General features: G+C 46.1%; 50 protein-coding genes (1 of these 50 cut by a window edge). 28 read left to right on the forward strand and 22 right to left on the reverse strand.

Features of this window, described 5'->3' with window-relative positions; all coding sequences use genetic code 11:
- The 3 genes from QUB08_RS06295 to QUB08_RS06305 all read right to left on the reverse strand — a co-directional run.
- On the reverse strand, positions 1 to 1,580 hold a 1,580-nt coding region (locus tag QUB08_RS06295; protein ID WP_333223959.1), incomplete at its 3' end, for a DUF4114 domain-containing protein.
- Positions 1,581 to 1,857: 277 nt separating this feature from the next.
- Positions 1,858 to 2,139, reverse strand: a complete 282-nt coding sequence (locus QUB08_RS06300) for a hypothetical protein (RefSeq protein WP_333223960.1) — start codon at positions 2,137 to 2,139, stop codon at positions 1,858 to 1,860.
- Between the two features lie 107 nt (positions 2,140 to 2,246).
- A complete protein-coding gene (locus tag QUB08_RS06305; RefSeq protein ID WP_333223961.1) occupies positions 2,247 to 2,975 on the reverse strand; it encodes a hypothetical protein in 729 nt (242 codons plus the stop codon).
- Between the two features lie 296 nt (positions 2,976 to 3,271).
- On the opposite strand from QUB08_RS06305, the gene QUB08_RS06310 reads away from it, so the two are divergent.
- Positions 3,272 to 4,189 (forward strand): hypothetical protein, encoded by a 918-nt coding sequence (locus tag QUB08_RS06310; protein ID WP_333223962.1) that lies wholly within the window; start codon positions 3,272 to 3,274, stop codon positions 4,187 to 4,189.
- A gap of 146 nt (positions 4,190 to 4,335) precedes the next feature.
- Here the strand turns inward: QUB08_RS06310 and QUB08_RS06315 are convergent, their stop codons facing one another.
- A complete protein-coding gene (locus tag QUB08_RS06315; protein WP_333223963.1) occupies positions 4,336 to 4,518 on the reverse strand; it encodes a hypothetical protein in 183 nt (60 codons plus the stop codon).
- Positions 4,519 to 4,729: 211 nt separating this feature from the next.
- On the opposite strand from QUB08_RS06315, the gene QUB08_RS06320 reads away from it, so the two are divergent.
- From QUB08_RS06320 to QUB08_RS06330, 3 genes are read left to right on the forward strand one after another with little or no spacing between them, the layout of a single operon-like run.
- Positions 4,730 to 5,260 (forward strand): hypothetical protein, encoded by a 531-nt coding sequence (locus QUB08_RS06320; RefSeq protein ID WP_333223964.1) that lies wholly within the window; start codon positions 4,730 to 4,732, stop codon positions 5,258 to 5,260.
- Positions 5,253 to 5,879, forward strand: coding sequence for a DUF1822 family protein (locus tag QUB08_RS06325; protein ID WP_333223965.1), 627 nt, complete (start codon positions 5,253 to 5,255; stop codon positions 5,877 to 5,879). The genes QUB08_RS06320 and QUB08_RS06325 overlap by 8 nt, the downstream gene beginning before the upstream one ends.
- Before the next feature lie 9 nt (positions 5,880 to 5,888).
- On the forward strand, positions 5,889 to 7,979 hold the full coding sequence (locus QUB08_RS06330; RefSeq protein ID WP_333223966.1) for a WD40 domain-containing protein: 2,091 nt from the start codon (positions 5,889 to 5,891) through the stop codon (positions 7,977 to 7,979).
- 51 nt (positions 7,980 to 8,030) lie between these two features.
- Here the strand turns inward: QUB08_RS06330 and QUB08_RS06335 are convergent, their stop codons facing one another.
- Positions 8,031 to 8,915: a 4-hydroxybenzoate solanesyltransferase gene (locus QUB08_RS06335; RefSeq protein WP_333223967.1), complete on the reverse strand. Its 885-nt coding sequence runs from the start codon at positions 8,913 to 8,915 to the stop codon at positions 8,031 to 8,033.
- Between the two features lie 210 nt (positions 8,916 to 9,125).
- On the opposite strand from QUB08_RS06335, the gene QUB08_RS06340 reads away from it, so the two are divergent.
- A complete protein-coding gene (locus QUB08_RS06340) occupies positions 9,126 to 10,742 on the forward strand; it encodes a Ppx/GppA phosphatase family protein (RefSeq protein WP_333223968.1) in 1,617 nt (538 codons plus the stop codon).
- A gap of 172 nt (positions 10,743 to 10,914) precedes the next feature.
- Here the strand turns inward: QUB08_RS06340 and QUB08_RS06345 are convergent, their stop codons facing one another.
- From QUB08_RS06345 to QUB08_RS06360, 4 genes are all read right to left on the reverse strand, one after another.
- Complete coding sequence (locus QUB08_RS06345; protein ID WP_333223969.1) at positions 10,915 to 15,696, reverse strand: choice-of-anchor Y domain-containing protein; 4,782 nt, start codon at positions 15,694 to 15,696, stop codon at positions 10,915 to 10,917.
- A gap of 166 nt (positions 15,697 to 15,862) precedes the next feature.
- On the reverse strand, positions 15,863 to 16,312 hold the full coding sequence (locus tag QUB08_RS06350) for a DUF4347 domain-containing protein (RefSeq protein WP_333223970.1): 450 nt from the start codon (positions 16,310 to 16,312) through the stop codon (positions 15,863 to 15,865).
- Between the two features lie 204 nt (positions 16,313 to 16,516).
- Positions 16,517 to 17,209 (reverse strand): response regulator transcription factor, encoded by a 693-nt coding sequence (locus QUB08_RS06355; protein ID WP_333223971.1) that lies wholly within the window; start codon positions 17,207 to 17,209, stop codon positions 16,517 to 16,519.
- Positions 17,206 to 18,306, reverse strand: a complete 1,101-nt coding sequence (locus tag QUB08_RS06360; protein WP_333223972.1) for a HAMP domain-containing sensor histidine kinase — start codon at positions 18,304 to 18,306, stop codon at positions 17,206 to 17,208. The genes QUB08_RS06355 and QUB08_RS06360 overlap by 4 nt, the downstream gene beginning before the upstream one ends.
- Positions 18,307 to 18,606: 300 nt before the next feature.
- Here QUB08_RS06360 and kdpA point away from each other — a divergent pair, with 300 nt between their 5' ends.
- The 6 genes from kdpA to QUB08_RS06390 all read left to right on the forward strand — a co-directional run bounded on the left by kdpA (position 18,607) and on the right by QUB08_RS06390 (position 26,391).
- Entirely contained in the window at positions 18,607 to 20,367 is a 1,761-nt protein-coding gene (gene kdpA / locus QUB08_RS06365; RefSeq protein ID WP_333223973.1) for a potassium-transporting ATPase subunit KdpA, read from the forward strand.
- 78 nt (positions 20,368 to 20,445) lie between these two features.
- The gene (gene kdpB, locus QUB08_RS06370) at positions 20,446 to 22,539 is read left to right on the forward strand and encodes a potassium-transporting ATPase subunit KdpB (RefSeq protein ID WP_333223974.1); all 2,094 of its coding nucleotides are present in this window, start codon (positions 20,446 to 20,448) and stop codon (positions 22,537 to 22,539) included.
- A 131-nt stretch (positions 22,540 to 22,670) separates the two neighbouring features.
- Entirely contained in the window at positions 22,671 to 22,940 is a 270-nt protein-coding gene (gene kdpF / locus QUB08_RS06375; RefSeq protein WP_333223975.1) for a K(+)-transporting ATPase subunit F, read from the forward strand.
- Positions 22,941 to 22,981: 41 nt separating this feature from the next.
- Positions 22,982 to 23,611 carry a K(+)-transporting ATPase subunit C gene (kdpC, locus tag QUB08_RS06380; protein WP_333223976.1) on the forward strand — a complete coding sequence of 210 codons (630 nt, stop codon included), beginning with the start codon at positions 22,982 to 22,984 and terminating at the stop codon, positions 23,609 to 23,611.
- Positions 23,612 to 23,685: 74 nt separating this feature from the next.
- The gene (locus tag QUB08_RS06385; protein WP_333223977.1) at positions 23,686 to 24,828 is read left to right on the forward strand and encodes a universal stress protein; all 1,143 of its coding nucleotides are present in this window, start codon (positions 23,686 to 23,688) and stop codon (positions 24,826 to 24,828) included.
- A gap of 294 nt (positions 24,829 to 25,122) precedes the next feature.
- Complete coding sequence (locus QUB08_RS06390; RefSeq protein ID WP_333223978.1) at positions 25,123 to 26,391, forward strand: sodium:proton antiporter; 1,269 nt, start codon at positions 25,123 to 25,125, stop codon at positions 26,389 to 26,391.
- A 937-nt stretch (positions 26,392 to 27,328) separates the two neighbouring features.
- Here the strand turns inward: QUB08_RS06390 and QUB08_RS06395 are convergent.
- Genes QUB08_RS06395 through QUB08_RS06405 form a run of 3 tightly spaced genes read right to left on the reverse strand, consistent with a single transcriptional unit; the run spans position 27,329 to position 28,959 of the window.
- Positions 27,329 to 27,964 (reverse strand): class I SAM-dependent methyltransferase, encoded by a 636-nt coding sequence (locus QUB08_RS06395; protein ID WP_333223979.1) that lies wholly within the window; start codon positions 27,962 to 27,964, stop codon positions 27,329 to 27,331.
- A 6-nt stretch (positions 27,965 to 27,970) separates the two neighbouring features.
- On the reverse strand, positions 27,971 to 28,432 hold the full coding sequence (locus QUB08_RS06400; protein ID WP_333223980.1) for a cupin domain-containing protein: 462 nt from the start codon (positions 28,430 to 28,432) through the stop codon (positions 27,971 to 27,973).
- A gap of 47 nt (positions 28,433 to 28,479) precedes the next feature.
- Positions 28,480 to 28,959: a hypothetical protein gene (locus QUB08_RS06405; protein ID WP_333223981.1), complete on the reverse strand. Its 480-nt coding sequence runs from the start codon at positions 28,957 to 28,959 to the stop codon at positions 28,480 to 28,482.
- Positions 28,960 to 29,107: 148 nt separating this feature from the next.
- On the opposite strand from QUB08_RS06405, the gene QUB08_RS06410 reads away from it, so the two are divergent.
- The 3 genes from QUB08_RS06410 (at position 29,108) to QUB08_RS06420 (ending at position 33,465) form a co-directional block, all read left to right on the forward strand.
- Positions 29,108 to 30,562, forward strand: coding sequence for a folate/biopterin family MFS transporter (locus QUB08_RS06410; protein ID WP_333223982.1), 1,455 nt, complete (start codon positions 29,108 to 29,110; stop codon positions 30,560 to 30,562).
- A gap of 130 nt (positions 30,563 to 30,692) precedes the next feature.
- Complete coding sequence (locus QUB08_RS06415; protein ID WP_333223983.1) at positions 30,693 to 32,207, forward strand: carotenoid oxygenase family protein; 1,515 nt, start codon at positions 30,693 to 30,695, stop codon at positions 32,205 to 32,207.
- 358 nt (positions 32,208 to 32,565) lie between these two features.
- Positions 32,566 to 33,465 (forward strand): DUF4436 family protein, encoded by a 900-nt coding sequence (locus tag QUB08_RS06420; RefSeq protein ID WP_333223984.1) that lies wholly within the window; start codon positions 32,566 to 32,568, stop codon positions 33,463 to 33,465.
- A 116-nt stretch (positions 33,466 to 33,581) separates the two neighbouring features.
- Here QUB08_RS06420 and QUB08_RS06425 read toward each other — a convergent pair whose 3' ends face one another.
- The gene (locus tag QUB08_RS06425; protein WP_333223985.1) at positions 33,582 to 34,436 is read right to left on the reverse strand and encodes an SGNH/GDSL hydrolase family protein; all 855 of its coding nucleotides are present in this window, start codon (positions 34,434 to 34,436) and stop codon (positions 33,582 to 33,584) included.
- A gap of 361 nt (positions 34,437 to 34,797) precedes the next feature.
- Between QUB08_RS06425 and QUB08_RS06430 the strand changes: the two genes are divergently transcribed.
- The 8 genes from QUB08_RS06430 to QUB08_RS06465 all read left to right on the forward strand — a co-directional run bounded on the left by QUB08_RS06430 (position 34,798) and on the right by QUB08_RS06465 (position 43,572).
- Positions 34,798 to 35,040 (forward strand): DUF7219 family protein, encoded by a 243-nt coding sequence (locus tag QUB08_RS06430; protein ID WP_333163377.1) that lies wholly within the window; start codon positions 34,798 to 34,800, stop codon positions 35,038 to 35,040.
- A gap of 105 nt (positions 35,041 to 35,145) precedes the next feature.
- Complete coding sequence (locus QUB08_RS06435; RefSeq protein WP_333223986.1) at positions 35,146 to 35,679, forward strand: RDD family protein; 534 nt, start codon at positions 35,146 to 35,148, stop codon at positions 35,677 to 35,679.
- 38 nt (positions 35,680 to 35,717) lie between these two features.
- Positions 35,718 to 35,906, forward strand: a complete 189-nt coding sequence (rpmG, locus tag QUB08_RS06440) for a 50S ribosomal protein L33 (RefSeq protein WP_190658616.1) — start codon at positions 35,718 to 35,720, stop codon at positions 35,904 to 35,906.
- A gap of 309 nt (positions 35,907 to 36,215) precedes the next feature.
- Positions 36,216 to 36,431, forward strand: coding sequence for a 30S ribosomal protein S18 (gene rpsR / locus QUB08_RS06445; protein WP_006631377.1), 216 nt, complete (start codon positions 36,216 to 36,218; stop codon positions 36,429 to 36,431).
- Between the two features lie 314 nt (positions 36,432 to 36,745).
- Complete coding sequence (locus QUB08_RS06450; RefSeq protein WP_333223987.1) at positions 36,746 to 38,752, forward strand: ribonuclease R family protein; 2,007 nt, start codon at positions 36,746 to 36,748, stop codon at positions 38,750 to 38,752.
- Positions 38,753 to 39,378: 626 nt separating this feature from the next.
- On the forward strand, positions 39,379 to 40,821 hold the full coding sequence (locus QUB08_RS06455; protein WP_333223988.1) for a 1-acyl-sn-glycerol-3-phosphate acyltransferase: 1,443 nt from the start codon (positions 39,379 to 39,381) through the stop codon (positions 40,819 to 40,821).
- A gap of 157 nt (positions 40,822 to 40,978) precedes the next feature.
- Positions 40,979 to 41,866: a histidine kinase dimerization/phospho-acceptor domain-containing protein gene (locus tag QUB08_RS06460; protein WP_333223989.1), complete on the forward strand. Its 888-nt coding sequence runs from the start codon at positions 40,979 to 40,981 to the stop codon at positions 41,864 to 41,866.
- A gap of 242 nt (positions 41,867 to 42,108) precedes the next feature.
- A complete protein-coding gene (locus QUB08_RS06465) occupies positions 42,109 to 43,572 on the forward strand; it encodes an IctB family putative bicarbonate transporter (RefSeq protein WP_333224037.1) in 1,464 nt (487 codons plus the stop codon).
- Positions 43,573 to 44,092: 520 nt separating this feature from the next.
- Here QUB08_RS06465 and QUB08_RS06470 read toward each other — a convergent pair.
- The 3 genes from QUB08_RS06470 to smpB all read right to left on the reverse strand — a co-directional run bounded on the left by QUB08_RS06470 (position 44,093) and on the right by smpB (position 46,231).
- A complete protein-coding gene (locus QUB08_RS06470) occupies positions 44,093 to 44,317 on the reverse strand; it encodes an Osc7112_2153 family protein (protein ID WP_333223990.1) in 225 nt (74 codons plus the stop codon).
- Entirely contained in the window at positions 44,314 to 45,030 is a 717-nt protein-coding gene (locus tag QUB08_RS06475) for a tetratricopeptide repeat protein (RefSeq protein ID WP_333223991.1), read from the reverse strand. The genes QUB08_RS06470 and QUB08_RS06475 overlap by 4 nt, the downstream gene beginning before the upstream one ends.
- 733 nt (positions 45,031 to 45,763) lie before the next feature.
- Positions 45,764 to 46,231, reverse strand: coding sequence for an SsrA-binding protein SmpB (gene smpB / locus QUB08_RS06480; RefSeq protein ID WP_006631384.1), 468 nt, complete (start codon positions 46,229 to 46,231; stop codon positions 45,764 to 45,766).
- Between the two features lie 127 nt (positions 46,232 to 46,358).
- Here smpB and xrtO point away from each other — a divergent pair, with 127 nt between their 5' ends.
- Together xrtO and QUB08_RS06490 are read left to right on the forward strand one after the other, a co-directional pair.
- Entirely contained in the window at positions 46,359 to 47,966 is a 1,608-nt protein-coding gene (xrtO, locus tag QUB08_RS06485) for an exosortase O (protein WP_333223992.1), read from the forward strand.
- Positions 47,944 to 50,844 (forward strand): TIGR02921 family PEP-CTERM protein, encoded by a 2,901-nt coding sequence (locus QUB08_RS06490; protein WP_333223993.1) that lies wholly within the window; start codon positions 47,944 to 47,946, stop codon positions 50,842 to 50,844. Before xrtO ends, QUB08_RS06490 begins: the two co-directional genes overlap by 23 nt.
- Before the next feature lie 202 nt (positions 50,845 to 51,046).
- On the opposite strand, the gene QUB08_RS06495 is transcribed toward QUB08_RS06490, so the two are convergent.
- Together QUB08_RS06495 and QUB08_RS06500 are read right to left on the reverse strand one after the other, a co-directional pair.
- Positions 51,047 to 51,349, reverse strand: a complete 303-nt coding sequence (locus tag QUB08_RS06495; protein ID WP_333223994.1) for a Rieske (2Fe-2S) protein — start codon at positions 51,347 to 51,349, stop codon at positions 51,047 to 51,049.
- Between the two features lie 99 nt (positions 51,350 to 51,448).
- Positions 51,449 to 51,685 (reverse strand): helix-turn-helix domain-containing protein, encoded by a 237-nt coding sequence (locus QUB08_RS06500; RefSeq protein ID WP_015175931.1) that lies wholly within the window; start codon positions 51,683 to 51,685, stop codon positions 51,449 to 51,451.
- 115 nt (positions 51,686 to 51,800) lie between these two features.
- Between QUB08_RS06500 and QUB08_RS06505 the strand changes: the two genes are divergently transcribed.
- On the forward strand, positions 51,801 to 52,064 hold the full coding sequence (locus QUB08_RS06505; RefSeq protein ID WP_333223995.1) for a peptide ABC transporter substrate-binding protein: 264 nt from the start codon (positions 51,801 to 51,803) through the stop codon (positions 52,062 to 52,064).
- Positions 52,065 to 52,256: 192 nt separating this feature from the next.
- Here QUB08_RS06505 and QUB08_RS06510 read toward each other — a convergent pair whose 3' ends face one another.
- The 3 genes from QUB08_RS06510 to QUB08_RS06520 form a co-directional block, all read right to left on the reverse strand.
- Positions 52,257 to 52,925: an HAS-barrel domain-containing protein gene (locus tag QUB08_RS06510; RefSeq protein WP_333144649.1), complete on the reverse strand. Its 669-nt coding sequence runs from the start codon at positions 52,923 to 52,925 to the stop codon at positions 52,257 to 52,259.
- 159 nt (positions 52,926 to 53,084) lie between these two features.
- Positions 53,085 to 53,276, reverse strand: a complete 192-nt coding sequence (locus QUB08_RS06515; RefSeq protein ID WP_015175937.1) for an NAD(P)H dehydrogenase subunit NdhS — start codon at positions 53,274 to 53,276, stop codon at positions 53,085 to 53,087.
- Positions 53,277 to 53,598: 322 nt separating this feature from the next.
- Positions 53,599 to 54,669 (reverse strand): Mrp/NBP35 family ATP-binding protein, encoded by a 1,071-nt coding sequence (locus QUB08_RS06520; RefSeq protein WP_333223996.1) that lies wholly within the window; start codon positions 54,667 to 54,669, stop codon positions 53,599 to 53,601.
- Between the two features lie 281 nt (positions 54,670 to 54,950).
- Here QUB08_RS06520 and hemF point away from each other — a divergent pair, with 281 nt between their 5' ends.
- Together hemF and QUB08_RS06530 are read left to right on the forward strand one after the other, a co-directional pair.
- Positions 54,951 to 55,994 carry an oxygen-dependent coproporphyrinogen oxidase gene (hemF, locus tag QUB08_RS06525; protein WP_333223997.1) on the forward strand — a complete coding sequence of 348 codons (1,044 nt, stop codon included), beginning with the start codon at positions 54,951 to 54,953 and terminating at the stop codon, positions 55,992 to 55,994.
- Between the two features lie 57 nt (positions 55,995 to 56,051).
- Entirely contained in the window at positions 56,052 to 56,414 is a 363-nt protein-coding gene (locus QUB08_RS06530) for an STAS domain-containing protein (protein WP_006631392.1), read from the forward strand.
- A 244-nt stretch (positions 56,415 to 56,658) separates the two neighbouring features.
- Here the strand turns inward: QUB08_RS06530 and QUB08_RS06535 are convergent, their stop codons facing one another.
- The gene (locus tag QUB08_RS06535) at positions 56,659 to 57,279 is read right to left on the reverse strand and encodes a chromophore lyase CpcT/CpeT (protein ID WP_333224038.1); all 621 of its coding nucleotides are present in this window, start codon (positions 57,277 to 57,279) and stop codon (positions 56,659 to 56,661) included.
- A 340-nt stretch (positions 57,280 to 57,619) separates the two neighbouring features.
- Here QUB08_RS06535 and psb29 point away from each other — a divergent pair, with 340 nt between their 5' ends.
- Positions 57,620 to 57,671 carry the start of a photosystem II biogenesis protein Psp29 gene (gene psb29 / locus QUB08_RS06540; protein ID WP_333223998.1) on the forward strand. Its footprint extends 662 nt past the window's final position, so 52 of the gene's 714 nt are visible here — the first part of the coding sequence; it begins with the start codon at positions 57,620 to 57,622; the stop codon falls past the right edge of the window.

A 57,671-nucleotide genomic window follows, 5' to 3' on the forward strand; every position in this document is an offset into this window, starting at 1 on the left:
TCCACAGGAGGCGCTACAGCAACAGGTGGTTTTGTTTCCACAGGAGGCGTTTCCACAGGAGGCGCTACAGCAACCGGCGGTTTTGTCTCCACAGGCGGCGTTTCCACAGGAGGCGCTACAGCAACAGGTGGTTTTGTTTCCACAGGAGGCGTTTCCACAGGAGGCGCTACAGCAACCGGTGGTTTTGTTTCCACAGGAGGCGTTTCCACAGGAGGGGCGACAGCAACCGGCGGTTTTGTCTCCACAGGCGGGGTTGTTACGGGTGGCGTTGTTGCAACAGGCGGTTTTAGATCAATCGGTGGCGTTTCCACAGGAGGGGCGACAGCCACAGGCGGTTTTGGATCAATCGGCGGCGTTTCCACAGGAGGGGCGACAGCAACAGGCGGTTTTGTCTCCACAGGTGGCGTTTCCACAGGAGGCGCTACAGCAACCGGCGGTTTTGTCTCCACAGGTGGCGTTTCCACAGGAGACGCGACAGCCACAGGCGGTTTTGGATCAATCGGCGGCGTTGTTACGGGTGGCGTTGTTGCAACAGGCGGTTTTGGATCAATCGGTGGCGTTTCCACAGGAGGCGCTACAGCAACCGGCTGCTTTGATTTGACATAATCGATCAATTTCTTGCCGCCATCAAGTTTAGTCCAATCCTTATTTGGATCGATCGCTTTCTCTATTGCCGGTGCTTTGCCCGTCGCACCTGTTAAATTGAAAACCAAATCGTTGTAATCTTTATCTGAACCCTGATCGACGCGCTGATCTTCCATTGCAAAAGCCTTGCCCTTGCCAGTGACATCTGCTACTTGACCATACAACCAAGCATCATCTGGATTAGTGCTAGATAATGACAACAGCGGGCGTTTGTCACCGCCAGCACCGGGATTTTTAAACACATCTTGCACAGTACCATTTGGCACCAGCATCACCGCAAAAGCCTCTCCCGGTTGCATCCCAAATTTTTTCTGCCCGCTGTACTGCCCCTGGTTATAATTTGCCTCTCCTAAACTGCCATTAAATAATGGATTTGCACCTTCTGTGGAGTCAGAAATTACTACGTGACCAAAGGTAGAATTAGTCAGGGATCGTCTTGCTGCTTCTTTGATAAATTCCTGAGAACCAGGGGTAAATTTCTCCATTCCCAGCACGCTGAAAATGGCAACTTCACCTTGATAATTGCCGCCGTCGTGCAGCCAGTCAAAGCCAACTTGTCCCGTGGAATCTGTAGCAAAAAAGCCGGAGTCCACCCCTAAACCTGTCAGCGGGTCAACTTTGCCGTCTGGGGTTAAACTAACTTGATAATTTGTATCGCGGGAGGGTGCAGAAATTTTGAGTGCATAATTGGTTGCGCCCAAATTATCTATGCTAAAAGTTCCCGAATTTGTGCCGTTGGTTTCGATGTCTTTGACGACTTTTCCCTGACTGTCGAGGAGTTGCATCCCGACAATGGAACTAAATCCTTCAGCGGTAACTCGAAAGCTGCCTGTATTGGGCCGATTAAAACGATAGGTATCTGTGGGGTCAGTTTTACCTGCGAAGTCGATGGAGAAATAGTTCTCGTTGAGATTGCCGATCGATATATTAGACATGATGCACCTTGATTAATTCGATAACTGTGGGCTGATATTGATCGATCTGAAGTGCGTCGGAGTTTTTATGCGTTTTGTAATATAACTTCACAAAGAGTGTGGGGTTAATTCGCTGAACTTCCATCGCTACTTATTTATCTGGAGTAAGTTTTAGTTTTTATGCAAAGTTTCAGTGTTTGTAGCATAACTTTACAAAAACTACCGGGAATCGAGGTTTTACATCCACCTCACGCTCAGGGAGATGGATATAATAGCGATTAGCTGAGGCCTGTTCTCCCTATTGTGGTAAAATCTGATGGTGAGAAGACCTTTGCGGAATTTGGTATTTTCTCATGCCTCCGGGATCGCCTGCTGCTTGATTAAGAACTAACAAAAAAAACACCGCGAATAAAATTGTCTCCCAACCAAAAGGTGCCGGCTTCGGTTCTTCTTTGGGTAGATCTGTAACCGACTCGACGTTGACTTTGATGTCGAGTTTTCCCTCAATCACTTTGCCTTTGAAAAGTCCATCGCTGGCAACACCCTTAAATCGCATTGGATTAGTTTGTTCTGCTGACATTGTGGTTATCCTTGTGTGGGTAGATTATGAAAAAACAAAATTCAATGAAGGGCGTGATCCTTTCTAAATCTGGCGTATAAATGGCGCCAGATTCAGAAAATCAGCAATCAGCCCGACATAAAATCAGAATTTTTTTGAGCAATGTGTCGGCCAATTCCTTGGATTTTGGACAATCCCGTCCTTTTCCAAAAAGAGTAAATAGTCTGTGTCTTGATATTTAACTGTCGGGCAATGACTGCCATTTTTTCGGGCGACTGCTGCAAAAACAATCTTTGAACAAGAATTTGACAGTTGCAGTCGGGACGGTTTCGAGGATAACAATTCCGAAGTTCGTATTCTGGATCTCGATCGATGTATTTTACGATCGCCCTTGCTACAGCTTGTTTTTCTTGTCTCTCAATCCGTTCGATTTCCACCTCCAAACCATCTAAATAGTCATTGTAAAATCGACTGCGTTCTAAAGCATCTAAATCTAAGGAAAGCACTTTTGGATTGTGGGTAATATGTAAATCGTGAATTCGATACCTGAGATGAGTGTTAACCCAAGTCGTCAGACTGGCTTGAATCGGAGAACGTCGGGGATTAAACTCGTGAAGGTGCTTCTCTAACCATTCCCAAGTTTTATTAACTGCTTCATAATAATAGGGATGAGAACTTTTTGACAATTTTGGTAAGAGTTGCAGTTGCCGCAATAATCTATCGACCAATTTTCGACGCTGCGGATTATCCCGTGATTCCGAGCAAATTGCTATAATCAGCTTACATAACCGTTCGTCTTTGGGAGTGCGATCGGAATATTGTTGCAGTGCCAACCTCAATTCATCTATGGGAGCCATAATCACCCTTTTAGTAAATGTAATGGATGTAAGACTGTGAAAACTTTGGGCTAACTTGGTGGCAGATATGAAAACGATTGAACTAACTGGATCGCTTGTAGGTAAAATAAGGACGGTTAACCTACACATAGTTTTTTACAGTTGCTTACTTCCACACATTTTCCAGTAGTTCTTTAATCAAAACAAGGCTAAAATTCACAAGAAATTTCACAAAAACTTATAAAAAACTCACAAAACTCACAAAACTCACAAAAATTATTTTATACTTCAAAAAAATAGATGGATTGGGGAAAGCAATGGAAGTTGAAGAAATGTTGAGCTTGTTGGATAAGTGGGTTGTGGAAAAGAAAGGCAAGTCGCTGGGTTTTGCGGAGAAAGAGATTATTCGTCTAAGCTGGCTGGATGTGGATTATGCGGACATGAACATTTCTGGCTATAGCCCTAGCTATGTCGAGAGAAGGCTGGCAAAAGGTTTGTGGGCTCTAGTATCAGAGGTGATTGGAGAAGGGAAAAAAGTTACTAAAAAAACATCCAAGCTGGCGATGCAAGAAGCAATCAAGAAGCGATCGCAGCCGGAAGCACCAGAAATAGAAATGACTTTTTTTGATGCGGCGAGGGATGCTAACAATCGAGGGTTAAATTTAAAACAAGCTGGGGAATTAATTGAAGCGAGAAAACACTTCGATTTAGCTATTAAAATCAACCCAGATAATGCAGTGACTTACTACAATCAAGCATTGATGCATGAAGAAGCAGGAAAGGTCGATCTGGCGATGGAACTATATCAGGATGCAGCATTCCGTGGCTTGGCGGCTGCTTACTGCAAGTTGGGTCGTTTGCACATCGTGGAGTATAAAAATTTTCGCAAATCAGTTGAAAAAATCGGGCACGGTTTAAAGCTGCTGGAAACGGAGAAAGTTAAGTATGACAAAATAGTCAAAGCAGCTTTGTTAACCTACCTTGCTTGGGCTTGGAAGGAACAAGGATGCTATGAAGAAGCTTTGGACAATTTGCAACAGGCTATTAAACTACGGATCGATCGGGGTTTAACTTATGGCATTATGGCGGAAGTGTATGAAAATCTGGGGAACGATCCAGAAGTTGCGATCGCTTGGAAAAAATGCCTGGAATATGCTAAGTGCGATCGACCCGATGAAGATTTTTACATTGGTAAGGCTCGTCAGCGTCTGAAGCAGATAGGTGATGCTAATTAAAGGTAAAGTGCGTGAAGCGTAGCTATCCCGTAGGGAATCGCGCGGTGAGATACCCGAATTCTTAAAGAAGTCGGGTATCGGGTAATTCTGTTTTTTAGGTGGATTTACTTAAGTGCGATCGCACTTATTTGAGATTTTAGTAACAATCAAGGACAAGGATATTCATTCCCATCTGGATCGGTACAAATTTCGGATATCATATTATTCATGGATGACCCAATGGCTATCCGAGCGATTGAAGCGCCTGAAACTGCGGCTAATACCAAAGTTATGTTGCCGAGTGCGATCGAGCCAATGAGGAGGGGTGAAATCAAGACTTTGCAATTCATACTCTTGTCTCCAAGTCAATTTTTTGAACAAAGGACAACTGAGTTAGGCCTAACTGCTGTCTACATACCCACTCTATAAATGTCTGATTCCAACATGGAACCCAACAATCCAAAACAAGTTGGGGAATTAAGTTGGAAAGGTTAAAAAGACCTCTCCTAATAGACTGCTGTACGTGAAGTCTGTTACTCAACCTTAAAGAGCGTTGCTAAAATGACCAAAATATCAAATCCCCCTTGCCTGGAATGTCAGGAAGCAGAACAGAGAGAGAATCTCGATATTAACTGTATTTTAAATAAACTCAAATCAGTAAAACAAAGCCAACTTTCTTCTCGGGAAATTTCCTATTTATGTTTGTGTTTATGTTTGTTGTCAAGGTATGAAAAAGCTTTTAGAATGGTTAAATATAAAACGCCGACAATAGAAGAACTCAAGAGCAAAGATCCAGAAATTAGTCAAAAGGGTGAAAATATGAGTGCAGATATGTCAAAGACAGTACACCTGTATATTAAACAAATGATGGGCATAGATGAAGAAAAACGCTTGCCACCTTGGTCTAAAGTTTGCTCATTTATGCGCGATACTGGATGTAAAAAAAATCAGCAATCACCTCAAGTAGAAATACAAAGGTGTATGTTCATTGCCAGAGTCAAAGGTAATAAAATATCTGACATTGAAATGCAAAATAACTTGAAAAAACTTGGGATTGAAGTAGAAACTATAGAGATACTAAGAAATGAATAAGGAAAATGATAAAAATCCGCAACAAGAAGAAATGAGCAGCAGCACTTTGTTTGTTTTCAGAGGCTCTCAGGAAGATTTTTACCGGATTATGAGTCTGTTTGAAGAGGATAAACTGAGTGAGTTACTGGGGATAGAAGTGCTGGATGTAGGAGGTATTGTTGAATCTCAACTGGTAGCACAACCTAAAGTAATAAATTTAAGCCAATGGTTCCAGAATAATTTTGTTGAAGCTATTCAGGAAGCATGGCTGACAGTAGAAGAAGTTTTGGGTAAGAACATACGGAATCCAGCATTTAGATCGCAAGCCGTAAAACGAGCTAAATTAATTCAATTAGCCGAAATTACAGTAGCTTTAATTCTCGATATAGCACCAGCCGAAAACCAAGAAATTAGCACAATATTAGGAGTCTATCCTATTGGCAGTCAAACTTATCTGCCAGAAAACCTTAAGCTGGATGTGTATGAATCAGAAGAAACTTTAGTAGAAATTCAAGCACCATTACAGAGTGAAGGAATGATACAAGAATTATTTTTATTGCCAGGAGAAGCATTTCGGATAGAAGTCTCTTTGGGTGATTTCAAGCAAATAGAAAAATTTATTTTATTTCCAACAAGGTAGGCGATAAAAATGTCAGGTGTAAAGTTGGTTTTCTTAAAAATTAATAAGGGCAATTTTGACCAAGGGTTTAAAGTTAACTTGCGAATTTACCAAGCAGGAAATTCTGCTTTTTTAGAAGCTGATGGCAGATTTCCCGCAGCACCAAATATTCCTGAAATATATCAAAGTTGGCAGAAAAAATATTTACTCATGGACTGGTGTTTTCGAGCCAGGAAGGGAGAAACTATCAACGATGTTGGCAAGGTTCCCGAAGATTGTCGCCAATTATCTCAAAAATTAAGAGAAAGCATTAAAGAGTGGTTGAGAAAGTCTGATGATAGCGAGTTTCAAAAAATCCGGGAAACACTTATAGGAGAATTAGATAGAAGAGACGAAATTAGGGTATTCATTCAAACCAAAGATGAGTTACTGAAAAAACTTCCTTGGCAGGAATGGGATTTATTTGCGTATACATACACTAATTCTGAAATTGTCCTCAGTCCCCCCGAAAATACAGAAATCCCCAGAATTGTTACAGCGTCAAAAGGAAAGTGTAACATAAAAATATTATCGATTTTGGGTTGTAGCCAAGGAATTGATGTTCAGGTCGATCAGAAGTTTCTCAAAAGTTTACCTAAGACAGAACCACTTTTTCTTCCCGAACCTCGACGGAAACAATTAAGCGATAGCCTTTGGGAGCAAAACTGGGATATATTATTTTTTGCTGGTCACAGTTGGAGTGATAGTAACAGTGGCAATCTTGCTATCAATTCCGATGAAACACTTACCCTGCTAGATTTGAAGCACGGTTTGCGCTGCGCTATAGAAAACGGCTTGCAGTTGGCTATTTTTAATTCCTGTGATGGTTTGAAGTTAGCAGAAAATTTAGCTTATTTGCACATTCCGCTAGTTATTGTGATGCGGGAACCTGTACCAGATAGGATTGCTCAAGAGTTTTTGAAATATTTTCTGACGGCTTACTCAAGTGGAGAAACTTTATATTTAGCAGCACGGAAAGCACGGGAACGTTTGGATACAGAAGGTCTAGACAAGGAATTTCCGGGGGCGACTTGGTTGCCCATAATTTGCCAAAATCCCGCTGTAGAACCTCCGACTTGGCAAGGTTTTTTCAGTAAAACAGAAGCAAAATTCCAAGATGGATTTCAGGAAGTGAAAAAAACTTGGAAAACCGAACATACTCTCACAGATCATTCAGACATTATTAAATCAGTCGCTATTCACCCAGACGGTCAAATTTTCGCTAGTTGCAGTCTCGATCAAACGATTAGAGTATGGAACCTGAAAACTGGAGAACTCCTGGAAAATCTCACGGAACATTCTGGCGGCGTGACTTGCGTTACTTTCAGCAGCGACGGAAAAACTCTTGCTAGCAGCAGTGCCAATCCCGACGGTACTATTAAATTGTGGGATACTCAAACCTGGCAACTAAAACGCACTCTCAAAGGCGATGACTGGGTGGTTCTTTCTGTATGGTCGATCGCCCTAACTCCTAATGGCAAAACTTTAGTCAGCGGACACCACGCTGACTGTACCGTAAAAGTTTGGAACCTGGAAACCGGGGAATTGCGACACACTCTCAGAGGTCATGTTTGGGCAGTTCACGACGTTGCGATCGCTCCCGACGGCAATATAATGGCTAGTGGAAGTTTCGATAGCAATATAAAGCTTTGGAATCTTCACACAGGCAGAGAAATCCGCAATTTAAACGGCCCTGGTGACGGCCCTATTGGTTGGTCTCGTTCTTTCTTTAGCGACAACATTGTTTATAGTGTCACCTTCAGTCCCGATGGACAAACTCTAGCCAGTGGCGGTGTCAAGCAACCGATTAAACTGTGGCGTTTAAGCAGTGGAGAACTCAAAAGTAACTTGACAGGACATACGGATGATGTTCACGCTGTTGCCTTTAGTCCTGATGGGAAATATCTCGCCAGCGGTAGTGCAGATCGTACTATTAGAATTTGGGATTTATTTACCGGAGAAGCGATTCACACTCTAGGACATTCAGACACTGTTTATTGCCTTGCCTTTAGTCCTGATGGACAAACTCTCATCAGTGGTAGCCGAGACAGAACTATTAAGATTTGGCGTTTTTCCACCTGACAATAATTACTAATATTGCTCTTTCAAGGCGGGCTATACCCGCTCTCGTAGTTAAAAAATCTCCCCAACAATCATCCCCGCCAATATCACAAACCCCACCCAAACATTTTGGCGAAAGATTTGACCGTAAACAAGCTTAGGAATATCCGCATTCCGCAGTTGACTATATTGCAAAAACCACAAAATCGCCGCCGCAATAATTGCCATCCAAAAACCAATGTGCAAGTGCAGATTAATTCCCATTGCTGCTAACAAACCGACAGTACCAACAAAGAAAAAACCCACAGCATTAGCGGCATTATCCCCGAAAAATATCGCGCTGGAATTCACCCCCAAACGCAAATCATCTTCTCTGTCGCTCATCGCATAAACTGTATCAAATCCCATCGTCCACAGCACAACAGCACCCCACAGCAGCCAAGTCGCTAATTCTAATTGGTTAACTGCAGCGCTCCAACTAATTAAAACTGCAAAACCCCAGGCAATTGATAACACTAATTGCGGCACTGGAAAGAATCTTTTTGCCAGCGGATAGCAGATAATTACTGGTACGGCGGCCACACACAGCCAGAAGCTTAACGGATTGAGATAAAAAGCGAGAATCGCCGCGCAAGCAAAGGAAATTAATGCAACTCCTATTCCAGTTTGCACGGTGAGGGCGCGGGATGCTAGGGGGCGCGATCGCGTTCTTTCTACTTCGGGATCGATATCGCGATCCCACAAGTCGTTGATCACGCATCCAGCCGCACTCGTGGCTAAGGTACCCAACACAATCACGCCCACCAATGCTGCGGGCGGCCTCCCGTCTGCTGCTAAAAAGACGGCCCAGAGGGCTGGAATCATTAAAATCAGCCTTCCTGCTGGTTTGTCCCATCTCAAAAGCCTCACGACGGTTAGCAATGTGGATTCGGGTTGGCGATCGGGCTGTGTAAGCATTTCAATTCTAGATTTGATATTTTTAACTCTAGATTTTATCAAATTTTAAGCACAATCACTTACTATCTCTGCTGCCGATCGCACTTCTGCCGAAATTTAAAACAGGTAAAAGTCTTGACCAGTCAGCAATTCCTGATTTTTGCTAATTTAATAGAATGCCTAACTGGATTCGTGAAATAATCATAAATATCTGTCAACCCCGATACTCCAATGGTTAATTCACTTCCGTCTGCGGAGTCAAATCGCATTATTGCTGCTATTGATATGGGTACTAACTCATTTCACATGGTGGTGGCGCGGATCGATCCGAAATTGCCCGCGTTTACGATTATTGCTAGAGAAAAAGATACGGTTCGGTTGGGCGATTGTGAGGTTAAGACAGGGTGCTTGAAGTCCGAGGTTATGGAAAGGGCGATCGCCACTCTGCGCCGTTTTCAAGATATTGCTAAAACTTTCAATGCCGAACAAATTATCGCTGTGGCTACCAGTGCGGTTCGGGAAGCCCCTAACGGGCGGGATTTTCTCAAACAAGTTGCTGAAGAATTAGACCTGAATGTGAGTTTAATTTCTGGTCAAGAAGAAGCGCGGAGAATTTATCTCGGTGTTCTTTCGGGTATGGAGTTTAACAATCAGTCCCAGGTGATTATTGATATCGGGGGCGGTTCTACGGAGTTGATTTTAGGAGACAGTTCAGAGCCTCGCTGTCTCACCAGTACAAAAATTGGTGCTGTTCGCTTAACAGGACAATTTGTTAAAACTGACCCGATTACTAGGGAGGAGTTTGCTTATTTGCAAGCTTATATTCGTATTTCGCTGGAAAGACCGATCGACGAATTGCGAGCTCAATTCCATGCTGGCGAACCTTTGCGCTTGATTGGCACTGCTGGAACCATCGAAACTCTGGCCACAATTAACGCTCGCGAAAAGTTCGGAACAGTGCCGAGTCCGCTGGCTGGATATCAGTTAAGTTTAAAAGATTTACGCGATTTAGTCAATCGTTTTCGCAAACTTTCTTATGCCGAAAGGTTGGCAATTCCAGGAATGTCGGACAAGCGGGCAGAAATTATTCTGGCAGGCGCTTTGATTTTGCAGGAAGCTATGACACTATTAGGAATTGAATCGCTGACTGTGTGCGATCGCTCTCTGAGAGAAGGCGTAATTGTTGACTGGATGCTAGCCCACGGTTTAATTGAAAACCGCTTGCGCTATCAAGGTTCAATCCGCCAGCGCAGCATTCTGCACATGGCTGACAAATATCAAGTCAATTTAGAACAAAGCGAAAGAACCGCAGCATTTGCGCTCAATTTCTTCGACCAAACTCAAGGAATTCTACACAACTGGGGAACCGAAGAACGCGAGTTGCTGTGGGCTGCCGCGATTCTGCACAACTGCGGTTTGTACGTCAGTCATTCAGCGCACCACAAGCATTCTTACTATTTAATTCGCAATGGTGAGTTATTGGGCTACACTGAAACAGAGATTGAAGTAATTGCCAATTTGGCTCGCTATCACCGGAAGAATCCTCCTAAAAAGAAGCACGACAATTTTATTGTTCTCCCGAAAACTTACCGAGAATTCGTTAGTAAATTGCATCCTTTTCTGCGGTTAGCTGTGGCTTTAGATAGGCGTCAGATTGGCGCAATTTCTAATTTTAAGTGCGAACACCGCCCAGAAGTGCGAGAGTTTCACTTACGGTTGCAGCCGCTCAATCCCGAAGATAATTGCGCTCTGGAACTCTGGAGTTTGGATTATAAAAAGCCGTGTTTTGAATATGAGTACAATCTCAAATTAGTGGCAACTTTGGAACCGACTCTGGTTCCGGTTTAAATACAAAGCCGAGCCTGAAAACGAGAAACTGTAGGGTGCGCGCGTCCCCTACAGTTTCAACTTATACCAATTTTAAAAAAGAATGCAACAGTATTCTTGTTCCCCCCGCAATGCAGCGGGGGGGCTAGGGGGGGTCTAAGAGTGTTGCACGATTTTAGATAAATGGTATTATCTACAAACCAGGTAGCCCGATTACTGTAAAATCCTGTTGAGTGATGAGATTAGCTGGCACACCCTTGAGGCTAGCTAAAATTTGATCTGTGTTGGCAATTTTGATAAAAGTTGTACTGTTTTCTTCAACTATGCTGAGTCGATCGACCGTTAACCCTCCCGTCAAAATTAATAAATCTTCACCTTGCCTAAAATCAGCGATTACATCGTGGCCTTCTCCCGCAGTCAAGAAAAAGTAATCGCGCCCGCTTCCCCCTTGCAGCGTATCGTTTCCGAAGTCTCCCCTCAACCAGTCGTCGCCCATTCCCCCAATCAAAGTATCATCACCCTTACCGCCGTAGAGAGTATCGCTACCGTCACCGCCGCACAATTGATCGGCATCTTCATTGCCATAAATTAAATCATTGCCACTACCGCCGCACAAATAATCTTTTTGACTGCTAGCATCCATCGCGATATTGTCAATATCTCCAAAAATCGTATCCTCGCCATCGCCGCCGCAGATGGTGTCATTTCCCAACTCTCCAAACAGCAAATCATTGCCCGAATCGCCGCAAATTATATCGTTATCTTTGCCCCCATGTAAGGTATCATTGTCGTTGCCACCGCTGAGAGTATCTTCGCTTTCTTGTCCGTACAAAACGTCGTTGCCGTTATTGCCAAAAAGCAAATCTTTTCCTGTCAAGTCACCGTCAGACGCATCAGAAATGCCACCAAATAAACTGTCATTACCTTCATCGCCAAGTAGGGTATCGTTGCCTTTGTCGCCCCAAACTACGTCATTATCTTTGCCTGCGATCGCCACATCAGGATCTTTACCCGCATAAATAATGTCATTCCCAGCGTGGCCGACGAGATAGTCGTTATTTTCGTTGCCAAATATGGTGTCGCTGTCTGCATCCGCGCCAACAGTAACTGGGCTAGCAAGACCACCGTAAATATTGTCGTTACCGAATAAGCCATTTAGCAAGTCGCTGCCGTTGAAACCGTTGATGATGTCATTAATATCGCTGCCGGTTAGAGTATCTTTACCGTCAGTACCGTTGAGGGTATTTTCAGGGATATTCGGGCCGGGAATGGAAGTGCGATCGGGTAAAGTGATTCGATCGCACATACAGTCTTCCGAAGCAGCAGGAATTAGCGCCGGTGTGGGGGTTTCGGTTGTTGGAGATGTGGTTTGGGCGATCGAATTGTCAGTTGCGATCGGCGTTTCCCCAGGTTTAGCCGTCGGAATTGGACTTTCCGCAGATATCAGAATTGGAGTCGGAGTCGGAGTTGGAGTTTCCCCAGGCGTCGGAGTTTCCGCAGAAATTGGCGTCGGTGTCGGAATTGGTGTCGCAGTCGGAATTGGCGTCGGAATTGGCGTCGGAATTGGAGTTTCCGCAGGCGTCGGAGTCGGAATGGGAGTTTCCGCAGGAATTGGCGTCGGAATTGGCGTCGGAGTTGGAATTTCCGCAGGCGTCGGAATTGGTGTCGGAATTGGCGTCGCAGTCGGAATTGGCGTCGGAATGGGTGTCGGAGTTTCCGCAGGCGTCGGAGTTTCCGCAGGCGTCGGAGTCGGAATTGGAGTCGGTGTCGGAATTGGAATTTCCGCAGGCGTCGGAGTCGGGATTGGCGTCGGAGTTTCCGCAGGCGTTGGAGTTTCCGCAGGCGTCGGAATTGGAATTTCCGCAGGCGTCGGAGTTGGAGTTTCCCCAGGCGTCGGAGTCGGAGTCGGAGTTGGAGTTTCCCCAGGCGTCGGAGTCGGAGTCGGAGTTGGAGTTTCCCCAGGAGTTGGAGTCGGCGTCGGAGTTGGAGTTGGAGTTTCCCCAGGCGTCGGAGTTGGAGTCGGAGTCGGAGTCGGAGTTGGAGTTTCCCCAGGCGTCGGAGTTGGAGTCGGAGTTGGAGTTTCCCCAGGCGTCGGAGTTGGAGTTGGAGTTGGAGTTTCCCCAGGAGTTGGAGTCGGAGTTGGAGTCGGAGTTGGAGTTTCCGCAGGAGTTGGAGTCGGCGTCGGAGTTGGAGTTTCCGCAGGAGTTGGAGTCGGAGTTGGAGTTGGAGTTTCCGCAGGAGTTGGAGTCGGAGTTGGAGTTGGAGTTTCCCCAGGAGTTGGAGTCGGAGTCGGAGTTGGAGTTTCCGCAGGAGTCGGAGTCGGAGTCGGAGTTGGAGTTTCCCCAGGAGTCGGAGTCGGCGTCGGAGTTGGAGTTTCCCCAGGAGTCGGAGTCGGCGTCGGAGTTGGAGTTTCCGCAGGAGTTGGAGTCGGAGTTGGAGTTGGAGTTTCCGCAGGAGTCGGAGTCGGCGTCGGAGTTGGAGTTTCCGCAGGCGTCGGAGTCGGAGTTGGAGTTGGAGTTTCCCCAGGCGTCGGAGTCGGTGTCGGAGTTGTATCTACAATAGTCAAAACAGCACTATCAATCGCTCCTAAATCGGCTCCGTTAGTGGGATTGTTCAGAGTTAAATTAACAGTTTCATCCTCTTCTATCTCTGAATCATCAACAATGGGAATCGTGAAAGTTTGAGCAGTTTCGCCAATGCCAAAATTTAACGTTCCCGATGTCTGGTTATAGTCATTGCCAGCATTAGCTGTTCCATTACTTGTACTGTAACTGACAGCAGCAGCCACATTGGTAGCATCGGTGCGAGTCACAGTAATTGTGGCAAACTGACCGTTTTCATTAACGCTGTAATTTGCGTTGCTGAAGTTAAATGTGCCTGGATTGGTGAGGTTGATAATGAACGCTTGGGGGTTAGAAGTATCGAGCCCTTCGTACTCTCTACCGCCATTATCTCTCAGGTTTAGAGTGATATTAGCACTGCCGATCGCCCCCGGCACCGGTGTAAAGGTTAGCGTCCCCACCGAGTTGATCGCAGGTTGTACACTAAACAAAGCAGCATTATCATTCCCTACCACTTGAAAAGCCACAGTTTGTCCCGATTCGTTGGCAGGGCCTGGAGAAATCGCAGTCGCCCATCCGGGGATGGTTTGTGGCCCCGAATTGCTGCTGAGAGTGCGATCGACTCCTTTGACAAACGAGGGTGCATCGTTGACTGGATTAACTGCGATCAAACTTGTTAAACTATTAGTGCTAAACGGCGTTGTTCCACCAGTAACTGAAGCATTGACGCCCGCAGTACCGTTACCCACTCCGTTACTTCCATCCCACGCCCGAAAAGTAATTGTTGGTTCGCTTCCAGGTGTACTGTAATAGTCTGGGTTGGGTACAAACCGAACTTTCGCAGGCGTTTGCAGGGAAACCCGCGTCAGGTTGATGTTAGCTTGCGCCGAGGTTGTGTCGTCACCGAGGAATAGAAAATTAGGAGTTTCGTAAGGATCTATCAGGCCAAAAAATGCTGAATAATCGCGTAGCGGGCCGGCTAGTATGATAGCGCGGCCATCGGAAAGAAAGTAATTGTCACCTTCAACTCTGAGAGTATAGTTAGTAGCAATATTGGTGTTATAAGCAACATTCTCTGCTGCCAAAAATAAGCCGTTGGTTTGTCCGCTTTGGTTGGGAGTAATGCCGTCGCCTTGTGCAAAGATATTGCCCGAAGTTGCAGATAGGCGCTGGAAACCAATTTCAATGGCTTTGCGATCGCTAGTAACGGCAACAATGCTAAAGCCCGCCCGCTCTGGACGAGTGCGGGATTCCGAGATAATTTGGAGATTAAAAGACAAGCTAAAGCCTGTAGTGCGATCGAGCGGGGGAAATGACGGATTTAAAGGATTTTTTGTATAGCCAGCATAAATTCTATTGTCCGCAGTGCTGTTTAAATTAACTCCATTACCGCTAAATATTTCTGAAGCTGTAGCGGTAGGAGAAGTAAGATTTAAGTTAGTCAAAGACAGCCAATTTTGAGAATTGGGAGTGTTACCAAGTAAGCCATTATAAAGAGGAGTCGGACCGAGCACTGTTGCTGAAGTTTCCGACAATGCACCGAAATTTTTCCAAGTATTGCCGTTAGTTGAAAATTGCCAATTGCCGTTAGTATTGTCTGCAGCGGTGACTGCAACACCCAAAGGATCGCCATTAGCGTCACTTCCTAACTCGCTAGTGATGTTAAAAATACTAAAGCCTGTGTTATCGACGCTGGCTATGTGTTCATTAATTGGGAGCAGAGTATTAAAATTAGAATTGGCCAAAATTGGAGCGATGTTAACCTGCGGGTTGCGGAGGCTGTTAATATAAATAGTGTTAATTCCGCCGTTGGGCAAACCCAAGGAACCTACTAGACTATTTACAGCATAATTAGCAGTTTTGTTAACGCCACCAATAGCGCTGGAAAACTCGACAATACCCCCGTTGGGTGGTGCTGGAATTTTCACCTTAGCAGCACTCCCAAATACGCCTAACCCAGTCGTCGGCCAGGCGAGGGAATCAATAGAAGTAATTCCCGCACTGCTAGTATCTACCCAAACAATATCTGAGGCTGCAAACTCCCCGCCCAAACCGTTAGTTCCGACTAAGACATTATTGAGATAAGTACCGCCAGTACCGTTATTTATCAGCAATTGAATGTTCCAATCAGCATCATTTCCGCCGGCAACGGGGTTGTAGGTAATATCATTAGTAGGAATGACATCTGAACCGCCGATCGCAATTATTGTTCCAGCCTTGAATACAGGAGCAATACTCGCCATGTTCATGAACTGATAAGCAGAAAATTTCTGTGCTGTTGCACCGCTTGAATCGCCTACAAAAAAACTTTGAAGCTGAGTTGCACTTACATCTTCCGTCAACAGCAGTTCCACATACTCATTACCCTGGAATTGCCCGTCCCGCCGGAATTCGTTAATAATTATCTGTCCCATCTAGATACACCTAAATTTGAAATGATTATGTATTAGCTGCCAACTACTGTCCGTGTTTTTTCACTGTTAAATTTAATTTGCGTAATTACACTGATATTACTGTCCGTACAGTTGCTTGTTGAGGTCATTTTTGTTACTCAAATAATATCTGGAGTGCTGAGCAGTGTCAAGCAAAAGCTTGGATTATTGCGGAACTGCCGATCGGCGATCGAGAAGCAGCAATTTTTGCCTTAGTTAGCTGACTCAGTTGCTGCACAAAGTTAGCGCCCTTCTCCCCCGCCGCTACATCACACCCATAAAGCAAAATCTCTCGACTCTCTGCCAGGGATCTCAACCAACGCTGCAATTGTTTACCATAACTTTTTAAATTTGTCAAGTTTAGATAGATCGCGCCTAGCAGCAAACTCGCGGGGTGGCCGTGGGAGATGATAGGAATGCTTTTGATATTGCTGCGACTCGCTAGCGCGACCGTGATTTGTTCTACTCCATCCCGCGCCGCATCGAGGGTAATAACTTCTATCCCCGCTGCGATGCCGTTGCGGAGAGTTTGGCGATCGGGAAGGGCAGGGTCTAGAAAGGCGAGCGAACTAAAAACTGAGCCGATCAAATTTGGCACAATACACCTTTGGTTAGATGACGGTAGGAAAATTAAGACATATTTAGCTTAGCAAGTTCAAAAGTTAAATGTCATCAGTAAAATTAAAAATCAAGACGAAGGATACTAATTTTCCGTGAACCTGCCACAGAGGCATCTTGTAGAGGCGACTTTAGCCAGTAATTCCTTTAAAAAACCGATAATTCCGGTACAAAACCCGCCCTATCAAGGTTCGATCGCCAAAAGTTCTTCAGCAACCAATCCTTTCTGAATTGCGAGCACTGCAGCTTGAGTGCGATCGCGCACTTCTAACTTTTGCAAAATCGCGTGCACGTGAACCCGCACAGTCCCCGGAGCAATGTACAATATTTGTGCAATTTCCTGATTACTTTTCCCCCCCGCAACTAAAGCCAAGATTTCCTGTTCTCGCTTCGTCAGCGGATTTTCCAAAACTTCCCATTTTGACCCAATTTTCACAGGTTCAGGATTAGCAAAAACTGCCCGAATTTCCGCAGTCGCGGCCTGATCCCACCACGAAGCACCCGCTGCTATCGATCGAATTGCCAAAACCAAAGTTTCCGCCGCAATTCCCTTAAGGCAATAGCCCTGAGCTCCCGCTGCAATTAATCTTTCAATTAAGGATTTTTGAGAATGAGATGTTAAAATTAAAACTGGAATTGCTGGATGTCGATCTTTAATTTGGCGGCACGCTTCAATACCGCCAATTCCCGGCAAACCGACATCTAGAACTACCACATCTGGTAAGTGTTCCTGAGTCAATTCTACTGCTGTTTCACCATCTTCGGCCTCGGCAATTACTTGCAAGCAACTTTCTTGCTGCAACCTGGTTTGCAGCCCCAACCGAAACAGTTCGTCGTCTTCAACTAGGAGAATTCGCAAGGGATAAGCTGGTTTCATTTCTGTGGGATAGCAGGGAGTCGGAATCCAAATAAAGCACCGTGTGGCAATTTATTTTCTGCCCAAATTATACCGCCGTGGGCGTCAATAATTTGGCGAGATAAGTATAATCCTAATCCCGAACCTTTGGCTTGCCGATCGCTGTGTCCTTGATAAAAACGCTCGAACAAGTGGGGCAGTTCATCGGCGGTAATTCCCAACCCGCTATCGATAACTTTCACCACCTGATAACTCGAATAAGATTCCATGATTATTTCAACTTTTCCACCGCGAGGAGAATGGTTAATTCCGTTTGTTAGCAAATTAACAAAAACGCGCTGGAGTTGAACCGCATCGCCATTTACCCACAAAGAGCGACGGAAATCTGACTCTCCGTAACTCATACTAATGTAAACTCGGCGCGCCGCCGACAAATGGATGAGTGTTGCGATTACTTCTTCTGCCAAAGCTACTAAATTTACGGGCGCAAGTTGCAGTTTTAAACCTTCGGCATCGTTGCGGTAAACATCCAGCAGCGTTTCTACTAATTGTAGTGACATTTTGTGCGATCGCGCCATTGTTTCGAGAACTTTTTGCTGACTGGCGGTGACATTCCCAAATTTTGCTGACCCAAAAGCTTTAATTGTTTCTATCGCCCCCAGCATCGGCGTTTTTAAGTCGTGACTCAAAGTAGAGACAAAATCTTCTCGGATGCTTGCTAGCTGCTGCTGCGACTGCAACTCAGCTTTAGCGATCGCGATCGTCTCTTGGTACTGCTGGTTGCGATCGCTTAAATATCCCGTCACCCCTAAAGCCATGACTGCGATCGATCTATTTGCTACAGTTGCTAGGGCGATCGCTTCTCCAGGAGGAACAAACAAATTTAACAGCGTCAAAGCTGCCGCTACCAGCGTAATTTGTAACTTACCCAACCGACTCAAGCGCGAATTTGCCAATAAAATCGGCCCTGTGTACAAATACCCAAACAGATACTCCGACGGCGTAGTAAATTCCAGCACTACAACGATCGCAAATAAAATTGCGATCGACCACCTCCCCCGCAAATACTTCTCTTGAATTGCCTGGTTGTCTGTGATTTTCAATAAGCTGTTTAACATCCTTTATCCATCCATTTTATATTTTATATTGACACTCTACTCTCTGCCTTATCCCTGCGGTTTTTCTTCGCCAAAATTTGTCTTCTGTGACGCAAAAACAAGCGTTTAGATCACATCTATATCTGCAAGCATAGATACTGCTAAATATTTAAACATTTGTCTATCAGTGAAAATATATAGCAGCTAAGCATAACGGGTAAACGGCAACTTATACCGGCGGGCTGATTATCAAAAATCCTAACAGCAAGTATATTGATTGTTAAAAGCAGATTGCACTTTTAAGGAAGTATTGGCTCAGTTATGCTTGAAGGATTAATTCAAATCGCATTAACGCTAATCATTGTAGTAGCGATCGCCCCTATTTTTGGTAATTACATGGCGCGGGTGTACATGGGAGAACCAACTATTCTCGACCCCGCTATTAAACCCCTAGAACAACTCATCTATAAAGCCAGCAATATCCGGTCTATAGATTCGATGACAGGTTGGCAATATGCGCGATCGCTACTGTACAGCAATGCAGCAATGGGCATATTTGTTTTCCTAATTTTCATGCTTCAAGGAGTGCTGCCTTTAAATGCCACCGGCTTAAGTGCCCCAACCTGGGATACTGCGCTGCACACAACTATTTCATTCCTCACCAATACCGACCAACAGCATTATTCAGGCGAGACAACATTCACTTATTTATCCCAGTTAACCCTGGGTTTTTTAATGTTTACCTCAGCAGCTACAGGTTTAGCAGTAGGCATTGCTTTTATCAGGGGATTAACCGGCCGCCCCTTGGGCAACTTTTACATCGATTTAATTCAATCAATTACCAGGATTCTGCTACCCCTTTCTTTAATAATTGCCTTACTTTTGCTAATTTCTGGAGTACCAGAAACCCTAGCAGGGCCTGCAGTAGCCCGTACATTAGAAGGAGGCACGCAAATAATGGCTCGCGGCCCAGTAGCTCACTTTGAAAGCATCAAACAACTGGGAGAAAATGGCGGCGGATTTTTTGCCATTAACTCGGCTCATCCCTTTGAAAATCCCAACCCTTTTACCAACCTGCTGGAAACACTAGCAATGGTTTCTATACCAGCAGCACTCATTCACACCTACGGCAGATTTGCCAACAACAAAAAGCAGGGATGGCTGATTTTTTGGATGGTGTTTACCATCTACGTTATCTTGATTGGCATTGCAGCGTTTGGCGAGTACGGCGGCAACCCTCAAATCAATAATTTACTGGGTTCGCAGCAGCCAAATTTAGAAGGAAAAGAAGTTAGATTTGGCTGGGCAGAAACTGCACTGTGGGCGGTGACTACCACTGGTACAATGTGCGGCGCCGTCAACGGAATGCACGATTCTTTAATGCCTCCCGGTGGTTTTGCTACTCTGTTTAATTTGTTTCTACAAATCGTTTGGGGCGGACAAGGAACGGGAACGGCTTACTTATTTATTTACTCAATTTTGAGCGTATTTCTCACCGGATTGATGGTGGGGAGAACGCCGGAATTTTTGGGACGCAAAATTGAAAAACGGGAAATTGTTTTAGCCAGCGTTGTTTTGTTAATTCACCCGATCGCAGTTTTAATCCCCGGTGCAATTACCCTCGCCTTTACCGACAGTTTGAGTGGCATCAGCAACCCCGGATTTCATGGCATTTCCCAAGTGATGTACGAATACGCTTCGGCGGCGGCTAACAACGGTTCGGGCTTGGAAGGATTGGCAGACTCTCAACCCGCCCCGACAGGAGTTTGGTGGAATTTAAGCACCTGTTTTAGTATGCTGTTGGGGCGCTACGTTCCAATTATTGCCCTGCTACTTTTAGCCGACAGCATGACGAACAAACAACTGGTTCCCGAAACAACGGGTACTCTCAGAACCGATTCAGTTTTGTTCACCAGCGTCACCGCAGGAGTAATATTAATACTAGGCGCGCTGACATTTTTCCCAGTTCTAGCTTTAGGGCCAATTGCCGAAGGATATGAAATTAGCAACAGCAAATTTGAACCAGCATCGATAACTGTACCCACAACACCTTTAGCAACACCAACTCCTCCATCTCAATAGCGAAAATTCTCAACCTCACTATTCTCTCTCTCTGCGTTCTCTGTGTTCTCTGTGGTTCATTAAAAATCCCAAATCGACATGACCTCATCCCATACTCCAGATTCCCCAAAAAAACCTCCGAGAGGCTCTCGCGAGTCTCGCAAGCATACGCCAAAAGCAAATACTAAAGGCCTGTATCAAAGAGCTTTTAAAGAAGCTTTTGTCAAGCTAAACCCGCAGGTGATGCTAAAAAATCCGGTGATGTTTGTGGTGTGGGTTGGCACAATTGTGACTGCATTATTAACGATCGACCCGACGCTGTTCGGCCCGGTTCCCGGCAACAATCAGAGAGTTTTCAACGCTTTAGTAACGTTTATTTTGTTCTTCACCTTGGTATTTGCTAATTTTGCCGAAGCGGTGGCCGAAGGGCGCGGCAAAGCGCAAGCAGATGCACTGCGATCGACCAAAGCCGACACAACAGCCCGCAAACTCCTACCAGACGGTTCAATTCAAGAAGTTAGTTCGACATCCCTAAGACGTGGCGACCAAATTAAAGTGATCGCAGGCGATGTCATTCCCGCCGACGGCGAAGTGATCGCAGGTGTCGCCTCGGTGGATGAATCTGCGATCACTGGCGAATCCGCACCGGTGCTCAAGGAACCGGGTTCGGACATCGCCAGTTCCGTTACCGGCGGGACGCGCATCCTTTCTGACGAACTGACGCTGCGGGTGATGGCCGACCCCGGTAAGGGCTTTTTGGACAGGATGATCGCGCTGGTGGAGGGCGCTGAACGCTCGAAAACGCCGAACGAGATCGCGCTGACGGTGCTGCTAGCGGTGCTGACGCTGGTGTTTTTGATTGTGGTTGCGACGATTCCGCCCGTGGGAAATTACGTGAAAACCCCTGTGGGCGTGGTGACGCTGATTTCGCTGCTGGTGGCGCTGATTCCAACAACCATTGGAGGTTTGCTGAGCGCGATCGGCATTGCGGGCATGGATCGCGTCGCTCAGTTTAACGTGATAGCGACCTCTGGGCGCGCCGTGGAGGCTTGCGGCGACGTAAATACGCTGATTTTGGACAAAACCGGGACGATCACGCTGGGGAACCGTTTAGCTGAGGAATTCATTCCGGTCAACGGTCACTCGCTGCAAGAAGTGGCGCAGGTAGCCCTGGATGCGAGTGTGTTTGACGATACTCCAGAGGGAAAGTCGATCGTCCGTTTGGCTCAGAATTTGGGCGCACAGGTGGATTTCGATCGCACCAACGCCACGGGGCTTGATTTTTCCGCAAAAACGCGGATGTCTGGCACGGATTTGCCCGATGGGACGGAGGTTCGCAAGGGTGCGGTGGATGCGGTGAAGGGTTTTGTGCGATCGCGCGGCGGCAATTTCGGGCCGGATCTCGACGCAGCTTACGAGCGAGTTTCCCGCTTGGGAGGCACACCCTTAGCTGTTTGTCAAGGTAACGACACCTACGGCATTATCTATTTGAAAGATGTGATTAAACCGGGAATTCGCGATAGGTTTGACCAACTGCGAAAAATGGGAATTCGCACCATTATGCTCACCGGAGATAACCGAATTACAGCATCAGTAATTGCCGCTGAAGCAGGCGTTGACGACTTCATTGCCGAAGCAACTCCCGAGGACAAAATCGATGTAATTCGCAAGCAACAAGCCGAGGGCAAATTAGTCGCAATGACGGGAGACGGAACCAACGACGCACCCGCACTAGCACAAGCAAACGTAGGACTGGCGATGAATTCTGGAACCCAAGCAGCGAAGGAAGCTGCGAACATGGTGGACTTAGATTCTGACCCCACAAAACTAATTGATTTAGTTACAATTGGCAAACAATTGCTGATTACTCGCGGCGCGCTGACTACATTTTCCCTAGCCAACGATATCGCAAAATATTTTGCAATTATTCCCGCCATGTTTGCCCCCGTAGGCGCATTAAACGTCATGGGTTTAGCCAGCGGTCAATCGGCGGTTTTGTCTGCATTAGTTTACAATGCTTTGATTATTCCCGCTTTGATTCCCCTAGCATTAACCGGGGTAAAATTTCGACCTTTGAGCGCCAACCAACTGTTGCAGCGGAACATTTTAATCTACGGATTGGGCGGGGCAGTCGCGCCGTTTATTGCCATCAAAATTATTGATGTTTTGATTACCGCCGTTGGGCTAGCATAGATCGGGAAAGACGGATTAATCTCGTTCCCCGGCTCTGCCGAGGAACGCAGATCCAGAGGCTATGCCTCGATTTTCCCACAAAAATTATCCAATATAAAGACCGATATTTATTCCCAAAATAAGGAGAATTCATGAAACGGAATGATTTGCTGAATGATATTTTTCCTAGAGATTTCCAAGAAATTATTGAGTTAGCTCAAAGGCTTTGGCAGCGCCACCAAATCCCGGTGCAGCTATTTCTAGTAATGTGTTTCAATGCTATAGTTGCCCCCGCTGTCTACGCTGCTGCGGGCGAAGATTTGACCCGAAAAGCTGTCTGGGGTTTAAGTCTCCTAGGTTTGGTGATTATCGCCCTTTCTATTTACTTGTTCGTAGTCATCTTTCAGCCGGAAAGATTTTAGTCAATAATTAACCCTTAGCAAATAACCTACCGAGGTAATTTATGAGAGAAATAATTAGAGCCATTCGCCTTACCCTGGTATTGTGGGGAATTACAGCCATTATTTACCCTTTAATCTTGCTAGTAATCGGCCAAATTGCTTTTAATTCCCAGGCAAACGGCAGCTTAATTACCAACCAAGGAGTTGTAGTTGGCTCTGCTTTAATCGGTCAGCCTTTCTCCTCAGAAAGATATTTTTGGGGTCGTCCCAGCACCACCAATTACAGCAGCTTTGCGACAGAAAATTACGATCCGACAAAGGGAGAAAATGTTAGTCAAAGAACAGGCGTTTCTGGTGCTAGCAACCTTGCCCCCAGTAACTCTGATTTGCTGAAACGAGGTAATGAGAAAGATGGTTTTCAGGGGGTGCAAATTGAATTATACCGCCTCAACAAAGCTGGTATCAAACCGACTACAGATTTAGTCTACACCTCGGGTTCTAGCCTCGATCCGCACATTAGCGTAGAGGCAGCTCGATCGCAAATTCAGCGGATAGCAACGGTGCGATCGCTCAATATCAATCAAGTAGAAATGTTGGTATCCAAAAATACAGATGGCAGATTTCTCGGCATTTTCGGCGAACCGGGAGTTAACGTCCTCAAACTGAATTTGGCTCTAGACCGTTTACAATAGTTTACAACAGTTTGCAGTCATCGGTCATAAACTGACTGATGACTCGAAATTGACTAACTACCCACTACTCAGCTATGATTCACTCTAGCGAACTTACTAACAATCCAGACGCGGTTTATGCCCAACCTAACCGCACTTACGATCGCACCCCCCGCCGGGGAAAGCACAAAATATTTATCGGCATGGCCCCCGGTGTCGGCAAAACTTTCCGAATGCTAGAAGAAGGGCACAGCCTGAAATCTGAAGGCATCGATGTGGTAATTGGACTGTTAGAAACTCACGGCCGGAAAGAGACAGCGGCTAAAGCAGAAAAACTGGAAATAGTACCCAAAAAACAACTGCGGCGCGGCGAAATAATGCTCAACGAAATGGATACGAATGCTGTCATAGAACGCCGTCCTCAATTAGCATTAATAGACGAACTCGCTCATACAAACATTCCGGGTTCTCTGCGAGAAAAACGATATCAAGATGTTGAAGAAATTCTCAAGGCTGGGATAGATGTTTTCTCCACCCTCAACATTCAGCACATAGAAAGTCTTAACGATTTAGTAGCTCGAATTACCGGAGTTGTAGTGCGAGAGCGAGTGCCCGATCGCGTCCTCGAAGATGCTGACGAAATAGTCGTTGTCGATGTCACGCCGGAAACTTTAGAAGAAAGGTTGCTAGAAGGCAAAATTTATGCCCCCGAAAAAATTGAACAATCTTTAGAAAACTTTTTTCAGCGCCGTCATTTAATCGCTTTGCGAGAACTAGCCCTGCGAGAAGTCGCAGACAATGTGGAAGACGACGCAGCAACTTTAAAAGGTCAATCTTGCAACATTCACGAACGAGTTTTAGTGTGCATCTCGACTTATCCGAACTCCTTGCAACTGCTGCGGCGAGGCGCGAGGATTGCGAGCTACATGAATGCCCCATTTTATGCTGTGTTTGTCAACGATCCAGACCGATTTTTAACAAAAGCAGAAAGCTTGCACGTTGAAACTTGTGAGAAACTGTGTCAAGAATTTAACGGGAAATTTTTGCGGGTAAACGGCACTAATATAGCCAAAGCGATTTCCGAGGTAGCTAAACAGTATCGCGTTACTCAAATTGTGATCGGCGAAAGCCAGCAATCCCGCTGGAAATTGCTGCTGCGGGGTTCTTTGACTCAACAGTTAGTGCGATCGCTCAAACACGTAGATTTGCACATCATTGCTACTGAAAAAAGTCATTAGTCATTAGTCATTAGTCAGCAGTCAGTAGTCAGGAGTCATTCGATTTGAGATTTGAGATTTGAGATTTTGGATTGACTTGCGCGAGATAAATTCGGGGGCGTGAGGATTTTAGATTTGAGATTTTGGATTGATTCCACGGATAAATCACGTGGCGGGTACCATCAAGAAATTCTTGGTCAGTAGTCAGTAGTTGTGAGTTGTTAGTCGTTTAGCATAAAAAATGCAACTTTCGGAGGATCGGTGAATCTAGCGGGCGGTGGATGCGCCCGAAGCTTTTACCTGTCAAAATCGCAGTTGGTAAACCTGATTAAAAGTGCGATCGCTATGGTGGATGATTACATTCTCAACTTGCTAGTTATTGGCATCCTCCTGCTTACCGTTACCTTGGGTTCCGGCTGGATTTCGCGATTGCCTCTATCTTATGCCTTAATTTATCTAATTGTCGGTATCGGATTGGGGCCCTACGGCGTCAAGCTGATTGACTTGCGCCCCGAAGCTCAATTTTTAGAAAGACTTACAGAATTTGTAGTTATTGTTTCTCTGTTCAGTTGCGGCTTAAAAATGAATCGCCCCCTGCAATTTTGGGCTTGGAATTCCACAGTGAGGCTGATCGGTTTTTTAATGCCCATTTCTATTTTTGCAGTGGCCGCCATCGGTCATTGGTTTGTGAAATTAGATTGGGGCCCGGCGATTTTACTGGGAGCAATTCTCGCTCCCACCGATCCAGTTTTAGCCTCAGAAGTTCAGTTAGCTCATCTAGACGATCGCGATGAATTGCGCTTTGGTTTAACATCCGAAGGCGGTTTAAACGATGCTTTAGCTTTTCCTTTTGTTTATTTCGGCATTTATTCGCTAAAAGATAACAACTGGTCGAACTGGTTTTCGCAGTGGGTAGCAGTTGACTTGATTTGGGCGATCGCCGCAGGTATCGTTATGGGAATTTTAGTAGCTAAAGCCGTCACCTGGATCGATCGGCAACTCCAACACTATCGACCAGCCGATCAATTAATGGAAGATTTCATTGCTCTCAGCACAATTCTGCTCACCTATTCCCTTACAGAAGTAGTCAACGGCTACGGATTTCTCGCAGTTTTTGTAGCAGGAATTGTCGTGCAGCGGAGTTACCGAAACCCAGAAAAGCCGCTTTCCCAACTGCACTTTACCGAGCGCATAGAAAAGTTAATGGAAGTAGCAACTATTTTACTATTAGGTTCGCTTTTGCGCCTAGAGCCTATGTTGGCCTATGGAGGCTACGCCCTCTTAGTAGCTGGATTGTTGATTTTTTTAATCCGGCCTCTGGGAGCTTGGATTAGTACGATCGGCAGTCCTTTACATCCCGCCAGCCGCTGGCTGTGCGGGTGGTTCGGCATTCGTGGTGTCGGTTCTATCTATTATCTTACCTATGCTTTGGGTAAAGGTTTGAAGGGCGAAACCGCCGAAAAAATTGCCTGGATTACCTTTACAACGATCGTACTTTCTGTGATTTTGCACGGTATTAGTTCCACCCCGTTAATGAACTGGTACGAGCGCCGCATCAAACCTAAAGTACCGGATTTAGTTTAATCCATAGCAATTTGAATTTGCGATCGCCCAAACCCATCAAATCCCATCAAAGTCATATCTCTGTTACCGCTATATTTCCGCCAAAACACACGTCCACATCAGTCCCCCCAGCCCGATCGCGCTTGCATACTCCCCAACATAATAAAAGTATTCTCCAGACCTCCGGTACTCAACCGACAGCCGCTGCGTCGAAGGCTTGCAAAACACCTCGCGAGGGGGCAGGCACGGAGGCACTGCCCCTACAACCTAAGCATCAATGCGATCGACTTAAACAATAGTACGCTCAACATATCTTAAATAAACTTATGTTAAACAAATGCAATATTAAGGGTTAACGCAGTAAGCTGCTGTTTAAACTATAGAAGAGGCAATTACCACATATATTACTAAGTAATGAACACAGAACAAGCTACTGGATACCTTTTATGCATTATTGGTCTCTTGGGATTAATTGCAACGTTTTTTGTTACATTTCTCTTTATGTATGCTTCTGCTTTTTGCGGTACAGCCCCGCATGGTTGCGACTATGTTCAGGCAGAATTGATGAAATTTTTCATGTGGGCATTATTTTATTCCATATTGTTTATATCTATGATCGTAAGTGGTCAAAAGCTTATGAAATAATGCCGAAATTAGTCTTGCAGTGATAAAACTGCTGCATCAAATATTCGTACTCAGTGACCGAAAAACGCGCTTATTTTGGTAATTTTATGTCATTTAATGGCAGGTGAAAAGAAATCTGTTTAATTTTGCTTTATACTGTACACTTGAATCAGCGATCGACAGCTTGTCTGTGAGATTTTTAGGGACACGGCACAGCCGTTTTCTGATCCATATCTGTGGCGAGTATCGACTTTGATTGACAGCTTGTCTGTGAGAGTTGAGAGACACGGCAGTGCCGTGTCGTTATCTAAATCGGCGAATTTCACGAAACGATCTAAACAGGTTTCACCCCAACTAATAAAGCCAGTTCCCGCCACTTCCAATAACAGTCTGCATCGGTAAAACCAATTTCTCTAAACCAGCGCAATTGCGTTTCCACATCCAGCAATTGATTAGAGGGATCGTCTGGCGAATCGCTAATACCCAACGCCTCTCGAAATTTCTCGTGTAAAGCGGGAGTTGCAGACGCTACGTGCTCCAAATTGCAAAAAATGCCTCCGGGTTCCAAAAGCTCGAAAATCTCAGTGTAAAGCGAACGTTTGCGATCGTCAGCTACATGATGAATCGCAAAACTAGAAACAACCGCATCAAACTTGCCCAAATCCGGTAGCGATTCATCAAAATTGTGCTCGATTACCGTGACATTCTGGTCATCAGCAAAGCGAATTCTGGCTTTTTCCAGCATTGTCGGCGAAAAGTCGATCGCCACACATTCCACATTTGGTCGATCGCACTTAAGCAGACCCAGCAACCGCCCGTCTCCCGTACCCACATCCAGAATTCGCTTAACATTTTTCGGCACTTCCTCCAACAAAACCGCTTCACCTTCAGTGCGGTGAGGAATGCCATCAGCTTTAGCAAGATACCACAAAGCGTGTTCCGCCGAAGTCCAAAGATTCACTTGACTCATTGTTTTTTACTCCTCATAAATCTCGCCGTTTTTGTGCGTAAAAATCCAACCAGTTCCGCTAGCTTTCGCGATTAAGTCATCATCGGGGTAATTAGCTGAATCACCAGCAGTGCGATCGCCAATTTCCAGATAAACAACATCTGCATTCGAGCGGTTGACTAAATGATGCCCATCTGCATCCCCCGCCGGAAAACCCGCCGCCATACCCGGTTTCAGCACTTGCTCTCCCGAATTTGTAATCAGAGTAACTTCCCCTTCCAGAACATAGATTAACTCATCTTGACGAGTGTGCCAATGCCTGAGAGCAGAACAACTTCCCGGCGCAAGTTTCACCAAATTTACCCCAAAATTCTGCAATCCGGCAGCATCGCCCAAGCGTTTTTTAACTCTCCCCGCAACAGCAGATTGGAATTGCTCAGGGTACTTGGAACCCGTAATTTCCGGCACATTTTTAGGATCGATAATCATAAAACCTTCCTTTCACCAATTGCCCACTCTTCTCAAAAAAAAATCACCTATTCTAAAGGTTTCAAAGTCGTAGGATTTTCCCGAATCGGTTTAATAAAACGGCTGTTGGCCCGCACAAAACAATTACCCTTAGCCGTGGAAATCGGCATCCAAGGTTTACCCTGAGAGTCAGAAATCATAATTTGATTGGCATTATTTCCTGTCACCGCTTGCAATCTTTTTCCGCGCCGAAACGCAGTCACCACAGGCCACTGCGAAACATTGTGTTTATTTCTTTCAAACAACTCAGCAGGTGCATCCAAACCGTCTACAGAAATTGATCGAAATCTCTGAGCCATCCGGCAATTCAACCCTTGAGAATCTGAGTCAACAACCACCCAATTTACCTGCCGGTTGCCCCGCTGTCTCGCAGGCGGAACCGGATAATCACCTTGCTTGTTAGCAACAGGTATTACTGAGGCTAAATTAGCCCCCATTCCTAAAATCCAAGCTGCTGCCAGAAAGACAATTCTAATTTCTGCTTTCATTGCTACCAAAAATCCTTTAATTCGAGCTCATCACAATTTTATATTACCTGCCAGATCCCCGTCATTCCGGCATCCCACCTCCGACAGTTCCCGGAACTCATTAAGAATGTGTTATAAATATTGAGATTCATTAAGAAATATTGCTCAAATGCTCGTTTCCCCCTCCGGCGTCAGCAAACTCAAAGAATCTTTAAAAGAAAAAGTATTCTTTGGGAATGAGCCAACCCCCGAACTCATAGCCATCTTACTGATTTACTTCGTCCAAGGCATTCTCGGACTAGCCCGCTTAGCCGTCAGCTTCTTTCTCAAAGACGAACTCGGCATGAGTCCGGCAGAAGTCTCGGCAATGCTGGGCGTCGTCGCCCTGCCTTGGATTATCAAACCCGTCTTCGGCTTCATGTCGGACGGTTTGCCGATATTCGGCTATCGCAGACGCCCTTACATCGTCCTCTCCGGGCTGCTGGGAACGGCAGCATGGGTGAGCCTCGCAACAATTGTACACACACCGCTGGCAGCTACAGGCGCGATCGCCCTGAGTTCCCTCTCCCTCGCCGTCAGCGACGTAATCGCCGACTCCCTGGTAGTCGAAAGGGCCAGAAAAGAATCCGTTACCGACGCCGGTTCCCTGCAATCCTTATCTTGGGGCGCTTCAGCCCTCGGCGGATTAATTACCGCCTACCTCAGCGGTTCCCTGCTGCAACACTTCAGCACTCACACAATATTTTTAATCACCGCATCTTTCCCGCTAATTGTATCAGCAACAGCTTGGTTAATTGCAGAAGAAAAAACCGACAAAAGAACCGACTTTGAAACAGTCAAAGACCAATTCAAACAACTGCGGCAAGCTGTTACCCAAAAAACAATTTGGCTGCCCACAGCCTTTCTCTTCCTCTGGCAAGCCACCCCAAGCTCTGACTCCGCCTTCTTCTTTTTCACAACCAACGAATTAGGCTTTCAACCAGAATTTCTCGGTCGAGTGCGCCTCGTTACCAGCATTGCCGCTCTCCTTGGAATTTGGCTATTTCAACGCTTCCTCAAAACAGTTCCATTTCGAGTAATTTTTGGCTGGTCAACAGTCATTGCGACTGCTTTGGGCCTGACTACTTTATTATTAGTAACTCATGCCAACCGAGCTTTAGGAATTGACGATCAATGGTTCAGCATCGGAGACAGCCTGATCCTGACAGTAATCGGACAAATTGCTTATATGCCCGTCCTGGTACTGTCCGCGCGGTTGTGTCCCCCAGGCGTCGAAGCAACACTATTTGCCGTGCTGATGTCAGTCACCAACTTAGCAGGACTTTTGTCCCACGAAGGCGGTGCACTTTTGACCCACTTGCTAGGAATTACCGATCGCAATTTCGATAACCTCTGGCTGCTAATAGTCATCACAAACCTGTCCACACTTCTGCCCCTACCCTTCTTAAATTGGCTGCCCGCCGAAAGCACAGAAAGCGGCGATCCAAACTATCAAAAGTCTCTCCCGGTATTAGAACCAGAACCGGGCAGTTCCAAACCAGGCGGACAGCATTTCATGCCCGAATACTTTCCCGACTTAGTACCAACAGTAAGGTCACAAAGCCGCACCGCAGACAGCAAATAAAGGCAGGCACACAGGGATTTTGATAGAGATACACGGATGAATTTAACTGTGTTGCCTAACTCTCCGAATTTCCTTCTCTCTGCGCCCTCTGTGTTCTCTGCGGTTAAATCAAGAAAAGCTTATTATACTCATGCAAAAATTACAGATTTCCCAACCTCAAACAGCCGCCAAAAACGTATCATACGATCGCACAGACTGGCAGCGCGGCTACGAATCCCAACCCAACGAATCCGACTACTGGATTGACGACATAGAAGGCGAAATCCCCCCCGGCTTGCAAGGCACATTCTTTCGTAACGGGCCCGGATTATTGGATGTCAACGGCCAGCGCATCCACCACCCGTTTGACGGCGACGGGATGATTTGTGCGATCGCAATATCCGAAGGCAGCGCCCATTTCCGCAATCGATTCATACACACAGAAGGCTATCTCGCCGAACAAAAAGCCGGAAAAATCCTCCACCGAGGCGTTTTCGGCACACAAAAGCCAGGGGGTTGGGTAGCCAACATCTTTGATGTCAAAATCAAAAACATTGCCAACACCAACATCATTTATTGGGGCGACAAACTGCTAGCACTTTGGGAAGCCGCACAGCCCTACAGACTCGACCCCCGCACCCTAGAAACACTCGGCTTAGACACCCTAGATGGCATCTTGGAACCCGGTGAAGCCTTCGCCGCCCACCCGAGAATCGAAAAAGGGAAAAATGGCAAAGGAGACAGATTAGTAAACTTTTCCGTCAAGCCGGGTTTGTCGAGTACCATCACTATTTACGAATTCGACGAAAGCGGCAAACTTTTGCAGCGTCACGCCCATGCAATACCGGGTTTTGCCTTCCTTCACGACATGGTAATTACCCCGAATTACTGCATATTCTTCCAAAACCCCGTCAGCTTCAATCCGCTGCTTTTCGTGTTAGGATTTCGGAGTGCAGCGCAGTGTATTCAATTTTCGCCAAACAAGCCAACGCAAGCAATTTTAATTCCCCGCAACGGCACTGACGAGGTGAAGATATTAGAAACTGAACCTTGTTTTGTCTTCCACCACTGCAACGCCTGGGAAGAAGGAGGGGAAGTTTTTGTAGATTCAGTTTGTTACGAATCATTTCCAACCGTAGAATCGGACGGCGATTTTCGCGAGGTTGATTTTGAGAGCGTTCCAGCGGGCGAATTGTGGCGCTTTAAGTTAAATTTGCAAGACAAAACCGTGCAGCATCAAGTTGTTGAAACTCGGTGCTGCGAGTTTCCCACTCTGCATCCCAATAATGTCGGACAACCTTACCGATATCTTTACATCGGTGCTGCTGATGCTCCCACGGGAAATGCTCCTTTGCAAGCTATCCTCAAAATAGATTTCGTGACTGGTGAAAGGCAAATTTGGAGTGCTGCGCCACGTGGTTTTGCAGGGGAACCGGTGTTTGTTCCCCGTGGTTCAGGCGTCTCGCCTGAAGGTGCAACGGCTGAGGATGACGGCTGGCTGCTGGTTTTAATGTATGATGCAGCTAATCATCGATCGACCTTAGTGATTTTAGATGCTCGCGATATTACCAAAGGCCCTGTAGCGCGACTGCATTTAAAACAGCACATTCCCTACGGTTTGCACGGCAGTTTTACACCAAATGTATTGCTTCCTATCGGTTCGTAGTTGCGCTACTATGGGCGGGATCTCCTGCCCAACCCCTACTCCTCACAAAAAAATTAAATTCTTGTGGAACAGGCATCTTGCCTGTTCCTAAAAATGGTGTAAAATGTCAGTTTTAACTGAGATTGTGCACCATTCTCAATAAGCCTTTTAGGAGCGGGATATGGAGCCGACGCACAAGAAATTCACTCTTTGTGGGACAGGCAGGAAAGCCTGTTCATAAAAATCGTGCAAGATGTTAGTTTTCACCGATTTTAGCTATGAGATACAAGTTTTAACCCCTGACGGACTGACGGACTCGCGGACTGGGAGACTGCGTAAGATACTAACAACAAATCACAAGATAAAATATCCATAATAAATGCAAACTCTCAACGAATTTTCTGTCAAAAAACTACTTATTTTCATTTTTAGTATATTCGTAATCTTTGCAATTATCTTATCTATTTACTCTCACAATGCTAACGCCCAAGAGCCTTACAATTTATCTCCAGAAGGCGCTGTAGCGTCCAAAGGCTTGGTTGAGGTTAAAATGACATTAATTGCCGTTGATCCCATTAAAAACGAATTAGAAGCCCGCTTGCAGTTTGAACTCAAGGGTATTTATAAAAAAGGGCCAACTTACCCGGCTCAAGACTTGTTAATGACAGTTAACGGCGCCAATGTACCGGATTCGGAAATTACCTTTAAAGAAGGCAAACCGATGATTGTCCCTGCATTGAAGTTTAACTTAGTCAAAGGAAAAATTAACAATTACCCGTTTGATAGGCACATTGCTAAAGTAGCTATTTCGATTGACCCGCTGCCTTCGATTGGTAAAAAGTTTGCTCCATTTGAACTGAATCCCGTGCCGCTGGAATTTAAGTTTAATGCCGATGTTCCAGGTTTCGACATCAGTTATAAGCCGATGGAAGAGAATTCATCTATCTTTATTTATATCGATGTTTCTGCCACTAGATCGCTCCCGGTGAAATTCTTTGCGTTAGTGATTATTGTCATCATGTGGGTGCTGTCAATTATGGCATTGTTGCTAGCATTAAAAGTGATGAAATCGGGCAAAGTGCCGGAAGTGGGAATGCTGAGTTGGACTGCTGTGATGCTGTTTGCTTTTCCCGCTATTCGCAACGCTCAACCGGGAGTGCCTCCGGTGGGAACTGCCAGTGATTTTCTGTCGTTTTTTTGGACAGAAATTATAGTTGTGGTGGCTTTAGTTATTATTGGTAGCTGTTGGTTGAAGCGGTATCATCCGCCGATTGAATGATTTTAGATTTTAGATTTTAGCTTTGAAAAATTCCCCCCACAGATAAATCAGGGGGCTTGTACGCTGGATACTTTCCATTAACAGCCAACAGTCAACTGTTAACTAAATTCAAAGATTCAGTTTTGGACTTCCAAATTCTCAATATCCTTTGCAGGTACGCCCAAACCGCGCAAGATAGTAAAAGCAATAATTCGATATCCCGACGGATTGGGATGAACTCCATCTGCAGCTAACAAATTCAAAGTTTTGCCCGCGTGCTTTTGATAAGTGCCGATAACTTCCCGACAAGGCCCATTCAAATCGATAAACAAACACTGATTCTCTAACGCAATTTCTCGCATCGCGGCAATATACTCTTGCAACCTGCGATTTTCTGGGCCGTCGAGAATTTCGCCGATAGGAGTAGGAGAAAGCAGTACAACTCGAATTCCTGCGGCTTTTGCCGCCAGCACCATTTGAGTTATTTTCTCTCGATATTCTGCCAGTGGCACTCCCTTGGGCAAATTGCCTTGCGGATAAAACTGACGGTTTTGGAAGTCGAAGAAAGCGTGCCAAACGTCGTTGACTCCGACATTAATCATCACTAAATCTGGTTTTTGGTCGATCGCATCTTTCTGGAAGCGCGCTTGCATATCAGTCGCCTTGTTACCGGAGATTCCGGCGTTGACGATTTCGATTTTGCGATCGGGATAAAGGGCATTCAGATAGCGTTGCAGCAGCCAAACGTAACCTCCGGGGTATTTCCCAGCCTCGGTGATGCTGTCGCCCACTGTCACAATTTTGCGCCGGCCCGCGAGCAGGTTCTGGATTTCTGGCGGTGGCGTTGCTTGGGATACGGATTCTTTAAACACGGGAATTAAGGAGTGAGGAATATTGAAGGCGATAACAGCAGCAATTACGGCAAGGGCAAGTCTAATTAAAAATTGCCTCAGCCGGGGTTTGGGACGGGGCGATAGCGCATTGGGAGACATTACGCAGATTCCTATTAAAACTATAACTATTTATGTCTGCAATAATATTATCCATTTCAGGGGTTTTTGTCACTTATTTCAATAACTCAGTCCTGGATTAAGAAAAACCTGGTTTGGACGCCAAATCCGAAGTTATAAGCCTTAAGCCTTAAACCTAGTTGTTGACCCCGCCTGCGTAAGTTGTACAGGTGAAATCACTGAGGTTTTTGTTGCCCCGATCAGTCCGTGTAATTGCCATCACAAAAAAGTTCGCTCAATGTCACATGATTTCTGCTACTTACAGCACAACTTTAGCAGGTAATCGTGGTTTATAATAATATTGATTAGTTCAGGAAAGAAGTTTTCAGGCGAGGTTAAAGCAATGGTAGCAAATTCAAATTTTTTATATCCTCAAAATCGCTATTACGGTGAAGTAAAGCCAGAGAATTTAGTATTTAATGCGAATTTACAAGAGTTTTCTCAGCGAGTGGGTTACATCAGTTCCTTGACATCTAACGGTAAAATCTCTGTGGAACAGGCATATACTCAGATCCAAACACTGTGGGAACAGGTGGAAAAGTCGAAAAAGCAGTTGGGAATTGGCGAAAATCCATTTTCAGCTTGAATAATTAGCGGTTGGCTTTGACGTTGATTTACGCCGATTGCTGACGATCGATTAATCCACAGCTTAAGATGAGAAAGTAGCTAGTGGCGATCGACCTTTTTGCCTATGAGTTCCGACCTAGTTCCTCTCCTTCCCAAAGTATCCGTCGGCCGCCGCGCCGCGGCCCTCTGCATCGACGGAATCGCAGTTGGGCTGCCCAGTTTGCTTCTGGGCAATAATTTGATCGTCCAAACCATATTTTTTGTTCTGCTGTGGCTGATCATGCGCGTAGCCATCGTCAGGAAAAACCAAGGTCAAAGTCTGGGGCGCTGGGCCTTGGACATGAAAATTGCCGATACCAGATTTTTTAGGACTCCCGGAGTGCAAGAACTGTGCAAGCGCGAGGCATTGCTGGGCATTTGCGCCGGCTTAGCCTTCGCAGGTATAGCTGGGATCACGTCTACCAACGCCGCCGTCTTGCTGCTGATGCTGCCCCTGGCGATCGACTGTAGCGTTGCCTTCAACTCCGCCGACAGGTTTCCCCAAGCTTTCCACGATCGCATCGGCCGGACGATGGTCGTCGGAACCCGCCGCGGCTACTCCCTCGACATCAAAGTTAGAAGATTGCTTGACCAAGTGCAGAGCAATGTGAGAAGATAATAAATTGTGTTTAAATTAGTCGAAATTTATTTAGAATTATGGCTAAAGGCGTCCGCATCATAATTACTCTAGAGTGTACTGAGTGCCGTACAAACGTAAGCAAACGCTCAAAAGGCGTGTCTCGGTACACCACCACCAAGAACCGTCGCAACACGACGGCGCGGCTGGAACTCAAAAAGTTCTGCCCCCACTGCAACCAGCACACTGCCCACAAAGAGATCAAGTAGTGATTAGTCATTAGTCCTTAGTCATCAGTCATCAGTTGTTGGCAATTGATATTGAACCCGCCCAAAAACGGGTAAAATCCCCCGACAATCCTGATTGGAGATCGCAAAATTTTAGACGAAGGTTCAATCTCCCAGATTCATTTGTGGAGTAAATCTAAAATCTAAAATCTAAAATCTAAAATCTAAAATCGACTGACCCGCGAAAAGCAGATAACTAAAAAATGCTTTACTGACGGGTAGCAACTAACGGCTAATAACTAAAAACTCACAGTCAACAGTCAACAAACAACAGTCAACAAACAACAAACCATGACTTACTTTCGCCGGCGCGTTTCGCCCATCAAACCAGGAGACCCGATCGACTACAAAGATGTCGATTTGCTCAAAAAATACGTCACAGAACGCGGTAAAATTTTGCCCCGCCGGATTACCGGATTGACGGCAAAACAGCAGCGAGACCTGACCAGAAGCATCAAAAGAGCAAGAATTGTAGCTTTGATGCCCTTCGTAAACCAAGAAGGTTAACAGGATTTGGGATTTTGGGTTTTAGATTTTGGACTGGGAAGAAGACTTGCGCGAAAAAAACATCTTTCTGTCATTAAGAGTGCAGCAAGAATGCAGCGGAAAAATCGCGAAATAGGGTTAAGAGTAGCCGCAGCGCAAGTCTTAATCACAAGTCAAAAGTTAAAAAAAAAAGCAAGAAAAAAGAACAACTTTTTAGATTTTAACTTTCACAATTGACCAGAAAAATTGCCAATATCCAAAATCTAAAATCGCAAGCTCGAAACTCGATAAGTGGCTACTGTAAAAATCCAAAATCTCAAATATAAAGCTGGCAAGTGGAGAAGGGAACGTTAGTAGAATTTAGAGTGCACGGCGACCGCCGTCTGGCAGTTGCCGATCGCCCCGACGGCAAGAAAAACTGGGTGGTGGTAGACGAAAATGGTCAACCGCACAGCATACCGCCCAAACAAATCACCTACGAAGTAGTCGGAGAAACTTACAAACCCTCCGATATTCCCAAATTTCTCAAAGAAGTAGAAGCATACTCAGATCCGTCGAGTTTGGAAGTCGCTTGGGAACTTTTAGTCGGTGACGGAGAAACAGCAGATCCCAAATCCCTGGCAATGCTGCTATTTTCGGAGAGTAGTGGGGCCCAGTGTTACGCGGCCTACTGTTTGCTATCAACAGACAAACTGTATTTCAAACAAAAGGGCGATCGCTACGAACCGCGATCTGCAGCCCAAGTAGCCGAAATCAAACACCAGCAAGAAGTAGAACAGCAGCGACACCAAGAATCCCAAGGATTTTGGGATCGAGTCAAACAGCGGCTGGCAGGGGAAAATGTAGATTGGGAAAATAGCGATCGAACTCGCCTCGACGCCCTAGAACGCTTTGCCCTCCTCGGAGAAGAAGCAACGCACCGCACCCCAGCCTTAGAAACTTTAGCCAGCTTACAACGATCGGAAAACCCCGAAGCAGCATTTGGCCTCCTAGTCGATCTCGGCCTCTGGAGTACCCACGAAAACCTGTTTTTGCGGCGAAGCCAAATTCCCCTACAATTCTCCGCAAAGGTATTAGAAGTGGCCCAACGCTGCCTAGAAAATCCCCCCACCGACTCCGACACAAATCGTCTCGATTTAACTCACCTCAAGGTTTACACGATCGACGACGAAAGCACCACCGAAATCGACGACGGCCTCAGCTTAGAATTCCTCGAAAACGGCCAGCAGCGGATCTGGATACACATCGCCGATCCCACCCGCTTGCTTTCCCCCGGAGACGAACTCGACCTCGAAGCCAGAAAGCGCACCACTACGGTTTACCTGCCCACGGGAATGATCCCCATGTTTCCCCCAGCTTTGGCAACCGGGCCAATGAGTTTAATTCAAGGCAAAGAGTGCAGCGCCCTCAGCTTCAGCGTCACCTTAGACGAAATCGGCGCGGCTCAAGATTACAGCATCCACATCAGCACCATAAAACCCACCTACCGCTTAACTTACGATGACGTAGACGAAATGTTGGAGTTGGGAATCGAAGCAGAACCGGAAATAGCAGCGATCGCCTCTGCAGCAAAACTGCGCCAAAAATGGCGGGAAGCCCAAGGCGCAATCAGCATATTCATGCCCGAATCCGTCATCAAAGTCAACGGCGACGACATCAAAATCCACGTCATTGACGACTCCACAGCCCGGATGCTAGTAGCCGAAATGATGATTTTAGCCGGCGAACTAGCCGCCCGCTATGGTCAAACTCACAGCCTGCCCATACCCTACCGCTATCAGCCACAGCCCGAACTCCCTCCGGATGAAGAACTGCTGGCCGTGCCTGCAGGCCCCGCCCGCGCTTGCGCCGTGCGCCGCTGTATGCCCCGCAGCGAAATGGGCCTGACTCCGGGACGCCACGCCGGCTTGGGTTTGGAATTATACACTCAAGTTACTTCCCCGATCCGCCGCTATACCGACTTGCTGACTCACTTCCAAATCAAAGCCCATCTGCGGGGCGAACCACTGCCTTTTTCCGCTGAAGAAATACAGGACATTGTGATGTGTCTTGGCACCGCAGTTAAAGAAGCATCCACCGTCGAACGCCAAACTAACCGCTATTGGGGATTGGAATATTTGCGGCGCAACCCCGATGAAGTTTGGGAAGCTTTAATGCTGCGCTGGCTGAGGGAAGACAGCAATCTTGGATTGATTTTATTGGAAGAGTTGGGTTTAGAATTGGCAATGCGATTTGGTCGATCGGTCGAAATAGGCGATCGGCTAGAAGTCAAAGTTACCCACTGCGATCCGCGATCGGATGTCATTAACTTCCAAGAAATGATTTTTGAAGCCGCACAATAGGATTTTAGATTTTAGATTTTAGATTTTGGATTGCAAAAATCTGTGTTGAAGGCTGAAACTGAGGATAAATCTCGTTTTTAGTCGAGTTTCTGACAATCAAGCATCCAGGATACCCGCCACGTGATTCATTCCTTCGGAGACTCAGGACCCAGAAATAAAAAACCTGTATCCGATGAAACTTGCCGAACGTATTTATCTCGCGCAAGTCAATGCTTCAATTCTTTAATCTAAAATCTAAAATCTAAAATCTAAAATCGATTGACCCCCTCGCATTCCCCTTGTCAAGGGCACGGGGGTAAAAAAGATGATGGTTTCATATCTAGTCCTGTAAAATAATCCTAATTCTTGTGTGGCCTGGTTCACCCCCAAGTTGTAATATAAGCCAGAAATCCCGTAAACCCGCCCCGACCAAAATATTGTGGTCTATCGACTCGACATGATATCCGATCCAAGACAGGTAATACTTTTGACGTTAAATTGACACGACACGCTTTGTTATCTCCTCTCTTCCTCCGTGTCCTCTGCGTCCTCTGCGGTTAATAAAAAACTTCACCATTGTCAAAATTGGAAGTTTTTACCCCAACCTAGTAATCTAAAATCTAAAATTTAAAATTTAAAATCGCCAAATGCCCAATTCAATTAGCCAAGTTCAGCCACCCCTGGAATTCATACCCCCAGCCTACAACCCCCTAGTGGTGCTGGGCACTCAGCAATTGCTCCCCTGCTGGCTGCGATTTCGGACGAGTATCAGCCACATTCAAGCCGAAAACGTCGAAACCCTCGCCGAACTCTTTCACCAATTTCAAAATCAAAAAGTTCGCTTCTTGCTAGCCTTCCGCCACCCCAACTCAGACGATCCCTACTGTTTGGGACAACTAATTTGGAAACTCGTTCCCCAGGCGGCGCGGGCCAAAGGCATTCCCCTGCAATTCCCGGTACATTCCCACTTTATCTACGATCGCGGCATTCCCCTGTGGGCCGGTGCGGGCGTCGGCTGGTTGTATTCCCAACTCGGTGGCACTCCGATTGTTCGCGGGAAGATCGATCGCCTCGGATTGCGATCGGCCCGCAATTTATTTGCCAACAGCCAATTCCCGATCGCCGCCGCCCCAGAAGGCGCCACCAACGGTCACAATGAAATAGTTAGCCCCCTCGAACCGGGAATTGCTCAAATGGGCTTCTGGTGCGTTGAAGATTTGCTAAAAGCCGGACGCACTGAAAAAGTTTTAATTGTGCCGATCGGCATTCAATACCGCTATGTCAATCCACCTTGGCAACCCCTAGAAAAACTTTTAACTCAATTAGAAATTGATTGCGGACTGCCACCCTTAGAACGCACCGACATCGCTAATTTAGAGACGACCAATCCCGATTCCGAAAACCCCAATCACAAATTCCAATATCTTCGCCTGATTCGACTTGGCGGTCATTTGCTAGCAGTAATGGAAGAGTTTTACAGCCGTTTTTATCATAAACAAATACAGCCAAAAACATCTATCTTAACATCATTATCCCTCCCCAACACAACGGGAAATGAGTCTGGTAATGAAGTAATGATAGCTCGACTGAAAGCTTTGTTAGACGTGGGTTTGCAAGTAGGAGAAGAATATTTTAACTTAAAGCCCAAAGGCAGTTTAATAGACCGCTGCCGCCGTCTGGAACAAGCAGGCTGGGAGTATATTTATCGAGAAGATATCAAAGATATTGCAGCACTTTCTCCCTTAGAAAGAGGATTAGCCGATCGCCTCGCTGAAGAAGCAAGTCTTCGGATGTGGCACATGAGACTTGTAGAAAGTTTCGTGTCTGTCACGGGCAGGTACGTCGCAGAACAACTGACAGCAGAACGTTTGGCAGAAACAACTTTACTGCTGTGGGACGTACTGGCTCGCATCAAAGGGGGAAATCCTTTCGGCAGACCGAAGTTGGGCAAACAGCAGGTACAAATGACCGTGGGCGAACCCATCTCAGTGAGCGATCGTTGGGATGGATATCAAACCAGCCGCAGGTTAGCAGTTGCCGAACTCACTCAAGACTTGCAATCAGCTTTAGAAGCAATGATTAAATCTTAATTAGTCGGATAAGGAAGAGCTTCCAGGGAAGAAGGAATATATATTTTTCTTCCCTGTATTTTTCTTTTTTGAACTATAAACAGATTGTTATAGACTTTTGGAATAGGTCTCATGAACCGCAAACCCTCGCTCGACAATGAACCAATAAAAATTAGCGATGACTAACAAACCTATCGATTTGTCTACTAACTCAATTAAAGTAAAACTGCTGAATAATTTAGCGCAGGAATTGCTCACACCGCTCACTTCTGTCCTCGGCATGGCAAGCGTGTTGAAACAAGAAATTTATGGCCCCTTAACGAGCAAGCAAAAAGAATATATTGACGTGATCCAAGACAGCAGCCGCTCTTTGCGATCGCTAGTTGAAGAAATTTTGGAACTGGCAGAACTAGATGATTCCGCTTTCACCTTGAAGCGAACCGCAGTCGATATAGAAACTTTGTGCCAGCAGGTTGTGACAATCCTGTCGTCGGCGGCAAGTAGACGAGAGCAAGAAATTAATTTGTCGATGGGGCCCGGGTCGCGCATCTGGTTGGTAGATAAAGATAAGGTTCAGCAAATGCTGCACCACTTACTTTTTAGCATTATTCAATCTGCTGGGGCAGGCAGCGTGATTCGAGTTCACGTTTCTCGCAAAGAAGACGGTATCAACATCGGAGTTTGGGTTTTTCATCCTTGGTTAGGGGAAAGTTTGCCCCATGCTAAACTCTACACCGACTACTTGTTGAAGGCCGGATCTGTTAGCGGTTCGCCATCGAACTCCGAAACCGACTCCCTCGGAGTCGAAGTGCAACTCCCGACACAGGGTTCGCAGCGATTAACGCTGGCGTTTTCTGAGTTGGCGGCTTTGGTGGCCGAGAATGCCGAGGATACCGCACCGGTGTTAGCTGGTTACGGGGCGCGGGAACGCTTGGGGCTGCTGCTTTGCTGCCAATTGGTGGAAATTCAAGGCGGTCAACTCTCAATTCAAGGCGCCCCGGAATCTGGATATCGCTACGTGCTCTGGCTGCCCTGCACAAATGCTACGGAATTGTTGGAAGGGTAAAGAAGGAAGAAGGAAGAGGGAAGAAGGAAGAAGGAAGAGGGAAGAAGGAAGAAGGAAGAAGGAAGAAGCAGTGTACAGGACGTAACTGCTGAAAGAAGGAAGAAAAATAACTCAACTTTTTTCAATTACCAATTGCCGATTACCAATTGCCGATTACCAATTCCCGATTAGCGATTAGCGATTCCCAATTAGCGATTCCCAATTACCAGTTACCGATTACTAAGTACAAATCTCAAATAGCAATGAATTCAGTTTGGCAACAGTTAACTCTGGCAAATTTGTCGCTCTCTCAGTGGCAAAGTAGAAGTTATTTATTCAATTTGGCGATCGGCTCTTTACGCAGTTGGCGGCAGAGTAGCTGGCTGATGCAGTGGGCCGAACCCTTGGGTTTTGTTTTGCTGGCCTTGACTTTCGGTTTGGCGCCGTTTGTAAACAATGCCTTGGTGGGGGTGTTGATGGCGGCTAGCGCTGCATTTTGGGTACTGCTGACTGTTTCGGACGATCGCGAGATCCCCTTGACGCCGATTCATTTGCTGGTACTACTGTACTGGGGCATTGCCACCGTCGCAACGGCGATGTCGCCGGTGAAAGTCGCCGCTGCTACTGGTTGGAGCAAGCTAACGCTGTATTTGCTGTTTTTTGCGCTGATGGCTCGGATATTGCGATCGCCCCGTTGGCGATCGTGGTTAATTGCCGTATTTTTGAACGTCTCTTTAATTGTCAGTTTCTACGGCGTGCGGCAGTGGATTGACAAAGTGCCACCATTAGCTACTTGGAACGATCCGACTTCTACTCAAGCCAATGTCACGCGAGTTTACAGCTTTCTGGGAAATCCTAACTTGCTTGGCTCCTATTTACTACCAGCCATTGCATTGAGCGCCGCCGCACTTTTTGTATGGAAAGGATGGGGAACAAAAATTTTAGCGCTGACGATGCTGGTGGTGAATGGCGCGTGTTTGCGCTACACGGACAGCCGGGGTGCTTGGATCGGTTTTGTGGCCCTACTGGTGGTATTTTTAGTGCTGCTGTGGTACTGGTACAGCCCTTTGATGCCTCGGTTCTGGCGAACTTGGGCGCTGCCGTTAGGGTTAGGAGGTTTGGCGGGAGCCTTAATTTTGGGAGTGGCTTTAGTGGAGCCTCTGCGCGATCGAGTTTCGAGTATGTTTATCGGCAGAGGTGACAGCAGCAACAATTTTCGGATTAATGTTTGGACGGCGGTGATTGACATGATTCGCGATCGACCAATTCTCGGAATTGGGCCGGGAAACACTGCTTTTAATAAAGTTTATCCGCTTTATATGAAGCCGAAATTCACTGCTTTGAGCGCTTATTCCGTGCTGCTGGAAATTGCGGTGGAAACCGGTTTTATCGGTTTAATGTGTTTCCTGTGGCTGATGACTGTCACCGTCAATCAAGGTTTGTTGCAGATAAAAAATCTGCGGGATGCACAATTTAAAATCTCTAGTTTGGAGGAAGAATCCCAAAATCCCAAATCTCAAATCCCAAATCTCAAATCGAATCAGGGGTTTTGGTTGATTGGGGCGATCGCAACTTTAGCCGGCATGATGGCCCACGGTTTTGTCGATACAGTTTGGTACAGGCCCGAAGTTAATATGCTTTGGTGGTTGATGGTGGCGATTATTGCTAGTTTTTACAGCTACTCGCATCAGCAGCAGCAAGATTCAGCTTTGACTGAGGGCGAGTAGATAGAATTGCTGGCGGGGATTTTCTCCCCGCCCGGTGGCAGGGCGGTTTCATTCTCAGGGAAATCATCGTTTTGTAGGGGTAGTGCTACCCCTACTCCCCGTGCCTACCCCCTCCACGGATAGGGAAATCATCGTTTTGTAGGGGTAGTGCTACCCCTACTCCCCGTGCCTACCCCTTCCACGGATGATGAAATCGATGTTTCAAATATCGGGAATCTTCACCAGGGTTTGTCCCTTGGTCGAATGAAACAGCCCTGCGCCCGGTGCGGATTCCAGCAATAGCCGATACAGCAAAGATTAAGAATTTTATCAGTGCAAAAAAAGAATGCAGCTTTATGCAAGCTGCAAACCATTATAGCCATAAGTTATTTTCAATTCTTCAATTCTTAATCTCACATCTCAAATGCTATAAGGTGCGGACGGCGCACCCAGCATACTACTATTACTACTACATACTACATACCTGTTGCTGTAAAGTGATGATGGTACACTCTACAAAATTTATTGAAAATAACTCTTATTATTCGCTCTCCGGAGTCATGATGAATCTCGGACACGCATATTTTCCACCATTTCTATCTCTGCACCGTCGCATGGACTGATTCGAATTGAACAGCATCTCGACTGATTCATTAACGGCAGATTTAACAGTCCCAGGAGTTGGCACTGCTTTTGAGGCTTGACTTAGCTCCAGTACCGTTATAATTGCCAGTAGAGTTGATGAAAGCAAAAGTGTGCGTTTCATTTATTTGTTTTTTCCTCGTTTAATCGTTGACGTGCCATCCCTATCCATATATCCTCATCGAATTCTTGAGAATCCGCATACTTTAGACAAATTTTCCACTGGGGTAGTGCTTCCTTAGTCTTTTTCATCTTTTCTAGGACTTGCGCTTTTAAGCAGTAACTTGCTGGTATTTCACTATCAAGTTTAATCGCTGCATCCAAATGTTGCAATGCCTCTGAATATCGACCCTGTTCCAGGCGAGCCCATCCTAAGTTTTTGAGTAAAGAATATTTTACTCGATCGTCCTCAGCTAATTTCAAACCTTGCCACAGGAAGTGAACGGCAGCCGGATAGTTTTTTTGATCGACTATATATAATCGAGCCAGATTGCTGTAAGCAGCAGGCAGACCGAGTTTAGCAGCTTGCAGATATTTTCCTCTGGCGCATTGTAAATCTTGCACCTCTTCGCAAAGCCATCCTAAATTGTAAAGAGCTGTTCGGCTTTTTGGATCTACCCAGAGCGCTAACTCATAGGCTTTTTGAGTATCCGCCAATCGGTTGGCTTTGTAGTTTTCAAACGCAATATTATTAAAAAAAGATGCCAGTTCCGGCAAAGCAATTTTCCAGCCGCCAAAGCCTACTGCTAGCATCAGCAAGAAAGCTCCCCACTTGGAGCTATGATGCTTTTTTGCTGGCTCTTTCATGGCATTGAAAATATTAGCTAATGGTGTCATTTTTAGCATTTTTTAACTTGAGAGTTGGGCGATATTTTGTTTGCTAGATTTAATTGCCACCCTAATGGCATCATAATCTTACGAAAGGACTCCGGTTTGAGCCCATTTCTCATAAGAGTTTGTCAGTCCACAGCCAAATGCTTGGGTAATGCTCCCACTACCCAGATGTATTCGAGCATAGGTTAATCATTCATGAGACTTCACAAGCCATCCGGATATTTTCAGAAAAAAAGAACCGGGAAGCCTGAGCCCGGAAGAAGGCACGACCGTTAGCTTTCGATAAGTAATAATACTTACTTGGGAGGCGAGGATCGCTGATATGCGACTGTATGAGGAGATAAGATGGCTCGCCTGAGTTTTAGGCGATAATAAAAATAAAACTTCTTGTGGTACGAGTCCGAAAGCCTGGGTAAGGGAGACGCTCACACTAACGTTTCCAGCACCACCCCAGGAGAGTCGATGGGATGAACTCCGGTGAAATAACTCTAATTAAGTTTGTAGTGACGATGGAAGCCCTCAAAATCCTAAAGAGGAGATATTGAGAAGTATTATGATGAGTAATTAACCGAACGCGAGCTAAAATAATCAATCACTAGGGACAATCACTAATCACTAATTACTAATTACTCCTGACTAATAAACATCTTCCGAAATTCAATTTCAACCTTTGAGTAGCAAAGGTTTCAGTTTCTTTTTCGGAGATGTCTAATGACGGATGACTAATGACGGATGACTAAAATTGCTTCATCGCTCTTTCCATATCCCGCTTGTCTTCGCGTTTCTTCAAATCTTCGCGCTTGTCGTACAGTTTTTTCCCTTTACCCAAACCGATATCCAGTTTTACCCAGCCGCCTTTCAAATACATTTTTAACGGCACTAAAGTCAACCCTTTTTCTTCCACTTTGCCGATTAATTTGCGAATTTCCTGCTTGTGCATCAGCAATTTACGGGTGCGGCGAGGCTCGTGATTAAAATAGTTGCTAGCACTTCTCCAAGGCGAAATGTGAACGTTGATAAGCCACAGTTCCCCGTTCCGAACTAAACCATATCCGTCCCGCAAATTTGCTTTTCCTTCCCGAATAGATTTGACTTCGGTTCCCTTCAACTCTATTCCCACTTGGTATGTCTCTATAATTTCATAGAGATGGCGCGCTTGTCGGTTATCGCTAACAATTTTGTATCCTGGGCTTTTTTCGCTCATTTTTACCTCTGCTAAAATTAATTATTATAACGCTAGCTTCTCTGTAGAGAAAATAGAAGCTTGACAAAACTTAAATAATCGGTCTGGACATTACCAATTTGGCTGAGCTAAGATGTCACCAACGTGAATGTCAAGCGGTATCATGCAGCGCACCAATATCACTGATTCTGCAATTCCAGATTCTGTTACTCCTCATCCTGCGGTTAATTTGGTTTGGCTGGCTCCTTTTTTGCTGGCGCTTGCTTGGTTTTGGGCCAATATCTCGGCAGTTAAGTGGCTGTTATCCTCATTTGTTGAGATACCCACACTATATAAAATAGTAATTGGCTTTCTGATTGTAGCATTAGTAGTGCGATCGATTGGGAACTCCGTTAGCGCAGCCCGCCCCTACGGGGGCTACGCCAACGAAGAGGATCGCCCGCCGGGATTTTCACCCAATTTCGTTTTGAGGCGAGATCCGCTGCTATTGATGTTGGGTGCGGGTATTTGCTCGATCGCCCTTCAGTACATAATTGATATCAAACAAATTACTGTCCTGCTATTTATCCTTGGAACTTACGGGCTGTGTGGCTTATTAGTGGATCCCAACTTTTGGCGAAAAAACTTACCAGTTGCGGGCTTGCTGGCTTGTATTTTACCATTTAATAGTCAGTTGAATAGCGGCTTAGGTTTGCCAGCGCGAGTGCTTACTGCTCAGGTAGTAGAACAGTTGCTCTCTATGCTGCACGTTGCGGCTATTTCTTCTTACGATATTATCGTTTTGGAAAACGGCATCGCTCACGTTGATGTGCCTTGTAGCGGCATTAAAACCCTCTTAGTCGGAACGCTATTTTTGCTAGCTGCTACCTGGCTGGAAGGGCGTAAATTGAGCTTAAGATGGCTAGCAGTCGGCGCTGCTAATCTCTTAATGTTGATGTGTGCTAACACTGCGCGGGTTGCCGTGTTAGTCCTGGTTTCCGAAGTTTTTCAACAGCCAAACCTAGCACAAATTATGCACGTTCCTCTGGGAATAGTCGGTTTAGTATGTGCTTGTTTTGTGACGTGGTTAATGCTGCAACGAGTACCGAAATTTCAGCCAGAAAAAACCAGCGGTATTTCTGCAAAACCAAACTCAGAAATTCTGCAAAATCACCCTTTAGCAAAACCCGGAATAATTGCAGCAGTAACAGTTTTGGCAGTCCTGGCTCAACTGTCTCATGTAGAAACGTCAAAAATGGCGATCGCCTCTTTAACATTACCTGAATACATTAAATCAGAGTCTATTCCCCTCAATCCTAACGAACAAAAATTCTTTGGCAACTATCCAGACACGCAAACACAAAAAATCAGATTTGTCGCCGGCAACTTGCGCGGTTCCATGCTCACAGTAGCCAGCACATCTTGGCAAACTTATCACGCCCCCGAGTTGTGTTTTGTAGCCAGCGGAATTCCCGTCAATCGCATAGAAAAAAAACAACTAACTCCTTCAGTAACAGCGCGCTGGCTGTCTCTCAAAAACAACCAATTATCAGCAGCATACTGGCTGCAATCTGCACAGCTAACTACAGATAACTTCATGTCCCGTATCGGCAGCGACCTCACCCACAAAAATCACAATTGGGTGCTAGTTTCCATTTTATTTGACAGCTCGCTACAAGCAGAAAATCATGAGGTAAAAGAGTTTGCGAGTAATGTATACACTACCGTTAAACAAAGTCTACAAGGAGAAATAAATGAAAATCAAACAGGTATTTGATGGAATTTTTCAAACAATTTTTTGGGTTTGGAATTTGACATTTTTATCGATTGTTTACTTGGGAATTTTGCCTATTATAGGAGGGCCATTAATTAAGGCGACAATCGATGGCATCATCCCGCTAGAGTTTTCTTTGACGATGGCAGCTACGATCGCAATACCCACACTATCTACCATAATCGGGCTCAGAACTGTTAGCAAGCAACCCCTACAGCTAATGCGTTGGTTTTACGGCGTAGAAGCACCGCTATTTTTGCTGTGTTTGCTCCGCTTGTTCCTGCTACGAGAACTCACCCCAGCTAGTTATCAAATTATCGCTACTATTGCTTTGTGCATTGCAGCATTTTCAGTGGAAATGCTGTACGGCTATCTGGGTAAAAAAGAAAATGTTCAGAATATCTCAGATTCTCAAACTTCCCATAATAAACAGCCTCGTTTTTTCAGGTTAATCGGAGAAAAGCGAAGCGCGTGGCTGCAATTAGGATGTCACAGTTTAATGCTAGTAGTTGGCATTTGGGCGGCAACATTGCTGATTTATTACGCTGTACCTGTGGCATTGTATACACTTTATGGATTCTTCACTGTAGTCATTGAATTTTTTAAGTTTACATGGGTATCAGCATTTTGGGATATCTTTAGATACGGGGAGTGGATCTGGGGTTTAATTTGGATACCTCTATCCTTTATATTGTTTGGTTTAACCTGTAGCTTGTTCGTTGTCATGCCTTCGCTGTACGGCTTTCTCTACATTCATTCCGGGCGGAAAATATGGCATAGTTTTGCTGCACAATACGGGAAAAATAAGGCGCTAATCGGAAGTTTGGGAGTCATAGCAGCTTGGCTGGCTATTTTCTCGGCTTTGCAGCAGCAGCCACAAGTTGCCGCACTGAAAATGCTAGCGACTCCCCCTGCAAATGACACGGTTCGCCAAACTTTATTAGCCAAGTCTGATATGATTCGATCTGGCTTAGTCAATGCTTATTTGTCCCCTTACCGCTACCTCAGCACTGTAGGAGAAAATAACCACATTTATGAGATGTACAAAAATAGTTTAAATTTGCCTGACGGAGCAGCTCAAACTGTTCAGAACAGCTATAATTTTTTAATGTCGCCGTTTTTGTATCAAGGCTCTAGTGCTGATGTAGAAAAAGCCGAAAAACTCTACGGCGAATTCTTCGATACGGAACTGCAAAAAGGCGACACAGAAGCAGTAAAACACGCGGTACAGTCAACCTCAAACCAGGAAGAAGCTAAAGCTGGTTTGCTGAATGTCAATCAAGAAAAAGTGTGGTTGCAGTCGCAAGAAGTGACAGTCAAAGAAAATGGCGACTGGGCTGACGTTCAACTCTACGAAGTTTACAAAAATCAAACGCCGAACTTGCAAGAAGTATTCTACTACTTTTCGCTGCCAGAAAGCGCGGCAGTTACAGGAGTTTGGCTAGGAGATACTGGCGATTTAAACAAACGTTTTGTATTTACGGTATCGCCTCGCGGTGCCGCCCAGCAAGTCTACAACCAACAGGTGAGAGAAAGAGTCGATCCGGCTTTGCTAGAACAAATTGGCCCCAAACAATACCGCTTGCGGGCTTTTCCAATCCCAGCTAAACGAGAATTCACCCAAACAGAAGGGCCAACGGAAATGCACCTGTGGCTTACTTACAAAGTCATGCGGCAGCCGCAGGGTTGGGCTATGCCTGTTTTGGCTGAGAAACGCAACATTTTTTGGAACCAAAATACTCGCCGCACGATTGCCGGAAAAGAGGTAAAATACAGCGGGAAAGAAGCAAGAGAAACTTGGCTGCCACCCTTTTTGCCCCCAGTCGCACAGCAACCTCTAACAGCGCAGCAGGCGGTTCTACCGGGAGGAAATATCATTTCTGCTAAGCCGCTGGCTGATGCAAATTACTCCCTACCGCAAGGCAAGAAATTTGCAGTTATTCTGGATAGTTCCCGCAGCATGGCGGCCCAACAGCAGGGAGTAAAAGAGACTTTTGAATGGTTAAAATCTAATGCAGCAGGCAAAAATGGTGTTGATTTGTATGTTGCCAGCGCTGCGGGAATGCCACCTAAGTTTGTGGAAGATTTACGCAATTTCGATGCAGCAAAGGTGACGTTTTACGGTACAATCCAGCTCAAAGATATGCTGCAACAGTTTGCACAGTTGCGGGGCGATAAAAGTTATGATACTGTATTTGTGGTGAGCGATCGCCACAGTTACGAATTATCGGACGATCGCAAACCTAAACTTTCCATTTTTGCACCACTGTGGACAGTGCATTTGGGAGGTTTGCCCCCCGGCTACGACGACGCAACTTTAAAGGTGATTCAAGATAGCGGCGGCGGAGTTTCTATAGATATGAAAGAGGCGATGCAGCGAGTAGCAACGACAGCAACTTCGGGCAAATCTACAGTTAGCGTTGTGGACGGCTATGTTTGGAGTTATGCCAAAACACCGCAGTCGAAAAAAACCGCAAAACCGGCCGCAGTTGCAGAGTTAAAAGATACGGGAAATGTAGGCTTTAAACCGATAGCTGCGCGGCAGTTGATAACTGCACTTAGCAAGCAGAAAAGTTCCAATCAATTGACGCAACTGGATGCAATGCACGCAGTAGCTAAAAATTTCAAAGTCGTGACGCCTTATTCTTCGATGATTGTGTTAGTTAATGACGCGCAAAGGGAGCAACTAAAACAAGCGGAAGCTAAGAACGATCGATTTGAGAGAGAGGTAGAATCGGGTAAGGAGGAGTTAACTAAACCGAATAATCCTCTGAATGTTTCGGGGGTTCCTGAACCGGAAGAATGGCTGCTTTTGGCGGTAGGTGCGATCGGGCTTTTGGTGATTTTCCTCCGCCAGCGGCGCGCGAAAATGGTAGGTTGAAAGTAAATCCGGGTTGGCTACTCCTCGATGGTTCGGCGGTTGAAACCGCTACTACACAAACAAAGTCTGCCTCCGCAGACTAAGAGAGTGAGGGGATATTTAAGCCGGACTTGATATCAAATACTAATCTACAGTCGTCTTGAGACGACTTTAGCTATGAGACAGGGGTTTAAACCCCTGTCTCATAGCTAATAACGCATAACTAATCTATCTCCACAAAAACTCGATCGCCCTCAATCTTTACCGGATAAGATTCCAGGGAATCGGCGGGTGCATTTAAACATTTACCCGTATCTAATTTGTACTGATATTTATGAAACGGACAGGTAATTATACCGCTGCTTACCTTACCCATGTCGATCGGATATTCTAAATGAGTGCAAGCATTACGGTAACAAGTGACATTCAGGCCTTGACGATTCAAAATCAGCGAAGTACCCTCAACTTTTACCTTCAAAATATCCCATTCGGGAACTTGATTCAGCCCTGTTATCTCTACCCACATATAATCTTTCTCGGTTTAAATAAATTATTGCAAATTAATGCGCGATCGTCCTTGAATGCAGCAAGGGCGATCGGTGGGGCGCTCTCCACACCTGATAACCTAACCGTTTTCCTCGCCATTTCCCAGGTACAACCTGACGAATTCATCAGCCGCCTCCCGATTGAATGTCTGCAACGCTTGCTTAATCGCAAATACCGCCTCAGCGGATGGATCTCGTTCTTCACTCACCCAACGGCTAACGTTTGAGCGATCGATTTCCATCTTTGCCGCCAATTGATATTGACTGATATCGTATGCCTCTAATATTTTTTTGAGGGCTTTACCTGCTCTTCCCATGCTCCCGATTGTGTCAGAGAGTCACCCTCCTGTAAACGTTGCTGATTGTCATCTAATGCGCTACACTGCGATCAGTTGACAATTAGCACCTATCAGATCGAGGAGATCGACCGCAATGACTCAAACACAGCTTTTTGTTTCCACAGATATCAACGAAATCCCGACATCGCCAACATCGCAGCCAAATCCTGTGCCTGCTGAACCAGACCGGGAACCTGTGCTGATCCTAGTGATTGGCTCGCAGAAGGGAATCGATAAAATTGTTAGCGCACTCTACTTGCGTCGCTTTGCAGCAGTTCAAGAATGGTCGCAGATTTTACCGGCCCCGACTATCGGCAAGCTCATGCGGAGTTTGATTCGCTATGTTTCTTTAGATTAAATTGGGCAAAAATGCTCTTTTACATCAGACGCAGTGTTCTGCAAAACTGAATGGGGCGATCGCATTTTGAATTAAGTGCGATCGTTTCTTCCTTCTCAATTTAATTGTCAGGCTCATCAAATACCACAGTTTTGCTGGTGCGATCGCCTCAATATTTGACGATCGGTCTCAAACATAGTATTCAGCTTTACCCTACGGATGAATCTGACTCAAAATCACCCGCAACCTGTCGTAATCATCCTTCAACAAAACACTCAAACTCCTTCCCGCTTCCACCAACCAAGATCGATCGCGCATCCGCAACTGATAAATCTCCCGAATCGCCGCCGCCGTCAGCGCATCCACCGGCGCATTAGCCACCCCCAGCAGCGTCCTCAAAAAATCCAACTGCACCGTAAAATCAATTACCTCATCCGGTTCGCAGCGATAAACCGCCTGGTGAATTTGCGGCGGGCGCGGCGGCAAATACTGATAAATTTTACCCCTCGATGGGCCGTGACCGTTCAACCTTTCCGGCGCAGTCTCAAACCCCACAATCGCCACTCGAAACTCGGTTTTGAGCATCGCAAAAATCTGCGGTTGTTCTTCCCGCAACTCTTCCAGCGACAAACCCAAAGCGCGAGCTCTGTGCACCGAGTCGATCGGGCTAGTCGTAGCGTAATAAACCACACCGTAAATTTGATTTTTCGACTCTTCATCCTCGGCCTTCACCCAACTCCCAAAAGGCGGCATCACGGGAAAGCTTAAGTCTTCCGGTTCCAAACATTGAGCCAAAAACTCCGAAGTTGCCGTCTCGATTACCTCAGCAATGCGATCGGGATGGCGCTCTTTTGTAGCAAATTGGGGTAAAGGTAAACGCATAGTTTTAGTGATTAGTCATTAGTCATTAGTCATTAGTCATCAGTCATTAGTCATTGGTTTTTTGCTAGTTTCAAGGGTCTTCAGTTAGTAGCCTGGTATTGGGTACTTTAGCAATTACAAATTACCCATTACCCATTACCAATGACTAATGACCGCTGACTATTTCGCGCGACCAGCCGTAGCATCGACAAGTTCCAACTGCGACAGGCGGAACGTGATCAGCTTGTCCCAATTGCCGCCTTCAAACAGTACCGCGACTTTCCCGTCGCTAACTCGCTGGACTTGTCCTTGAAAGGCGTAGTAAATCTCACCCTTATCTTTAACTCGAACTGCCGAACCTGGAAAAATCATAATTGTTTGAATGTTATGTTTGCTGTTTATAGCTTACCTTTTCTTGGCGATCGAGACTTGATGCTAAAACAGGCAAGATGCCTGTTCCACAAACACTCACAGGCAAGATGCCTGTTCCACAAATTCAACAGGCAAGATGCCTGTTCCACAAATTCAACAGGCAAGATGCCTGTTCCACAAACACTCACAGGCAAGATGCCTGTTCCACAAACACTCACAGGCAAGATGCCTGTTCCACAAACACTCACAGGTTTCTTGTGGGGAGTAGGGGTTGGGCGGGACGCCCGCCCATCAAAAGCTGATTAACAATCCAAGATGTGAGTTAGGCTAAGGCTGCTACGGAAACTTTACCCGCAATGCGACCCGCGATCGCCCGCAACTCCCTAGCTGAAGCAGAACCCGGTTGTCCCACCACGATCGGGACCCCCGAATCGCCACCTTCCCGCAACGGAATTTCCAGCGGAATGCGGCCTAACAGCGGCACTCCCAACTCAGCAGCAGTCTTTTCCCCGCCACCGGAACCGAAAATATCGTATTGCTTGTCGGGCATATCCGGCGGCACAAAATAGCTCATGTTTTCCACAATTCCCAACACCGACACTCCCAACTGCTGGAACATCTTTAAACCCTTGCGGGAGTCCAACAAAGCCACAGTCTGCGGCGTCGTCACGATCACGACACCGGCCATCGGCACCGCTTGGGCCATTGTCAACTGCGCGTCTCCAGTACCCGGAGGCATATCGACAATCAGATAGTCTAAATCCCCCCAATTCACCTGATAGAGGAACTGCCGAATGATCCCGTTTAACATCGGGCCACGCCAAATCACAGGCTGGTCTTTGTCAATTAAAAACGCCATCGACACCAATTTGACGCCGTAGTTAAAGGCGGGTTCAAGGCTTTCTCCGCTTTTTCCGTCCTTAACCATCACTTTCGCGTCCCCCAAACCCATCATATTCGGGTCGTTGGGCCCATAGATATCGGCATCCAGCAAACCCACCTTAGCGCCGGTTTGGGCTAGCGCTACTGCCACATTTACCGCCACCGTGCTTTTGCCGACGCCGCCTTTGCCGCTGGAAATTGCGATAATATTTTTAACGCCTTCAATTCCTTGGCGATCGACCACTCCTTTCTGCTGCGGCGTCTCGGCTGTCACCTCCACTGCCACTTTTTCGACTCCTGGCAACTGTTTGACCGCTTTTTGGCAATCTTCGACAATAAATTCTCGCAGCGGGCAAGCAGGCGTTGTCAGCACTAAAGTAAAACTGACGACACCGCCGTCAATTTTGATGTTACGAATCATGTTCAATTCCACCAAACTCTTTTGTAGTTCGGGGTCTTGCACGGGTCGCAGGATTTCTAAGACTGAACTAACATCGAGTGTATTGGGCATTGTGTTCTCCACCATAGCTCTGCAATTGGGTTAGCGAATTTTCGATCGCAGGTTTAAGTATATTTTTATTGCTATTTTTTAATGTAACTTCATAGCGATCATTTGCAGACCTGCGGTGGCATAATTACATGACGACTGGATTTGGGACTCACGGTCAATCTCAAACTCAAATGCGATCGGCAATAATTTCTACGACCGAAAGCAATTTGGTCACAATAGGCGAATTGAGCCGTGGTCGCAATTCTTCAATCTAAAATCTAAAATCTTAAATCTTAAATCGGATGACAGTTTCTACAACACTTAAAACCGCCACTTCCCCGTTTTTGCCGCCCGCTGACTCTAGAGCTAGAGTCAGCCAATTTATGAAAAGCCTACAAGACGAAATTTGTCAATCCCTCGAACAGCTCGATGGCCTGGGCAAATTTAAGGAGGACTCTTGGGAACGCTCCGAAGGCGGCGGCGGACGTTCTCGCGTCATGCGCGAAGGCGATGTGTTTGAACAAGGGGGAGTCAATTTTTCCCAAGTGTGGGGCGAAAGTTTGCCGGCTTTGATTCTGGCAAAGCACCCAGAAGCTGCCGGTCACGATTTCTATGCCACGGGTACTTCGATGGTGCTGCACCCCCGCAATCCCTACTTGCCTACGGTTCACCTAAATTACCGCTATTTTGAGGCTGGGCCGATTTGGTGGTTTGGTGGCGGTGTGGATTTGACTCCTTATTACCCCTTGGCTGAGGATGCAGCTCATTTTCACAAAACTCTGAAAGCAGCTTGCGATCGCCACCATCCCGGATATTATCCGACATTTAAACTTTGGTGCGACGAATATTTCTATCTCCCCCACCGCCAAGAAACCCGCGGCGTGGGCGGACTGTTTTTTGACTACCAAAGCGCTCAAGGCGCGCTTTACCGCGACCACAATGTCAAAGGCAAGGCAGCTGAGTGCAGCAACAACATTGGCGTGCCGGAACCTAGAACTTGGGAGTCGCTGTTCGCCTTTGTACAGGACTGCGGCCGGGCATTTTTGCCGGCTTACACCCCTATTATTGAAAAGCACCGATCGAAAGAATACGGCGAGCGCGAGCGTAATTTCCAACTTTACCGCCGTGGTCGTTACGTTGAATTTAACTTGGTGTACGATCGAGGCACGACCTTTGGCTTGCAAACCAACGGACGCACCGAATCGATTCTCATGTCCCTGCCACCTTTGGTACGCTGGGAATATTGTTACGAGCCAGAACCCAACTCTCCCGAAGCCGAACTCTACTCCAAGTTCTTAAAACCGCAAGATTGGGCGAATTGGATGCCTCAGCAGTCACCGACCTGAGTTAAACTACTGGGACAGTAACCACCGCGATAGATAATAAATTTGAGGGAAGGGTCAGTGATTCATATTGATCAAAAAACCCACACGCTTCAAGACGGTACAACAGTTATCGTCTTAGCACCGACAGGACGGTTGGACATCACTACAGCTTGGCAATTCCGCCTCAAGTTGCAAGAGTGTATTTCCAAACTTAGCCGCCATGTTGTAGTGAATCTTGGTCAGGTTAACTTTATCGATAGCTCTGGCCTGACCTCACTTGTAGCAGGTATGCGGGATGCGGATAAAGTTAAGGGAAGTTTCCGCATTTGCAATGTTCATCCCGAAGCCAAACTGGTGTTTGAAGTCACCATGATGGATTCTGTGTTTGAAATATTTGAAACGGAAGAAGAAGCTCTAGAGGGGGTGCCGCGCGCAAGTTGACCACTGGGCTTGCATCGGTTGCGGTGTAAGCGCAATTTAAGCTTGAGGCTCACAAAATGCGCCGGAACCTTGCACAAGAACAGGAAGCAGGTAAATTCTTGCCAGCTTCCTCATGCTTTCTTCCTTTCTTGAGAGGTTGAGAGGTTCACCAAAACACTAAAGTAGAAGAATAGGTCAAGGTAAAGTATTGCCTTCTATCCTAGATAGCTAAATCTTTCTTCCTTGTTTCTTGTTGCTTCTTGCTTCAAACCAATATCTCAGCAGCAAAATCCTGACGCTTGACAAATCTAAAAGGGCCCATTAAAGCTCCCCAGATAGCCTTGCCTGTCGTGGGGCTTATTCCTTTGTCGTAGCTGAGAAATTCCTCGCCTGCGGCTTCAAATCCCAAGTCTACTTGGTAATTTTGCCCCCCGTAGGCAAAGCCGCAGCGAGTGCCCTCCGGCAAAGATGCCCGAAATCGATAGCTGTTTGAGGCTAAATTTTGCACCGCAACCGACAGGGTGCAGCCGGGAAGGAGTTGGATTTGCTCCTTCGTTAGCTTTCTAAGCAAGTCGGGGTTGCAACCGGCTCCTTTGACGGCTTCAATGTCGTTGAACATATAATACTGAGCTTCGATAAGTCCTGGCGCTATCTGTGAGTGCCTCAGTTGCACGATGCGGGGGCGGTATGGCTTGTCTAATTCCAGAATGTTGGCTTGTTCGGCAAACAGGGCAATGCTGGGTTCGGAAAATAAAGGAACGGGTAGTGGTCTTTGCCACATACGAAGGTGGACGTACCACGTCGGCTCTGCTAGCGCTTGTTCCCGGTTGTCAAATTCGCCCGCCATGTACTGGGCTAAAGCTATCAATTCAGGAGAAATTGTCATGTTTGTTTGATTGTTCACGAGTAGGGTTGACAAAAAAAAGTTATTGTGATATCGAAAGCCATATCTAGGCTGGGCAAGTCAGAAGATTAGATTTATGAGCGATCCCAGCTAAGCTATGATTGTAAAGATACTGGGGTTTTTCCCTCATATTGCGACATATTAATTGTTGCTGCCGATCGCGCGTAAAATATTTTTGAGAAAATTTTGTCTCGCAATCCGGCCGCAACCCTTAAAAAACTGGCAATTTTTGTCAGCCCGCTCGCAGAATTGACTCCCCCGACTTTACTCACGCCGCGCAGGCACGCCCGCTACGGCAAAATTATTTATCTATAAGACTCAGGTGAACAATAACCGTACTGTTTCAGATACTAAGCGAAGTTTCTATACGATTC

Origin of the sequence: Microcoleus sp. BR0-C5 (assembly GCF_036705045.1) — a bacterium.
In the GTDB taxonomy this organism is placed as follows: Bacteria; Cyanobacteriota; Cyanobacteriia; order Cyanobacteriales; family Microcoleaceae; genus Microcoleus.

What these genes read in the sequence shown, in the direction of transcription:
- QUB08_RS06300 (WP_333223960.1), bottom strand. Translation starts at nt 2,139, where the DNA reads ATGTCAGCAGAACAAACTAATCCAATGCGATTTAAGGGTGTTGCCAGC.
- QUB08_RS06305 (WP_333223961.1), bottom strand. Translation starts at nt 2,975, where the DNA reads ATGGCTCCCATAGATGAATTGAGGTTGGCACTGCAACAATATTCCGAT.
- QUB08_RS06310 (WP_333223962.1), top strand. Translation starts at nt 3,272, where the DNA reads ATGGAAGTTGAAGAAATGTTGAGCTTGTTGGATAAGTGGGTTGTGGAA.
- QUB08_RS06315 (WP_333223963.1), bottom strand. Translation starts at nt 4,518, where the DNA reads ATGAATTGCAAAGTCTTGATTTCACCCCTCCTCATTGGCTCGATCGCA.
- QUB08_RS06320 (WP_333223964.1), top strand. Translation starts at nt 4,730, where the DNA reads ATGACCAAAATATCAAATCCCCCTTGCCTGGAATGTCAGGAAGCAGAA.
- QUB08_RS06325 (WP_333223965.1), top strand. Translation starts at nt 5,253, where the DNA reads ATGAATAAGGAAAATGATAAAAATCCGCAACAAGAAGAAATGAGCAGC.
- QUB08_RS06330 (WP_333223966.1), top strand. Translation starts at nt 5,889, where the DNA reads ATGTCAGGTGTAAAGTTGGTTTTCTTAAAAATTAATAAGGGCAATTTT.
- QUB08_RS06335 (WP_333223967.1), bottom strand. Translation starts at nt 8,915, where the DNA reads ATGCTTACACAGCCCGATCGCCAACCCGAATCCACATTGCTAACCGTC.
- QUB08_RS06340 (WP_333223968.1), top strand. Translation starts at nt 9,126, where the DNA reads ATGGTTAATTCACTTCCGTCTGCGGAGTCAAATCGCATTATTGCTGCT.
- QUB08_RS06345 (WP_333223969.1), bottom strand. Translation starts at nt 15,696, where the DNA reads ATGGGACAGATAATTATTAACGAATTCCGGCGGGACGGGCAATTCCAG.
- QUB08_RS06355 (WP_333223971.1), bottom strand. Translation starts at nt 17,209, where the DNA reads ATGAAACCAGCTTATCCCTTGCGAATTCTCCTAGTTGAAGACGACGAA.
- QUB08_RS06360 (WP_333223972.1), bottom strand. Translation starts at nt 18,306, where the DNA reads ATGTTAAACAGCTTATTGAAAATCACAGACAACCAGGCAATTCAAGAG.
- kdpA (WP_333223973.1), top strand. Translation starts at nt 18,607, where the DNA reads ATGCTTGAAGGATTAATTCAAATCGCATTAACGCTAATCATTGTAGTA.
- kdpB (WP_333223974.1), top strand. Translation starts at nt 20,446, where the DNA reads ATGACCTCATCCCATACTCCAGATTCCCCAAAAAAACCTCCGAGAGGC.
- kdpF (WP_333223975.1), top strand. Translation starts at nt 22,671, where the DNA reads ATGAAACGGAATGATTTGCTGAATGATATTTTTCCTAGAGATTTCCAA.
- kdpC (WP_333223976.1), top strand. Translation starts at nt 22,982, where the DNA reads ATGAGAGAAATAATTAGAGCCATTCGCCTTACCCTGGTATTGTGGGGA.
- QUB08_RS06385 (WP_333223977.1), top strand. Translation starts at nt 23,686, where the DNA reads ATGATTCACTCTAGCGAACTTACTAACAATCCAGACGCGGTTTATGCC.
- QUB08_RS06395 (WP_333223979.1), bottom strand. Translation starts at nt 27,964, where the DNA reads ATGAGTCAAGTGAATCTTTGGACTTCGGCGGAACACGCTTTGTGGTAT.
- QUB08_RS06400 (WP_333223980.1), bottom strand. Translation starts at nt 28,432, where the DNA reads ATGATTATCGATCCTAAAAATGTGCCGGAAATTACGGGTTCCAAGTAC.
- QUB08_RS06405 (WP_333223981.1), bottom strand. Translation starts at nt 28,959, where the DNA reads ATGAAAGCAGAAATTAGAATTGTCTTTCTGGCAGCAGCTTGGATTTTA.
- QUB08_RS06410 (WP_333223982.1), top strand. Translation starts at nt 29,108, where the DNA reads ATGCTCGTTTCCCCCTCCGGCGTCAGCAAACTCAAAGAATCTTTAAAA.
- QUB08_RS06415 (WP_333223983.1), top strand. Translation starts at nt 30,693, where the DNA reads ATGCAAAAATTACAGATTTCCCAACCTCAAACAGCCGCCAAAAACGTA.
- QUB08_RS06420 (WP_333223984.1), top strand. Translation starts at nt 32,566, where the DNA reads ATGCAAACTCTCAACGAATTTTCTGTCAAAAAACTACTTATTTTCATT.
- QUB08_RS06425 (WP_333223985.1), bottom strand. Translation starts at nt 34,436, where the DNA reads ATGTCTCCCAATGCGCTATCGCCCCGTCCCAAACCCCGGCTGAGGCAA.
- QUB08_RS06430 (WP_333163377.1), top strand. Translation starts at nt 34,798, where the DNA reads ATGGTAGCAAATTCAAATTTTTTATATCCTCAAAATCGCTATTACGGT.
- QUB08_RS06435 (WP_333223986.1), top strand. Translation starts at nt 35,146, where the DNA reads ATGAGTTCCGACCTAGTTCCTCTCCTTCCCAAAGTATCCGTCGGCCGC.
- rpmG (WP_190658616.1), top strand. Translation starts at nt 35,718, where the DNA reads ATGGCTAAAGGCGTCCGCATCATAATTACTCTAGAGTGTACTGAGTGC.
- rpsR (WP_006631377.1), top strand. Translation starts at nt 36,216, where the DNA reads ATGACTTACTTTCGCCGGCGCGTTTCGCCCATCAAACCAGGAGACCCG.
- QUB08_RS06455 (WP_333223988.1), top strand. Translation starts at nt 39,379, where the DNA reads ATGCCCAATTCAATTAGCCAAGTTCAGCCACCCCTGGAATTCATACCC.
- QUB08_RS06460 (WP_333223989.1), top strand. Translation starts at nt 40,979, where the DNA reads ATGACTAACAAACCTATCGATTTGTCTACTAACTCAATTAAAGTAAAA.
- QUB08_RS06465 (WP_333224037.1), top strand. Translation starts at nt 42,109, where the DNA reads ATGAATTCAGTTTGGCAACAGTTAACTCTGGCAAATTTGTCGCTCTCT.
- QUB08_RS06470 (WP_333223990.1), bottom strand. Translation starts at nt 44,317, where the DNA reads ATGAAACGCACACTTTTGCTTTCATCAACTCTACTGGCAATTATAACG.
- QUB08_RS06475 (WP_333223991.1), bottom strand. Translation starts at nt 45,030, where the DNA reads ATGACACCATTAGCTAATATTTTCAATGCCATGAAAGAGCCAGCAAAA.
- smpB (WP_006631384.1), bottom strand. Translation starts at nt 46,231, where the DNA reads ATGAGCGAAAAAAGCCCAGGATACAAAATTGTTAGCGATAACCGACAA.
- xrtO (WP_333223992.1), top strand. Translation starts at nt 46,359, where the DNA reads ATGTCAAGCGGTATCATGCAGCGCACCAATATCACTGATTCTGCAATT.
- QUB08_RS06490 (WP_333223993.1), top strand. Translation starts at nt 47,944, where the DNA reads ATGAAAATCAAACAGGTATTTGATGGAATTTTTCAAACAATTTTTTGG.
- QUB08_RS06495 (WP_333223994.1), bottom strand. Translation starts at nt 51,349, where the DNA reads ATGTGGGTAGAGATAACAGGGCTGAATCAAGTTCCCGAATGGGATATT.
- QUB08_RS06500 (WP_015175931.1), bottom strand. Translation starts at nt 51,685, where the DNA reads ATGGGAAGAGCAGGTAAAGCCCTCAAAAAAATATTAGAGGCATACGAT.
- QUB08_RS06505 (WP_333223995.1), top strand. Translation starts at nt 51,801, where the DNA reads ATGACTCAAACACAGCTTTTTGTTTCCACAGATATCAACGAAATCCCG.
- QUB08_RS06510 (WP_333144649.1), bottom strand. Translation starts at nt 52,925, where the DNA reads ATGCGTTTACCTTTACCCCAATTTGCTACAAAAGAGCGCCATCCCGAT.
- QUB08_RS06515 (WP_015175937.1), bottom strand. Translation starts at nt 53,276, where the DNA reads ATGATTTTTCCAGGTTCGGCAGTTCGAGTTAAAGATAAGGGTGAGATT.
- QUB08_RS06520 (WP_333223996.1), bottom strand. Translation starts at nt 54,669, where the DNA reads ATGCCCAATACACTCGATGTTAGTTCAGTCTTAGAAATCCTGCGACCC.
- hemF (WP_333223997.1), top strand. Translation starts at nt 54,951, where the DNA reads ATGACAGTTTCTACAACACTTAAAACCGCCACTTCCCCGTTTTTGCCG.
- QUB08_RS06535 (WP_333224038.1), bottom strand. Translation starts at nt 57,279, where the DNA reads ATGACAATTTCTCCTGAATTGATAGCTTTAGCCCAGTACATGGCGGGC.